The 57,671-nt window shown below is 55.2% G+C and carries 46 protein-coding genes and 10 pseudogenes (1 of these 56 running past the window's edge); 39 read left to right on the top strand and 17 right to left on the bottom strand.

The genetic code is table 11. From position 1 onward, the window contains the following. The 6 genes and pseudogenes from JK208_RS12890 to JK208_RS12865 all read left to right on the top strand — a co-directional run. Window positions 1–600: pseudogene (locus JK208_RS12890) on the top strand (IS701 family transposase) (its annotated part extends 132 nt beyond the left edge of the window); the annotation flags it as partial. A 173-nt stretch (window positions 601–773) separates the two neighbouring features. Beyond that, window positions 774–1,247: a heme-binding protein gene (locus tag JK208_RS12885; protein WP_158093574.1), complete on the top strand. Its 474-nt coding sequence runs from the start codon at window positions 774–776 to the stop codon at window positions 1,245–1,247. A gap of 20 nt (window positions 1,248–1,267) precedes the next feature. Further along, window positions 1,268–2,725: pseudogene (locus JK208_RS12880) on the top strand (carbohydrate porin). A gap of 76 nt (window positions 2,726–2,801) precedes the next feature. Further along, window positions 2,802–3,344 (top strand): sugar dehydrogenase complex small subunit, encoded by a 543-nt coding sequence (locus tag JK208_RS12875; protein ID WP_077804089.1) that lies wholly within the window; start codon window positions 2,802–2,804, stop codon window positions 3,342–3,344. Window positions 3,345–3,369: 25 nt separating this feature from the next. Beyond that, the gene (locus JK208_RS12870; protein WP_077804090.1) at window positions 3,370–4,962 is read left to right on the top strand and encodes a GMC family oxidoreductase; all 1,593 of its coding nucleotides are present in this window, start codon (window positions 3,370–3,372) and stop codon (window positions 4,960–4,962) included. Between the two features lie 3 nt (window positions 4,963–4,965). Further along, complete coding sequence (locus JK208_RS12865) at window positions 4,966–6,375, top strand: cytochrome c (protein ID WP_077804091.1); 1,410 nt, start codon at window positions 4,966–4,968, stop codon at window positions 6,373–6,375. A gap of 156 nt (window positions 6,376–6,531) precedes the next feature. On the opposite strand, the pseudogene JK208_RS12860 reads toward JK208_RS12865, so the two are convergent. Then, window positions 6,532–6,885: pseudogene (locus JK208_RS12860) on the bottom strand (integrase core domain-containing protein); the annotation flags it as partial. 44 nt (window positions 6,886–6,929) lie between these two features. Here JK208_RS12860 and JK208_RS12855 point away from each other — a divergent pair. Then, window positions 6,930–7,322 (top strand): annotated as a pseudogene (locus JK208_RS12855) (transposase); the annotation flags it as partial. A gap of 266 nt (window positions 7,323–7,588) precedes the next feature. Here the strand turns inward: JK208_RS12855 and JK208_RS12850 are convergent. After that, window positions 7,589–8,191 (bottom strand): TetR/AcrR family transcriptional regulator, encoded by a 603-nt coding sequence (locus tag JK208_RS12850; protein WP_159264462.1) that lies wholly within the window; start codon window positions 8,189–8,191, stop codon window positions 7,589–7,591. Window positions 8,192–8,266: 75 nt separating this feature from the next. On the opposite strand from JK208_RS12850, the gene JK208_RS12845 reads away from it, so the two are divergent. Beyond that, window positions 8,267–9,391, top strand: coding sequence for an MFS transporter (locus JK208_RS12845; RefSeq protein WP_077804095.1), 1,125 nt, complete (start codon window positions 8,267–8,269; stop codon window positions 9,389–9,391). A 38-nt stretch (window positions 9,392–9,429) separates the two neighbouring features. Here JK208_RS12845 and JK208_RS12840 read toward each other — a convergent pair whose 3' ends face one another. From JK208_RS12840 to JK208_RS12835, 3 genes are read right to left on the bottom strand one after another with little or no spacing between them, the layout of a single operon-like run. Further along, complete coding sequence (locus JK208_RS12840; protein ID WP_077804096.1) at window positions 9,430–9,768, bottom strand: nuclear transport factor 2 family protein; 339 nt, start codon at window positions 9,766–9,768, stop codon at window positions 9,430–9,432. 6 nt (window positions 9,769–9,774) lie between these two features. Continuing rightward, window positions 9,775–10,089, bottom strand: coding sequence for a transposase (locus JK208_RS15905; protein ID WP_235993399.1), 315 nt, complete (start codon window positions 10,087–10,089; stop codon window positions 9,775–9,777). Beyond that, on the bottom strand, window positions 10,019–10,735 hold the full coding sequence (locus tag JK208_RS12835) for a transposase (RefSeq protein ID WP_235993398.1): 717 nt from the start codon (window positions 10,733–10,735) through the stop codon (window positions 10,019–10,021). The genes JK208_RS15905 and JK208_RS12835 overlap by 71 nt, the downstream gene beginning before the upstream one ends. Window positions 10,736–10,989: 254 nt before the next feature. On the opposite strand from JK208_RS12835, the pseudogene JK208_RS12830 reads away from it, so the two are divergent. Next, a pseudogene (locus JK208_RS12830) lies at window positions 10,990–11,778 on the top strand (IS481 family transposase); the annotation flags it as partial. Between the two features lie 399 nt (window positions 11,779–12,177). Here the strand turns inward: JK208_RS12830 and JK208_RS12825 are convergent. Further along, window positions 12,178–12,732: a GNAT family N-acetyltransferase gene (locus tag JK208_RS12825; protein WP_077804097.1), complete on the bottom strand. Its 555-nt coding sequence runs from the start codon at window positions 12,730–12,732 to the stop codon at window positions 12,178–12,180. A gap of 315 nt (window positions 12,733–13,047) precedes the next feature. On the opposite strand from JK208_RS12825, the gene JK208_RS12820 reads away from it, so the two are divergent. Then, the gene (locus JK208_RS12820; protein ID WP_211576424.1) at window positions 13,048–14,025 is read left to right on the top strand and encodes an LLM class flavin-dependent oxidoreductase; all 978 of its coding nucleotides are present in this window, start codon (window positions 13,048–13,050) and stop codon (window positions 14,023–14,025) included. A gap of 302 nt (window positions 14,026–14,327) precedes the next feature. Here the strand turns inward: JK208_RS12820 and JK208_RS12815 are convergent. The 3 genes and pseudogenes from JK208_RS12815 to JK208_RS12805 all read right to left on the bottom strand — a co-directional run bounded on the left by JK208_RS12815 (window position 14,328) and on the right by JK208_RS12805 (window position 16,677). Further along, window positions 14,328–15,394 (bottom strand): annotated as a pseudogene (locus JK208_RS12815) (IS5 family transposase). Window positions 15,395–15,409: 15 nt separating this feature from the next. After that, window positions 15,410–15,586, bottom strand: coding sequence for a hypothetical protein (locus JK208_RS15900; protein WP_249202150.1), 177 nt, complete (start codon window positions 15,584–15,586; stop codon window positions 15,410–15,412). Next, window positions 15,583–16,677 (bottom strand): catalase family peroxidase, encoded by a 1,095-nt coding sequence (locus tag JK208_RS12805; protein ID WP_077804100.1) that lies wholly within the window; start codon window positions 16,675–16,677, stop codon window positions 15,583–15,585. The genes JK208_RS15900 and JK208_RS12805 overlap by 4 nt, the downstream gene beginning before the upstream one ends. Before the next feature lie 178 nt (window positions 16,678–16,855). Here JK208_RS12805 and JK208_RS12800 point away from each other — a divergent pair, with 178 nt between their 5' ends. Both JK208_RS12800 and JK208_RS12795 read left to right on the top strand, forming a co-directional pair. Further along, window positions 16,856–17,362, top strand: a complete 507-nt coding sequence (locus JK208_RS12800) for a sigma-70 family RNA polymerase sigma factor (protein WP_077804101.1) — start codon at window positions 16,856–16,858, stop codon at window positions 17,360–17,362. Beyond that, entirely contained in the window at window positions 17,359–18,114 is a 756-nt protein-coding gene (locus JK208_RS12795; protein WP_077804102.1) for an anti-sigma factor, read from the top strand. The genes JK208_RS12800 and JK208_RS12795 overlap by 4 nt, the downstream gene beginning before the upstream one ends. A gap of 481 nt (window positions 18,115–18,595) precedes the next feature. On the opposite strand, the gene JK208_RS12790 is transcribed toward JK208_RS12795, so the two are convergent. Then, window positions 18,596–18,928, bottom strand: coding sequence for a helix-turn-helix domain-containing protein (locus JK208_RS12790; RefSeq protein ID WP_077804234.1), 333 nt, complete (start codon window positions 18,926–18,928; stop codon window positions 18,596–18,598). 148 nt (window positions 18,929–19,076) lie between these two features. Here JK208_RS12790 and JK208_RS12785 point away from each other — a divergent pair, with 148 nt between their 5' ends. After that, window positions 19,077–19,934: an SDR family oxidoreductase gene (locus tag JK208_RS12785; RefSeq protein ID WP_077804103.1), complete on the top strand. Its 858-nt coding sequence runs from the start codon at window positions 19,077–19,079 to the stop codon at window positions 19,932–19,934. A gap of 204 nt (window positions 19,935–20,138) precedes the next feature. Here JK208_RS12785 and JK208_RS12780 read toward each other — a convergent pair. Beyond that, a pseudogene (locus tag JK208_RS12780) lies at window positions 20,139–20,312 on the bottom strand (IS5/IS1182 family transposase); the annotation flags it as partial. Window positions 20,313–20,373: 61 nt separating this feature from the next. Between JK208_RS12780 and JK208_RS12775 the strand changes: the two are divergent. From JK208_RS12775 to JK208_RS12710, 14 genes and pseudogenes are all read left to right on the top strand, one after another. Beyond that, window positions 20,374–21,377 (top strand): annotated as a pseudogene (locus JK208_RS12775) (IS5 family transposase). Window positions 21,378–21,624: 247 nt separating this feature from the next. Beyond that, window positions 21,625–22,449 (top strand): hypothetical protein, encoded by an 825-nt coding sequence (locus JK208_RS12770; protein ID WP_194268091.1) that lies wholly within the window; start codon window positions 21,625–21,627, stop codon window positions 22,447–22,449. Further along, entirely contained in the window at window positions 22,446–23,612 is a 1,167-nt protein-coding gene (locus tag JK208_RS12765; RefSeq protein ID WP_077804105.1) for a hypothetical protein, read from the top strand. The genes JK208_RS12770 and JK208_RS12765 overlap by 4 nt, the downstream gene beginning before the upstream one ends. Continuing rightward, window positions 23,612–24,607 carry a hypothetical protein gene (locus tag JK208_RS12760; protein ID WP_077804106.1) on the top strand — a complete coding sequence of 332 codons (996 nt, stop codon included), beginning with the start codon at window positions 23,612–23,614 and terminating at the stop codon, window positions 24,605–24,607. The genes JK208_RS12765 and JK208_RS12760 overlap by 1 nt, the downstream gene beginning before the upstream one ends. Then, window positions 24,607–25,575, top strand: a complete 969-nt coding sequence (locus JK208_RS12755; RefSeq protein WP_077804107.1) for a hypothetical protein — start codon at window positions 24,607–24,609, stop codon at window positions 25,573–25,575. The genes JK208_RS12760 and JK208_RS12755 overlap by 1 nt, the downstream gene beginning before the upstream one ends. A 42-nt stretch (window positions 25,576–25,617) precedes the next feature. Next, entirely contained in the window at window positions 25,618–28,620 is a 3,003-nt protein-coding gene (locus JK208_RS12750) for a virulence factor SrfB (protein WP_211576423.1), read from the top strand. Beyond that, entirely contained in the window at window positions 28,617–31,136 is a 2,520-nt protein-coding gene (locus JK208_RS12745; protein WP_077804109.1) for a virulence factor SrfC family protein, read from the top strand. Before JK208_RS12750 ends, JK208_RS12745 begins: the two co-directional genes overlap by 4 nt. Continuing rightward, on the top strand, window positions 31,133–32,086 hold the full coding sequence (locus tag JK208_RS12740; RefSeq protein WP_077804110.1) for a sel1 repeat family protein: 954 nt from the start codon (window positions 31,133–31,135) through the stop codon (window positions 32,084–32,086). The genes JK208_RS12745 and JK208_RS12740 overlap by 4 nt, the downstream gene beginning before the upstream one ends. Beyond that, complete coding sequence (locus JK208_RS12735; RefSeq protein ID WP_077804111.1) at window positions 32,083–33,987, top strand: vWA domain-containing protein; 1,905 nt, start codon at window positions 32,083–32,085, stop codon at window positions 33,985–33,987. The genes JK208_RS12740 and JK208_RS12735 overlap by 4 nt, the downstream gene beginning before the upstream one ends. Further along, window positions 33,984–34,679, top strand: coding sequence for an ABC transporter ATP-binding protein (locus JK208_RS12730; protein ID WP_077804112.1), 696 nt, complete (start codon window positions 33,984–33,986; stop codon window positions 34,677–34,679). The genes JK208_RS12735 and JK208_RS12730 overlap by 4 nt, the downstream gene beginning before the upstream one ends. Continuing rightward, entirely contained in the window at window positions 34,676–35,893 is a 1,218-nt protein-coding gene (locus JK208_RS12725) for a hypothetical protein (RefSeq protein ID WP_194268089.1), read from the top strand. The genes JK208_RS12730 and JK208_RS12725 overlap by 4 nt, the downstream gene beginning before the upstream one ends. Further along, complete coding sequence (locus JK208_RS12720) at window positions 35,890–37,425, top strand: SUMF1/EgtB/PvdO family nonheme iron enzyme (RefSeq protein WP_077804114.1); 1,536 nt, start codon at window positions 35,890–35,892, stop codon at window positions 37,423–37,425. The genes JK208_RS12725 and JK208_RS12720 overlap by 4 nt, the downstream gene beginning before the upstream one ends. Window positions 37,426–37,506: 81 nt before the next feature. Beyond that, window positions 37,507–38,199 carry a hypothetical protein gene (locus tag JK208_RS12715; RefSeq protein ID WP_149026837.1) on the top strand — a complete coding sequence of 231 codons (693 nt, stop codon included), beginning with the start codon at window positions 37,507–37,509 and terminating at the stop codon, window positions 38,197–38,199. A gap of 29 nt (window positions 38,200–38,228) precedes the next feature. Next, window positions 38,229–38,714, top strand: coding sequence for a hypothetical protein (locus JK208_RS12710; protein WP_149026838.1), 486 nt, complete (start codon window positions 38,229–38,231; stop codon window positions 38,712–38,714). A 15-nt stretch (window positions 38,715–38,729) separates the two neighbouring features. Here JK208_RS12710 and JK208_RS12705 read toward each other — a convergent pair. Then, a pseudogene (locus JK208_RS12705) lies at window positions 38,730–38,951 on the bottom strand (IS481 family transposase); the annotation flags it as partial. Between the two features lie 50 nt (window positions 38,952–39,001). On the opposite strand from JK208_RS12705, the pseudogene JK208_RS12700 reads away from it, so the two are divergent. Continuing rightward, window positions 39,002–39,132, top strand: a pseudogene (locus JK208_RS12700) (transposase); the annotation flags it as partial. A 35-nt stretch (window positions 39,133–39,167) separates the two neighbouring features. On the opposite strand, the gene vapC reads toward JK208_RS12700, so the two are convergent. The 3 genes from vapC to JK208_RS12685 form a co-directional block, all read right to left on the bottom strand. After that, window positions 39,168–39,572 carry a tRNA(fMet)-specific endonuclease VapC gene (vapC, locus tag JK208_RS12695; RefSeq protein ID WP_077804116.1) on the bottom strand — a complete coding sequence of 135 codons (405 nt, stop codon included), beginning with the start codon at window positions 39,570–39,572 and terminating at the stop codon, window positions 39,168–39,170. Further along, complete coding sequence (gene vapB, locus JK208_RS12690; RefSeq protein WP_077804235.1) at window positions 39,572–39,796, bottom strand: type II toxin-antitoxin system VapB family antitoxin; 225 nt, start codon at window positions 39,794–39,796, stop codon at window positions 39,572–39,574. Before vapB ends, vapC begins: the two co-directional genes overlap by 1 nt. Window positions 39,797–39,990: 194 nt before the next feature. Next, window positions 39,991–40,452 (bottom strand): hypothetical protein, encoded by a 462-nt coding sequence (locus tag JK208_RS12685; RefSeq protein ID WP_077804117.1) that lies wholly within the window; start codon window positions 40,450–40,452, stop codon window positions 39,991–39,993. Between the two features lie 137 nt (window positions 40,453–40,589). On the opposite strand from JK208_RS12685, the gene JK208_RS12680 reads away from it, so the two are divergent. From JK208_RS12680 to mazF, 9 genes are all read left to right on the top strand, one after another. Next, complete coding sequence (locus JK208_RS12680) at window positions 40,590–41,114, top strand: SMC-Scp complex subunit ScpB (RefSeq protein ID WP_244178141.1); 525 nt, start codon at window positions 40,590–40,592, stop codon at window positions 41,112–41,114. Between the two features lie 151 nt (window positions 41,115–41,265). Next, window positions 41,266–42,264, top strand: a complete 999-nt coding sequence (locus JK208_RS12675; RefSeq protein ID WP_211576422.1) for a site-specific integrase — start codon at window positions 41,266–41,268, stop codon at window positions 42,262–42,264. A gap of 3 nt (window positions 42,265–42,267) precedes the next feature. Then, entirely contained in the window at window positions 42,268–43,053 is a 786-nt protein-coding gene (locus JK208_RS12670; RefSeq protein WP_211576421.1) for a hypothetical protein, read from the top strand. Continuing rightward, entirely contained in the window at window positions 43,046–43,822 is a 777-nt protein-coding gene (locus JK208_RS12665) for a segregation/condensation protein A (protein WP_211576420.1), read from the top strand. Before JK208_RS12670 ends, JK208_RS12665 begins: the two co-directional genes overlap by 8 nt. Before the next feature lie 926 nt (window positions 43,823–44,748). Then, window positions 44,749–45,747 carry a replication protein RepA gene (locus tag JK208_RS12660; protein WP_249198264.1) on the top strand — a complete coding sequence of 333 codons (999 nt, stop codon included), beginning with the start codon at window positions 44,749–44,751 and terminating at the stop codon, window positions 45,745–45,747. Window positions 45,748–45,873: 126 nt separating this feature from the next. Further along, window positions 45,874–46,218: a restriction endonuclease gene (locus tag JK208_RS12655; RefSeq protein WP_349291997.1), complete on the top strand. Its 345-nt coding sequence runs from the start codon at window positions 45,874–45,876 to the stop codon at window positions 46,216–46,218. A gap of 102 nt (window positions 46,219–46,320) precedes the next feature. Beyond that, a complete protein-coding gene (locus JK208_RS12650) occupies window positions 46,321–52,332 on the top strand; it encodes a DUF4011 domain-containing protein (RefSeq protein WP_349291996.1) in 6,012 nt (2,003 codons plus the stop codon). 211 nt (window positions 52,333–52,543) lie between these two features. After that, on the top strand, window positions 52,544–52,786 hold the full coding sequence (locus JK208_RS12645) for an AbrB/MazE/SpoVT family DNA-binding domain-containing protein (protein WP_211576418.1): 243 nt from the start codon (window positions 52,544–52,546) through the stop codon (window positions 52,784–52,786). Beyond that, a complete protein-coding gene (mazF, locus tag JK208_RS12640) occupies window positions 52,787–53,116 on the top strand; it encodes an endoribonuclease MazF (protein ID WP_194268082.1) in 330 nt (109 codons plus the stop codon). A gap of 73 nt (window positions 53,117–53,189) precedes the next feature. Here the strand turns inward: mazF and JK208_RS12635 are convergent, their stop codons facing one another. Continuing rightward, entirely contained in the window at window positions 53,190–54,062 is an 873-nt protein-coding gene (locus JK208_RS12635; protein ID WP_249202149.1) for a PhzF family phenazine biosynthesis protein, read from the bottom strand. Continuing rightward, a complete protein-coding gene (locus JK208_RS12630) occupies window positions 54,032–54,466 on the bottom strand; it encodes a UrcA family protein (RefSeq protein WP_211576417.1) in 435 nt (144 codons plus the stop codon). Before JK208_RS12630 ends, JK208_RS12635 begins: the two co-directional genes overlap by 31 nt. 122 nt (window positions 54,467–54,588) lie before the next feature. Here JK208_RS12630 and JK208_RS12625 point away from each other — a divergent pair, with 122 nt between their 5' ends. Together JK208_RS12625 and JK208_RS12620 are read left to right on the top strand one after the other, a co-directional pair. Continuing rightward, on the top strand, window positions 54,589–55,992 hold the full coding sequence (locus JK208_RS12625) for a PLP-dependent aminotransferase family protein (protein WP_211576416.1): 1,404 nt from the start codon (window positions 54,589–54,591) through the stop codon (window positions 55,990–55,992). 289 nt (window positions 55,993–56,281) lie between these two features. Then, window positions 56,282–57,598 (top strand): hypothetical protein, encoded by a 1,317-nt coding sequence (locus JK208_RS12620; RefSeq protein ID WP_211576415.1) that lies wholly within the window; start codon window positions 56,282–56,284, stop codon window positions 57,596–57,598. Window positions 57,599–57,671: the final 73 nt, after the last annotated feature.

Below are 57,671 nucleotides of genomic sequence, written 5' to 3'. Positions count from 1 at the left end.
TTGGAAATGGCTCTACGCCGCACGGGCAAAGGTTTCGTGCTGGGCGTGAATGCCAACCACTGGTTTTACTCCTGGCGACCTGACGTGATGTGGGTCGCCGAGGCCCGCGAGATTATCAACACCCTGCCTGACGAAGCCTGGGTCCGGTGTTCGGCCGGGCACGGTACCAAGGGCGAGCGATGGTATGACTGGTTGTATTGCCCGATGGCCGATCTCCACGCGTCGGAATATGCTGACACCCTGACCGGAACATGGACCCGAGGCCTGCTGGTCCGCCGCAATCCCGCTGATGGCGATCTGCGCTATTTCATAACCTGGTGCCCCCAGGGGACGCCGCTTGAAACGCTGGCCCGCGTTGAAGGCGCGCGCTGGCGGATCGAGGAAGGCTTTGAGACCGCCAAGAACGAATTTGGCCTTGACCACAACGAGACCCGTTCCTGGCACGGCTGGCACCGCCACGTCTCTCTGGTCATGCTCGCCCACGCCATGATGGCCGCCGTGCGCTCCCAGGCGAACGTCCTTGCGCTCAAAAAAAGACCGCTTCCAACGCGCAAAAGCTTATCCAGTGGTCAATTCAGGAAATCCGTCGCCTCGTCGTGAAAATCACCCAGGCCCAGATCCGGGTCCCGCATATCCTCCGGTGGTCCGTTTTTCGACGAGCCCATCAGGCTCAGGCATTAAAATAAAAACGCAACTGTGTGCTGATCACGGAATTTTCAAGCGTCGTATTATGTTCAATGTCGTATGCAGAGCGAATCGAACATAGGAATGTTATGAAAAACAACTTTTTTGTTACCTCATCTATCTTAATCGCTACGTTCCTTGGCTCTGCAAGCCAGGTATTGGCTGTTGAGCAAAAGCCAGCACTCGAGGACGCAGATGTTTTGAAGATGGCGTCGGCCGCCCGCAAAGCTTTAGCCGAGCAGCACATTAATGGCTGTATCGTTATCGCGGACCCTGATGGCGTTCCTCTCTATGTCGAGCGTCAGGTGAATGCTACTCCCAATTGTCTCTCTGCAGCATTAGGAAAAGCCAAGTCGGCCGCCATTTTCAAGACAGACACCAACGTGTCCTATGAAGGGCTGGTCAAAGGAGAGGTTCACAATCTCGCTGTGCCGGATCTCTCAAGCAACCCAGGTGGTGTTCCGCTCTTCGTCGGCAAAACCGTCGTCGGCTCCATTGCCATAAGCACTCCCGATGGCTCGAAGGATCTCGCAGTCGTCCATGCCGCTGCTAACGCTCTCTGACGCGCTGGAGTTGTCTTTGTATGAGCTCTAACCGTCTTTGGCGCTGCTGCCTCGCTGCCGCTGTAACACTGCTTGCGAGTTCGTCCGCAGCTTACGCTGATAATGCGACCAACACCCAGAGCTCGCCTGCATCTGTGAAAATGACAAACCTGCAGCAGACTATCCCCGGTTTTCTGCAATCGCCCTATGGGGCCCCATCATTCGGTGCACCATATGGGACGACGCACGCCCTCGGAGACTGGGGCGGGATACAGCCTTGGCTTCAAAAGCACGGCGTTTATGTCGCTCTTGCCCTGTACGAAGGGATTTCCGGAAATGTATCAGGAGGTCGCAAGAAAACTTACACCGTTGCAGGTCAGGTTGGCAGCACCGTCGATATCGACTTTCGCAAGCTTTTTGGAACCGGTCAGTGGTCAGATGATTTGTGGCTGCACACCCTCATCGTCAATGGGCACGGAACCAATCTCAGCCGCTCCTTTGGTGATAACGGCAATCAGGTTCAGCAGATCTACGGTGCGCGTGGAAACGTCGTTGCCCATCTCGTCTGGGCATATTTCGAGAAATCCTGGTTCAACCATAAAATCGACCTGGCCACCGGCTGGATCCCGACCGGGACGTTTTTCAACAATGCCCCTTGGGTGTGTAACTTCATGAACGTCTGGATGTGCGGAAACGTCACGCCGACGAAGTACCTCGTAGGCGGGCGGGACTGGCCTTCTGGCAATATCGGTGGGGTGCTGCGCCTGATGCCCAATCCTCATGTTTATGTCATGGGAGGTGTCTTCGCCGTCTCGCCACATTCATATAACGGCGGTATCTCCGGCTGGTCCTAGGGACAATCCAATCTGGGCAAACTTTCAACGGAAGCTGAAATTGGCTGGATTCCTGAATTCGGACACGACAAGCTGATCGGTCACTACAAGGTTGGAGTGATGTACGACAACTCGCGCTACAACAACCTGTATGAGGACATCAACGGGCGGCCATGGGTTGTCACGGGTCTGCCCGCTCGCAAACAAAGCGGTCAGACGTCTGTATGGGTCATGGCAGACCAGATGCTGGTTCGACACGGCGATGGCCCATCCAACGGCCTCGTCTTCGGTGCTCAATACGCCTACGCAGACGGTAAAACCTCACAGATCAACCACCATATCGTCGCGGCGCTTATGGATACAGGGCATCTGTGGGGCCGCCCGGAGGACGGTATCGGCATCGCTTTCCAGTGGGCCCATTTCTCCCGCAGTGCGGTTTTGTCCCAGCAGGCTGCTCTTGCCAACGGTTTGGCGCTGGTCGGTGCCAATTTCGGAACGCCATACGGCATTCAGGGCCATGAGACCATTTATGAAGCGTATTACACCTATCATGTCCGGACCGGTGTCACCCTTCAGGGCGACTTCCAGTACGTCAACCATGTCGGTGGAACGACGGTTTTTAACGACGCTGCTGTACTGAGCAGTGCTTTGAATGTTGCCTTCTAGGGAAGACGGGATGTTGAGGGTGTTAAAGCCTGCGTCACTGTCAGAACGGTATTTCAGAACTTGAGGATCTATCTCTATGCGCTTCACAAAAAAGGGTCTCTCCCGCCGGCAGGTTCTCGCAACCTCGTTGACGCTTCCAGCTCTCGGCAGCCTTCCGGGCTTTGCGCGCGCAGCCGGTCTCGTCACCCTTTCGCAGTTTCATGACCTGTGTGGAACCCTGACAGGAAAGTCAGGACTCAATCTTGAAATTTCCAACAGGATCCTCACAGCCCTGACGGCCCTGGACAGCAGCTTCCCCCAGAAGGTCGGTAGCCTCATCAGCGCCATGAAGACCTATGGTCTGAAGGACATGTCCGATTTCAAGCAGTTTGCTGAGCAGAATGCGAATCAGGCTCCTGTTGCGATGAGCATCATTTCCGCATGGTATCTGGGCTATACGGGCACACCCCTCATGGACGCCACGCCCGCCGTGGGCCATCCTGTCGATGACGCAACCTTCGTCACCTATGTGGGCGCCCTGATGTACGCGCCGACAGCCGACACAACCGTCATCCCAAGTTATTCCCGTGGTCACACCAATTACTGGGTGAACCCACCCGCCAGCCAGAGCGCTGGTTGATTGCTGATTTCAGGTAGGTAGAATCATGACCACTCAATACGATGCAGACGTGATTGTCGTCGGCTCAGGCGCAGTTGGCAGCAACGCAGCCTATGAACTTCTCAAACAGGGCAAGTCTGTCATTGTCCTGGAATCCGGCAGGTGGATCCCGCGTTGGAAAATCGTTGAGAACTTTCGTTCGTCTCCGCGGAAAGGCAACCATAACGACCCCTACCCGAACCAACCCTGGGCGCCGACATCTTTCTCACCCGATTATATTGAGAACACAGGTAGCTTTAAATTCCTTCCCGGAATGCTCCGCCTGGTCGGTGGTACAACCTGGCACTGGGCAGCGGCCACCTGGCGCTTCCTGCCCAACGATATGAAGCTCAGGACCCTTTATGGTGTCGGGCGCGACTGGCCTATTTCCTATGATGAACTGGAGCCTTATTACGGACGCGCCGAGTTCAATCTTGGTGTGGCCGGCAGCGACACGCAGGATCAGTCCGGGCAGGGCGGAGCAGGCCAGTTTCCACACCGCTCCACACCGTATCCAGTGCCTCCCGAAGCGGAAACCTACTACTTCCAGCGCATTAAGGCCCGCCTGGCTCCGGAAGGGTTCAACTTCATCCATGAGCCCAACGCACGCACCAATCAGCCCTGGGATGGTCGCCCTGGCTGCTCAGGCAACAACAACTGCATGCCCGTCTGTCCCATCGGGGCCATGTATTCCGGCGATGTCCATGCTAAGCACGTCGTAAAAATGGGCGGCAAAGTTATCGAGGACGCCACGGTCTATAAGCTCGAGAAGGGCTCGGACGGCAAAATTGTCGCAGCGCACTACAGAACGTCCGATCACAAAGACATCCGCCTGACTGCACGGTATTTCATCATCGCTGCAAACGGCCTGGAGACCCCAAAACTTTTGCTCATGTCTGATGTTGCCAACTCGTCCGACCAGGTCGGGCGCAACATTATGGACCATACTGGCATGGGGCTGCAGTTCCTGGCAGACGAACCGCTGTGGCCAGGTCGCGGGCAGGTTCAGCAAGGTGGCATCTTCAACTGGCGTGATGGTGAGTTTCGTCGTGAACACTCTGCCATCAAACATGCCTTGACCAACACCGTGCCAAACAGAGCCATCACACAGCATCTTCTGTCCCAGGGTATCGTGGGACCTGAACTCGATGAAAAAATCAAGGACTGGGCGGCACGTTGGGTGGATATCTCCTCGGTGTTCGAACTGCTTCCAAACCCTGAAAACCGCATTCAGCCCTCGGCGACCCGCAAGGACGCGCTGGGGATTCCGACCATGACCGTCCACTACAACACCGATGATTACATTGAGCGCGGAGCTGTCAAAGCCAAGGCAGATTACGCAAAGTTCGTTCAGACGATGGGTGGTACAGTTATTAACGACAATACCGGCTGGCAGAACCGTGACCACATCATGGGAACCGTCATTATGGGTAATGATGCCAAGACCTCGGTGGTCGACAAGGACTGCCGGGCCTGGGACCATAGTAACCTGTTCATGGCGACAACTGGCGTCATCCCGGCTTGCGGTGTCGTCAACCCGACCTTGACAGGCGTAGCCTTCGCCATTCGCGCTGCCGATATTATCGCCAAGGAAGTCTGAGTCATGACACGTTCTCTCATCGCTGGTCTTGGCCTTCTCACCCTTGCCGCCATCCCGCATTTCGCGATGGCTCAGGATGGCACTGACGATTTCATTAAAAAGGGAGCTTACATTGCCCGCGCGGCAGATTGTATGGCCTGCCACACCAATCCGGGTGGCAAAGATTATGGTGGCGGTTACGTCATTTCTTCACCGCTGGGGGACATCATTGCCTCCAACATCTCGCCTTCAAAAACCTACGGTATTGGCAACTGGACCGAAGGCCAGTTTGCTCAAGCCGTTCGTGAAGGCGTCGCCCCTGAAGGTAATCTTTACCCGGCGATGCCCTATACCTCATATTCCGGTATCAGTGATGCTGACATTCACGCGTTATATGTGTATTTTATGCAAGGTACCGCGCCTGTCGATGAGGCCCCGGTCAAGAAAACGAACCTTCCCTTTCCATTTTCCCAGCGCTGGTTGATGGCGGGATGGAACGTGCTGTATGCGAGCGGAAAGCCCATGCCCGCCGCAACCACACAAGAGGGGGGCGCCAAGCGCGGTGAGTATCTGGTCAACGTGTTGGCTCATTGTTCGACTTGTCACACACCGCGTAACATTGCCATGTCTGAAGACCAGAGCCGCTTTCTCGGCGGTGCGGACCTCGGGGGGTGGCACGCACCAAATATCACCTCGGATCCTGTCAGTGGCATTGGCGGATGGAGTGACGAAGACATCAAGTCCTATCTGCGTGACGGCAGTGCTCATGGCAAAAGCCAGGCGGCAGGAGGCATGGCAGAAGCGGTCGAACACAGTCTGCGTCACCTCACTGATTCTGACCTGACCTCGATTGTCGAGTACCTGCGTACCGTCAAGCCTGTTCGGGACCCGAACCAGAAAGCTCCGGGCTTCAGCTTCAGCACGCCAAAGCTCGCAGACCTCGCAAAGCTTGACGCACCGATCGACCGCAGCCCTGATGCGATGACACTGGGAACAAGCACCAATGGTGCGGAATTGTACACCGGTGCGTGCGCCTCGTGCCATCAGTTGAACGGGCAGGGGACACATGACCAGTTCTATCCTTCACTGACCTCGAACACCATTGTCGGTGGTCCAACGTCTCAGAACCTGGTTATGGCCATCCTCAAAGGCGTGGACCGTGCCACCAACAACGGAACCGTTGCGATGCCAGCCTTCGAAGGCCAGTTGAACAACGAGCAGGTTGCCGCTGTTGCAAACTATGTTCTCTCCAGATTTGGGAATGACGCCTTGCATGTCAGCGCTAGCGATGTCGAACTGCTCAAACGTGGCGGCCCCAAGCCCTTTATAGCACGCTACGCTCATAGCATGAGTGTTGCAGGAATAGCTGCTGCAGGATTGTTTGTTTTGATTATCATTTTTCTTCTAGCTCGCCGCAAAGTGGCAACGCGCTAAGGGACGAAGCTGGAGGGACCGAAGAACCGTTGGGTTGATGTGTCTTGTTTCTGATTCGCGGCTTTGGACGTTCTGATTGACGGTTCTTTTTGACGTACCCCGTTTTTTATGGCTTTGGGTTGATGGGATGACAAGTATCTCGTGGGCGTGCCCCCGAGATACTTGTCTGGCAACCTGATCCGGTGTTCTGCCACCCAGTTGGAAATGGGGGCGCACCGTATTGTAGTCTTTCCCGCCAGTCAGCCAGAGCCTGTCGGGCATGGCTGAGAGACGTGAACAGCGTCTCGTTGTGGCATTCATCCTTCAACCGGCCGTTGAAACTTTCGACAAAACTGCTCTGTTGCGGTGTCCCGGGGGCGATATAATGCCATTCAACCTTCATCTCATCCGCCCATTTCAGGATGGCATGGGATGTGAACTCCGTACCGTTGTCACTGACAATCATGAGGGTTTGCCATATCTTTCCACCAGGGCCGTCAGTTCCCGCGCCACACGTCCACCTGATAATGATACCGAAGGCTGTTCTGATTCAGTCCTTGGACGGAGGGTCGGGTATGGCTAGAGCGATTGCTTTACGGACGGATTATACGGCTGATGCGCTTCGGTGGCTGGCCGCTCGTACACGGGATGCGAATGTTGCAAGGCGCCTTTTGTCTCTGGCTGCGGTGCGTGAGGGTAGCAGTCGAGGCGAAGCGGCGCGGATCGGTGGCATGGACCGGCAAACCCTGCGGGACTGGGTGCTCCGGTTCAATGCTGCAGGCCCAGCCGGCCTGCGGTATCAATGGTGCAATGCCTCTGTCTGCCGCCTGACGGCGGACCAGCAGGCGGAGCTCTCGGCATTGATCGTCGCCGGACCTGATCGTAACCGAGGCTGTGTGGTCCGTTGGCGCAGTATTGATCTGAAGCGGGTGATTGAGAAGCGTTTCGGTGTTTCATATCACAATCGCCAACGCTATCCTCAAAACTGGAGTGCCATGGCGCATTAGCTCCGCCGCTTAAACACAGTTGCTAGAGACTGAATCAGCAAACGGTCTGATCGACTTCCGCAGAACTTCAGCAGATATCCTCGCTCATATTGCAGCCGCTTTGTTCCACGCGCTCATCCGCCGGGATAGAGTCTTCGGCACGATGGCTCCCATTCAGGCGATACGGTCAAACATAGATGAATAAATTCAAATAATTTTATCTGGACGCTGTCCACATGGTGAATGAACTATTTCAATAGTTCCTCTTCACGAGGCTCTTTTGAAATACTTTTCATAATGAGCCTCGTAAGGCGCTGCGCGAATTCAGCATCAAGTTTGCCTCCCAGAAGAAGGTGATACCAAAATGCACCATGAAACGCGGCGACCGCCATTTCCACATCGGCATCTTCCAGGATTTCTCCGTTTGCAATGCCGTCACGAAAAATGGTGGCGACGATTTCCGCTCTTGGCTCAACAAAACCGGCCCGGAAACTCTTTAGAAATTCGGGATCGTCCTGCGCGGACGCAATCAGGTTCCTGATCGCAGGTCCATCCTGCTGCAAGTTCCTGAACACGTTGACCAGAAAATGCAGCAACCGCTTCTCGGCGCGGCCGTCCGATAGAACGTCCGCATCACCAGCGCTTTCCAGGAACGCGGCCAGAACGAGTTCAGCCTTACTCGGCCATCGGCGATAGAGCGTCTGCCTGCCAACACCAGCCTCTGTTGCAATCATCTGGATGCTGACACCGCAATATCCGTGTTGCAGGACGAGCTGCCGGGCTGCCGCCAACAGGCTTGGCCCAACTTTATTATCGCGCGGGCGCCCCGGAGAGCGAGTAGAGGTTGTCATTTTCGTCATTGCGGTACGCCGGTCTCGTATATATTATGATACCTTGGTCTCGTATTTAGATTGCCCAAACAGGAAATGTCCATGTTAAAGCGAAGGGGCGTCTTTGCTCTGCTCTGTGTCGCATGTCTGACGATCATGGTCGGCTGCGTTATCGTACCTGGCCTGCCCGGCATCGCGACGGCTCTCGGTCTCTCCCAGGAAGCAAGCTGGCTGGTCACCTTGCCCTCACTCGGCGTAGTGATCTTTGGCCCCTTTGCCGGCCACCTGATTACACGCCTTGGCTCTCGCCAGGCCTTGCGTATTGGCCTCGCTCTGTACGGAGCGCTCGGGCTGGCATGTATATGGCTGAGCAACGCAGTATTGATCTTTTCTGACCGGCTTTTGCTCGGGGGAGCAACAGCGATCGTGATGGCTTCGGGCACAGGGCTTTTATCCGATTTTTTTGAGGGACACGCGCGGCTCAAGATGATCGCACTCCAGGGCATGGCCATTGAACTGGGAGGCGTTATCTTCCTGTCTCTGGGAGGACTCCTCGCCAGTATGGGATGGCAATGGCCGTTTTCGCTCTATCTGATGAGTTGGGTCTTTCTCGTCCTCGTCGAACTGTTCGTACCGTATCCGCCAGTCAAACCCGTTGCGTCACCCCAAACAGAAGCAGATCGAGGTTCTGTTCTGGGCAAACTGGCGCGAATATATATAGCCGCTCTCCTCTCCATGACCGTGTTCTTCACAGCGATCATCTCCTTGCCCAGACGGCTGGAAGGCATTCACTTCTCCGAGGCGCAAACAGGGTATTTTCTGTCATTCGTCTCTCTTGTCGCTGTAGGAGCAGCGTGGTTTCTCCCAAAAATCTGTCGGCGTATCGGGGAGCAAAACACTTTGCGGGCGGGCTTTCTGGCCTATGCAGCCGCCCATGCACTTTTTGCTTCCATGATGACGGCAGTCCCGATGATTGGCGCTGCAATCATGCTCGGGACCGGTTTCGGACTGACAGTTCCCCTCGTCAATCACCTGACGATCGAACGCACCCACTCTGTCGAACGCGGCTCAGCACTTGCCTACCTGTCTGTTGCCATTTTTATGGGGCAATTCCTGTCATCGTTTTTGGAATATCTCCCTGGCAATATAAGTTCTGCCTTCATAGCCGCCATTATTCTGGCTTTGGGCGGCGTTGCTGTCTCTGGTCGGCCATCGTTGTAAGAAACTGACCAACCTGCGGCGTTTTGCGACACCATCAACTATCCGTCGATCGGGTCTTCGTTCTCTTCAGATCCCAATGATCTGCGATACACCCCATTCAAACCCCTGCGCAGCAGCTCCTGCTGCTCAGCCGACCCGTCGACGGGCAGAAGGGTGCGCCTGGCAATCATCCAGCGACCTTTGTGCCGTTCAAGCTCCCAACGGTTCACGACCACGCGGTGAATGCGGTATCCCGTCGAGGCCCCATGATTTGGCAGTTCGCGTCGATGACCTTCATGGTCAAGATGAATAATCATGAGGTAGGATGTGACAATCGCGACGTCACCCCGCAGATCGATAAGCGGCAGACCAGTAAAATGGGCAAGGCCGCCTAGCAACTGTGTTTAAGCGGCGGAGCTAATGCGCCATGGCACTCCAGTTTTGAGGATAGCGTTGGCGATTGTGATGAGGCGCCGTGCGATAGCGACGATCACTAGTTTATGTGGTTTACCCCGCTCTTTCATGCGCTTGGCAACAGCTTTCAGAACTGGATTATGGCAGGCAGCTGCCAATCCTGCCTGGAACAGCACGTGGCGGAGAGATCTTCTTCCCCCTGAAATGACCCGTTTCCCACGCATCGCGCCACTATCATGAGCCATTGGCGCAAGTCCGGTCATGGCAGCGGCTTCTGTCGCTGTCATGGGGCCGAGCTTTGGCATTTCTGCGAGAAGCATGGCGACTGATACCGGGCCCATACCAGGAATGAAACGGAGAGGCTCTGCTATGGCGGAGAGTTCTTCTGCCTTTGCGATAACGCTTTTCAATCCGTTGTTCAAGCTCGCTGATCTGGCTTTCGAGAAATGCTTTGAGACTGCTGTCCATCTCCTCCAGTTCAGCGCTCACACCTTGCTTGCGGCGCGCCGAAATCTGGGCAGAAAGCCGTTTACGTGCCTCCACCATCTGAGCTCTGCGCACCGTCAGTGCCCGCAGAAACTGGAGCTTCTCATCCGGCAGTGTTCGTCCTGCTTCTGGACGAAAAGCCATAAAGCGCGCAATCAATTCCGCATCGATCTGATCGGTTTTCGCGCGTTTCCCCATGGCGAGTGCGAAAGCTTTGATCTGTGCTGGAGGCAACTGGACGGCATTGAGTCCCATACTGATGAGAACACGCCAGAGTGCCCATTCCTGTCCACCGGTGGCTTCAAATCCAACCGTGAGACCGTCCGGCATACTCTGAAGAGTTTCCAGTAATCTGGCATGGCCATCAGGTGAATTCTGAAAACGAAATCTCTGCTTTTCTGGCAGGCAAAAGCCATCAAGCCAGTCTCGAGACACATCTACTCCAATGACCGTTTCCGAAGACATATCACTCTCTCTCTTTCTTATGTTCGCGGTCCCGGAACCGGGCCGCCGTCAACTGTTCGAGACGGTGAAGAGAGGCGAGATCAGCCTGCTAGAAAACGTGGTCAGGCTACCAGGTGTTAAGCGCTGTATCTCACCTCATGAACGACCCTGGCCAGGGTCGTTCATGAGGCCATCATAACAGGCTGGAAACACATAAGGTGTTTAGTCCCGGGGTTTGATGGTGTGGTATTTTCACGCGAGTGGAAGGAAGCCTTATGGGACAGATACGTCATGGCAGCGCCACGACCACGCACGCCGTGCGAGCAGCAATACAGCGATCGCAGGCTTCGCTCGCGACGCTGAGCAAGAAGTTCGGGGTCAACCCGAAAACAGTTGCAAAGTGGCGGAAGCGTCAAACGGTTGAGGATCAGAAGACAGGTCCCAAAGAGCCGCGATCCACAGTTCTGTCCGAGACGGACGAAGCAATGATCGTGGCGTTTCGCCGGCATACGTTGCTGCCGCTGGATGACTGCCTTTATGCCCTGCAGGCCAGCATTCCCCATCTGACACGCTCGGCCCTGCATCGCTGCCTGCAGCGCCACGGAATATCCCGGCTTCCGGATATCGAGGGAGACAAGCCCAGACGACAACGTTTCAAACGCTATCCCATCGGCTTTTTTCACATCGATATTGCCGAGGTCCAGACTGCTGAAGGCAAGCTGTATCTCTTCGTCGCCATCGATCGGACCAGCAAGTTCGCTGTCACACAACTCGTCGGGAAAGCCGATCGGAAGACCGCCTGGGAATTCCTCGAATATCTCCTGAGCATCATTCCTTACCGGATCCATACCATTCTGACCGATAACGGCATCCAGTTCGCTGATCAGCCCCGTAACCGCAATACGGCCTGGTCTCGCCCCATGCGCTTCGACATGATCTGCGAAGCTCACGGGATCGAACATCGTCTGACGAAACCCAATCATCCCTGGACGAACGGTCAGGTTGAGCGGATGAACCGGACAATCAAGGAAGCAACCGTCAAACGCTTCCATAATCCAACCCATCAAACCACGGGACTAAACACCTAGATGATTTGGAGAGTCTTAAGTAATCAATTTTTCGTTTGAAGCGAAGGAGACTAATCAACGATGTCTGCTTGTTTGTAATAGGATCTAAAAGCAGACCTTTCGCTTCCCCCCCCCAAAGCCGCTGCACAACCGATAAAGGATTGTGGGTCTATGCGGGGGTGTAATTCCTCACGCCCGGAATGGCAGAGGCGATGAAACCATCTTTTCCAGAGTTGTTTTTGTCCGAGGACAAGGGCTCCAAATCAGCACATAGGAAGAGCATTTTAGAGACGATTTCATGCATACTACCCTATGTCCGATAATAGAAATTAACGGACATAGGGGGTGGGGAGGGGTCTATTTTTTGGAAAATTTGTACAGACCTGCCAGCTAAGACTAAAGCTTTAATTTTTTTTGCATTCGTATCAGTGGAACGTTCACTCCATCCCCTGTGGCTTCAACTCTTTCTAAAGGGTAATAACCGGAGGCGATGTAGAGGGGTTCTCCACTGAGAGTGGCCATGAGCTCAGCAGTTCTGAAACCATGATCTGCTGCAGCTTGTTCGCACTGCTTCAAAATAAGACTGCCGATCCCTTTTCGCGTGAACGCGGGGTCGGTGTACATTGCCCTGATCCTCGCAGGGTCTCGTTCAGGATTGAGTAGAATAGGATCACGAAGATCGCTGCTGTGATCACCTCCGTAAAGCGTTGCGCGCTTACTCCATCCTCCGCATCCCGCTAAAACCCCGTCATATTCGGCTATGAGATAGGATCCGTCTTGAACCAATTGGGTATCCAGACCCATGACGGCGTGACTGGCGATGATTTGCTCAGGAGTGAGAAATCCTACCTGTAATGCGTCGATAGATCTGTTGATGAGATTTTTTAACGCAGGAAGATCGCTGCTCGTAGCCCAACGTGTTCGAATCTTTCCTGCAGCGTAAGTCGTCATAATGGTCCTAAACTGGTCTCAGCCGAGCATTCATGGCTCGAACCTCATCAAAAATCTATTTTCTAAAACGTAGCTCTAAAGAAAAAAACCTATCAATCGGATGCATATCCTGCGGTGCTGAGGCAGACTACCGTCGGCTCATGAGAGATATCGTTGATTTTTCTATAGACCGTATCCTGTAGGGTGGCAGGAACAGTATTCCTTTCTGAGATCGGAGAAGAACATTCTCGAGTTTTAGAAGGTTGGCCCTTTCTGCTTGGCACATCCCACAGTTCACCCCACCTGTATGGGCAAACTGCTGACAGGGCGTTGCACATGATTCCACTTTCAATTCTCGATCTCGCGTTCATCACCGAAGGCAGTTCGGCGACCGAGGCGCTTCATCGGAGTGCGGATCTTGCGCAGCATGCGGAAAGTCTGGGCTTCAAGCGTTTCTGGCTGGCTGAACATCACTCAATGGCGGGCATTGCCTCCGCTGCGACTGCGGTAGTAATCGGCTATGTCGCAGGCGCTACGAAAACCATCCGGGTGGGTGCAGGCTGGATCATGCTGCCAAACCATGCCCCGCTTGCTATTGCCGAGGCGTTCGGCACGCTGGAAAGCCTTTATCCGGGCCGGGTCGATCTTGGGCTTGGACGCGCGCCCGGCTCCGATCAGGCCACAATGCGCGCGCTGCGTCGTGATCCGGCCTCCGCTGACCGCTTCCCACAGGACGTGTTCGAACTGCTGCGTTATTTTGAAAAACCGGAACAGGGTCAGGCAGTCTTTGCCGTTCCGGGCGCGGGGCTGACTATACCGGTCTGGCTGCTGGGATCGTCCTTGTTCTCCGCTCATCTGGCCGCCATCATGGGACTGCCATTCGCATTCGCCAGCCATTTCGCTCCTGATCTGATGGAAGAGGCTCTGACGCTGTACCGTGAGCGGTTTGAGCCTTCGGAGCGACTGCAGTCACCTTATGCCATGCTGGGCATCAACGCAGTCATCGGAGAGACGCAGATCGAAGCACAGCAGGCGGCAACATCTCTACAGCAGCATTTCATTGCTCTGCGTCAGGGACGTCCTTCGACTTTTCCTGCACCTCGGTCAGTGTCCTGGAATAGTCAGGAACAGCGTCTCCTTGACAGCACACTGCGTTATACCTTCGTAGGAACCGCAGAAGACGTCACAAAAAACATTTCCGCTTTCGCAGAGCGGTACAGGCCTGATGAACTCCTGATCGGTACGCCGTTATATTCTCAGGAGGCGAGGCGAAAGACCCTCAGTGGCATCGCGCACCATTTGATGGAAAAATAATCCCATACCTGAGCACACGGGGCGGCACCGCATGGGTTGTTTGTTATAGATGGTGGTGAAGCCGAACGCCATGACGCACATGGCCTTGTTTTTGTAGCATTGGGCAGCCACCACTAGGTCGCATAATATTTCTTATGCCAACTAGTGTTCGTTTTTTGAAGGATTCTGCTTTACTGTGGAATTTCGCAAAATGGAGGGATCGAAGAACCCTTGATTGATGTGCTTGGCGATTTGATTGACGGTTTTTACGATGCTCTCTGCTCTGCGTTTTGAGCAGATTGGGGCTGTACCCCGCTGAATGACTACGCGCTCGCGTTCAATCTTTCGAGGAAGAGGAAACGGCGCATATTATAGACGATATTAGCCAGCCCGATCCTCATGGTGGCCCGGGTGATACCGACAGTTCGGATGAATAGTCCGGTCTGCGATTTCTGATCGGCAAAGACGTGCTCGACGCGGGATCGGATCACCGACTTCCCTGCATTAGATCGCTGGATATGCCGGGGCATCGGTTTGAGATGCGGCTTTTTCCTGTGGACCTTTGAGACAAAGCCCTGCTTTTCCATGAAATCTTCATTGGCTTTGGAGCGATACGCCGTGTCTGCCCAGACGCTTGAGGCCGTATTGGTTTTATCCAGCAGCCCCTCTCTCAATCGCGCGCCATCATTGGCGGCGGCATGTGTTGTTTTCCATTTCCGGATGAACCGGTATTTCCGATCGATAGAGAAGTGCGATTTATAGCCAAAGAACGGGATAGCGAGATCCGTTGTGGGGATTGTTCCGTCATCCTGCCGTTTTGCTTTGGTGAACTTCAGCGTCCAGCGCGCATGGCGATCCTTGTGCGGCAGCTTTGCCCGCTTGTCCTGCCAGTCTGCAGGAATACGTCCTGTCCGGAGGTCGGCTTTCTCAGCGTTGGTATTGCGCTGTTTTGGAGCAGCTACCAGTGTGGCATCCAGGATCTGGCCGGACATCGGCAGATAGCCTGCGTTCCGCAGGGTTGTATCAAAGCGATTGAACAGACCCTCGATCGCTCCCACCTGGGTCAGGCGTTCACAAAACAGCCAGACCGTTTTGGCATCAGGAACACGATCTGAAAGCCCCGGACCTAAAAAACGCATGCAGGAGAGGCGATCGTTGATCAGATACTCCGTCCGTTCGTCGGACAAATTGTTCAGGGTCTGGATCACCAGGATCTTGAACATCAGGGCGGTCGCCCGCCCTTGCTTCCATCTGAATAGGCCAGAGCCTTCTCCAGATCAGGACGGAACACTTCAAAATCCACAGTCCGGGAAAAGGCTTCGAGCTGATCACCAAGCCCGCTCAACCGGGCAAGCCGTTCTTCAACATCAAAGGAACCCGGCTGCTTCATCTTCCATTCCCTCAATCAATGCAGGAGAAATGGGATCACAGAGAGAGGCTCAAAACCAGAGGGTTTTTCGAACCCTCCAGATCCAACGGTCGACGCCATGAACACACCAATGAAGAGCATGGCCAGGATCATGACGGCCATGACCCAGTGCAGGACGCGAGACGGCATGGTGAAAGATTTCACGTTTTTCATGACTTTTTGTCTTTCGCGTTGGTAGGCGGAACCGTCATTTCAGGCGAAACAGCAGGGGCAGTCGGCCGTTCGCCGGAACGCAGATAGAACGAGCGCATATAGGCCGCAGATCGGGCCTGTAGGATCGGATCGCCTGACAGCATCATGCCCTGGGGTAGGACAAGCGGGTCGAAAGTTATGCCGGTGCATGGGCCGTTTTCCTCACTCTTAATATCTGTAAGGGTCAAGGTTCCCGCATCGATCTGCCGATTATCCCGCGACCATTCCTTGCTCGGGTTATCAATCGCGTCGCCGCTACCCGCCAGTGTCACCATCAGCCGCCATTGCAGGGGGTGAGCGTGAAGGTCATTGATCAATTGGCGGAAGAGGTAATCGTGATCGTCCGCGTGACCATCGGCCGGTGTGACGGGCTGCAAAGGTACCATGGACCAGCGCACGGCTGTTTTCGCGCCGTCTTTAGCGACGAACAGGAAACTGTTTAGACTACGATAGGTGTCATCAGAAAAACCCGACGAAAGAGGCCGATGAGTGATCTGTGCGCCTGCCGCCTGCAACCAGGGATGAGCCGCCCGGAATGCCTTTACCCGCGCGGGGTCTGGTTTTCCGCTTGCCGGGTCGGGGCGCGACGCCAGCTGGAGGTCCTGAAACTCCTGCGGGGTCCGGACGGGAAAGACCGGGATGTCGTTCATGCCCATGCGCCACTCCTGGCTATCGGCTGGTTTCAGGCGCAGCGCCAGGCTGCGGACCTTTGCGGGCGCATCAGCCTGAAAGGGCATACCGCCCGCGAGGGCGAAACGTCCGATCACGGGAACTCTACCCGGTTGGAGGACGGACGCCGCCGAAATCCTGGCAGCATTGCCGTTACCTTCGAACCAGCCCGTCACGCACACACCCTTGGCGTGATTGCGCCGAAAGCCGGGGTGCGTGCCGTCCACTGCACGCAGGGCATCCAGCAGGCTGGTCTGTGTCAGGCGATGGGGCGTCAGCCCGCCGCCGGCCCACAGGAAACTCAGCGCCAGGGCCGTCGGTGCCGCGATCACACCGAGCCAGCGTAAGGCTGAGGCAGAGGGCACGAGTGGCTTCGTTGCCATGGTTTTCGATCCTTTGAAAGCGTCTGATGGCAAGACGCCCGACAGAACGGATCTATTCCCTTTGTGCTGCGTGCATTGCGAAATATTTTGCAGTCGCCCTGTCCGGGCGGGAATAAACAGACGCCAGAGGCGTCTTCATCAGCAGCGATACCGGAAACCATATGAGGCACGTGCAGGATTGAACGACGGTGATGATAGCAGGTTGCAGAACGCCATACCGGCCCTGAGACGGTATGCCCGTGTGCTGACACGTGACCCGCATCAGGCCGACGATCTGGTGCAGGACTGCCTGGAGCGTGCCCTGACCCGGATGGATCAGGTGCGTTGTGGGCCGGACCTGCGGCCCTGGCTGTTCACCATCGCGCATAACCTCAATGTCAGCCATTGGCGGCGTCTGCGGCGTCTGGTTTCCTTCATGGAAACGACCGATCCGGAACCGATGCAGGAGGCGGGGCAGATTCCCCATCTGGAATGGAAGGAAGTGGCGGGCGCCTTCGAACGTCTTTCCGACGACCACCGACAGGTATTGATACTGGTCGGTGTCGAAGGGCTGGAATACGCGACGGTCGCGGACATATTGGGGGTGCCGGTGGGTACAGTGATGTCCCGGCTGTCGCGGGCCAGGACGGCCTTGCACCGGCTTGTCGAACATGAGGAGCTTCCCATGCTCAGGAGGGTAAAATGACACGGCCCGACCGCCCCGTGACTGAGGACGATCTCCAAGCCTGGGTCGATGATCTTCTGTCTCCCGAACGGCGGAGAACCGTAGAGACGTGGCTGGATACCAACCTCGATACACGAACGCGGGTCACGGCATGGCGTGCGGAACGCGATCTGTTGCGGGCGACGATGGATGCCGAACTCCGACAGCCCGTACCGGCGCGTTTCAACATCACCCGGCTGAAACGACGCAGAGCCCGCCGTTTCAGCATGCCGCAGATGGCAGCTTCTGTCGTGCTGGCCCTGTCTCTGGGACTGGGCGGCGGATGGATGCTTCGTGACCGGGAAGTGCCCCTCGGCCTGGCCTCCGTCGAGCAGGAGGCGACGATCGTGCATGACGCCGGTAAGGGCAGCACAATCTCGTCAGGCAATGTCGCGCAACTGGCGGCATGGGGCGGTCGGACGCTCGGGCGACCGGTTCGTCCCCCCGATCTGTCGGCAGCGGGTTATCAACTCACAGGCGGACAACTGGTCACGACGGATCATGGTCCTGCCTGCGTCTTTTTCTACAAGGAAGGTAATGGCAACCGGATTACCCTATTCGTTCGACCCATGTACGGCCATGACATGACGGCTCCCATGCGCCCTATGCGACATATGCCGGGCTATATCTGGGCGCAGGACGGGCTCGGGATCAGCATGGTCGCAGACACGCCTGATAGCGATCTGCATCGTCTCGCCAATCATGCCCGAGATATGATGGGGGAAGCGGGGTAACGGTCAGATTGCCTTTTTTGACCCAAACGGGACTTTCTGCTTTCCCCTGATCCGCCTGTCTGTTCAGCGATACAGGAGCAGACAGGCGGCAGTCGCCTACATCTCGATTATAGATCAGAAACGGTGCATAGCCTGAAAGCGGACTTCATCCAATTCGACAATAACTGTTACGGCACATCTCAAACCTGAACGATAATCTATACAAAATCATGCCCACTGGTTTCAAACGCTGTACGGGAGAACAACCCGTTTCCTTTCGTTAGCCCCAGTAAGAAAAAAACTACTCCGAAGGAGTATTGATTTTCTGCTGTCCAGAAGCCTCCTCTCGTGAGAAGGCATCGCAGATGGCGAGCCCTAACCCTTCATCCGACACCTACTTTTATCGGTTACAGCGTAGCTCGTATTCTGAAGACAGCAGACATAGCATTCATGGTTATGATAGCGTTCTGCCGCCTCGCAATGACATCTGTCATTCGTCGGATCATGGCTCTTCGCCTTTTGACGCGAGGATGCTGGGTAGCCGCGTCTCAATCCAGTCTGCAAGTGCGGAGACTTTTTCTGCCGCCTCCTGCCCCAGCGGCGTAAGGCTGTATTTGACATGGGGCGGGACCACATTAAGTGCGACCCGATCTACAAGGCCGTCGCTTTCAAGCCATTGAAGTGTCTGAGCCAGCATACGCTCACTCACTCCGCCGATGAGACGACGTAGTTCGCCAAAACGATGTGTCTCATTCTGTAGCGCAATCAGAACCAAAACTCCCCAACGACTGGTTATGTGCTTGAGGACCTCACGCGAAGGGCATTGAGCAACCATCAGGTCGCCTCGACGGAGTTGTGCCGACAGGGGTTCTCCCTGAACTTTTGAATTTTTCTTCATACTTACATTTATGTATGTACTTACGAATAAGAAGCAATAGTCCTATCCTTGGACACGTCACAAATGACGATCAGGGAAATAAGCCATGACGATAGCGATTAGCGGTGCGAGCGGTCAGCTCGGTCATCTTGTTCTCAACGCTCTTGAAGGCCGGACAAACGCGGGAAACATCGTCGCTCTCGCACGCACGGCGTCAAAAGTCGCAGTTAAGGGCATCGAAACGCGAGAATTCGATTACACGAGAATCGAGACACTCGCTCCAGGTCTGACGGGAGTGGAAACCCTGGTCCTGATCTCATCGAACGAAATCGGCCAGCGTGTCACCCAGCATCGCAATGTGATCACAGCCGCAAAGGCGGCCGGAGTGCGGACCATTCTCTATACCAGTGTCCTGCATGCGGACACGTCCGTTCTGTCATTGGCTGACGAGCATCGTGCGACCGAAGCCGACCTGAGATTGTCCGGCCTGTCTTTCACGATCCTGCGCAATGGTTGGTACACCGAAAATTATACTGGTTCCGTTGGAGCTGCACTGAAAGGAGGGGCTTTCATCGGGAGTGCCGGAGACGGTCGTATCTCTTCTGCGGCTCGCGCTGATTATGCACAAGCGCTTGCTGTCGTTGCAACAGGCCCGGGCCATGTCGGGAAAGTCTATGAACTCGCAGGTGACGATGCCTGGACGCTTTCCGATCTGGCGGCAGAGATCTCGCGACAGACCGGAAAGGATATTCCATACTGTAATCTGACTGAATCCGATTACGCCAAAGCGCTTATCGGAGCAGGTCTTCCCGATGGACTGGCACACGCCATTGCGGGTTGGGACATCGCCGCGTCACAGGGCGCGCTTTTTGATGACGGACGGCAGCTCTCGGCTCTGATCGGACGGCCACCGACGTCCCTTGCGGAGAGTGTTGCGGCAGTGCTTAAGAAATCGTCCGAATGATGTAAATTGCGAGGATGTCTGCTTTCGGGACTTCGTCTCTGGCAGACTGTCGGGTTGGGGTGCCCTTTAAGGTGGAGGGATCGAAGAACCGTTAATTGATGCGCTTGGCTCATAATGTCTGGGCTTTGTCGTTTGATTGACGGTTTTTCGGTTCGTTTTTGAACTGCGTTTTGAGCAGATCGGGGGCTATTACCCGCTGAATGACTACGCGCTCGCGTTCAATCTTTCGAGGAAGAGAAAGCGGCGCATGTTGTAGACGATATTGGCGAGCCCGATCCTCATGGTGGCTCGGGTGATGCCGACTGTTCGGACGAACAGCCCGGTCTTTGACTTCTGATCGACAAAGACATGCTCGACACGCGAGCGGACCACGGACTTGGAGGGTTTGAAACCAGCTCTGTGATTCCATTTGTCTGGTTCTGACTGAGGCAATGGCGCTATGAAGCAGGCTGGTTTCTTTGTGGATTTTGAGGTGCTCCGTCCTGATCTGGAGCAGGATTTGGCCTACTCAGACAGGAGCAAAGGCGGCCGTCCCCCGTTCGATCCGGTGATAATGTTCAGGATCCTGATGATCCAGACGCTGAACAATGTGTCTGATGCACTGACAGAATATCTGATCAACGATCGCCTCTCCTTCATGCGTTTCCTTGACCTGGGGCTGTCGGACCGTGTGCCTGATGCCAAAACGATCTGGCTGTTCCGCGAGCGTTTGACCCAGGCGGGGGCCATTGAAAGGCTGTTTGACCGATTTGACGCGACCCTGCGGAACGCGGGCTATCTGCCGATGTCGGGCCAGATCCTGGATACCACGCTCGTAGCCGCCCCAAAGCAGCGCAACACGAACGCTGATCCGGGCAGGGCGTATTCCTGAAGACTGGCAGGATAAGCCATCCAAATTGTGCCACAAGGGTCGCCATGCGCGCTGGACACTGAAGTTCACTAAAGCAAAGCGGCAGGATGACGGGACGATCCCCACAACGGATCTTGCCATTCCGTTCTTTGGCTACAAATCGCATGTTTCCATCGACCGGAAGTTCCGGTTCATCCGCAAATGGAAGACGACAGATTCCGCCGCCAGTGATGGTGCGCGATTGAGAGAGGGGCTGCTGGATAAAACCAATACGGCCTCAAGCGTCTGGGCAGACACGGCGTATCGCTCCAAAGCCAATGAAGACTTCATGGAAAAGCAGGACTTTGTCTCAAAGGTTCACAGAAAAAAAGCCGCATCTCAAGCCCATGCCCCGCCATATCCAGCGGTCCAATGCATGGAAATCGGTGATCCGATCACGCGTCGAGCATGTCTTTGCGGATCAGAAATCACAGACAGGGTTGTTCGTCCGAACCGTTGGCATCACCCGAGCCACCACCAGGATCGGGCTGGCCAATATCGTCTATAATATGCGCCGCTTTCTCTTCCTGGAGCGGATGAACGCGAGCGCGTAGTCCTCCAGCGGGGGACAACACCCGATCTGCTCAAAACGCAGACCGGATGCCATCGCAGAAACTGTCAATCAGTACGCCCAAAATCCAAAATCAGAACCAAGGCATATCAACAAACGGTTCTTCGATCCCTCCATCTCATTTCGAAAAAGAGAACTCTACCGCTCTTCAGTATTGGGAACAGAAAACTTATTCCAAGAAACGCTTTGAAGTGATATATTAGAATACTAATCTCGATTAGAGTAAAAAATTGTCTATTTCCGTCCTCTCACGTAGCGCCCTGTCTGATCTTTCTTTGTCTGAATGGCAAGGACAACCTACCGTTCAGCACTATACGACCTTGCTGCGCCTGATCGACGCTGCTGGCCCCTTACCGTTCTCTTTCGCTGAACCCGTCGTTCAGTGGGTTGTCGATGACAAGCCGGGCCAGATCACCTGGTACGGGACTGTCGAGCACCCGTTCCGGCCTCTGACGGACTATCCCCCGCTACAGCAAGACGCCCTGCTCAAAAACTTGACAGTCTGCCTGCAAAAGCTCCAGCGGGTCGCCAGCAGTCATCCGCAGAGCTACGCCACGCTTCTTGAAAAGGCGCTTTTTGTTCCGAACCTAAAAGCTGTTTTCACAGACGGAACCCAACTAATTTTGGCGCCGTGGGGCGCGCAGGATGCCACGCACCGGATTGATCCCGCACTCCCCGATACCTTCTCCCGCACCCCTCTGGGGGCTCTGCTTGAACCCTCCTCAAAAAACCCGGACTTCCTGAATACCTCCGCACCCCAAAAGGGGGCAACAGCCTCTTATCCGGCGCAAAAAGCAGATCCTTTTTCCGGTACGACATCGGTCGGGACCTCTTTCGAGGCGCGACTTCACGACGAGTCTTCTATCGTTACAGCGCCCTTCCCGGCTTCTTCCGCACCACTCCCCTGGCTTCTGCCGTTGTGGATACGCATCATTCTGCATGTCCTGACATTTACGGCATTTTTTGCTCTGGCTTTCTGGGCAGTTCTGGCATTCGCGAGTCACTCGAAACTCATCACCATGTTCGGTCATGTCATGTTTGGAACGCATCTATGAGCCGCCAATTCCTGGGAAAAACCACTGGACATGACGTCGTCGCGCTCATGGCACAGGGCCAGCGGGTCATTGAATACTGGCCTGATTTCTGCCGCCTGCTCACTCAGCATTTTGGAGTTGAGGGCACGTCGCTGCTTGCAGAACCAGCTTTTCACGACAATGGCAGCATTGATTGGTACGGCGAAACTGGAACTCCAATTCCACAGGACGAATTGCTCGCACAATACGAGGCCATTAAGACAAAAATAGAAGCGCTGGGAGCACACCCGGAGAAAGCCACCACGGACACGGACAGAACTTTCCTCAGTCTCTTGCTCTTTGCAATCCAGATTCCAAGCCCAGACTATCTGCGATCCGGCCCGAATGGTCCTGTGCTGATTGGCTGGGGCCATCAGCCCGTGACCACCCGAATCGAACAGGTCGATCTGAAAGGCTTTGGCAAGCGCCCGCCTCCACGTCCGAAGGCCGATCCTCCGGCCTCTGAAACCAAGACGGCAGCCCAGCCTCCGGTAACCATCTTGCCTCCCCCCCCAGAACCGCCCGTAATGCGCCTCTGGGGGCCATGGCAAAGCTGGCTTCAACTGTTCGCCAAGCTCGCCGGACTGGCATGCATTCTGTGGCTCTTATCCCGTCTGGGCGGATGGATTGGTTCTTGGATCTGTCATTATCCAAACTTTCCGCTCTGGATCACTCTGCCACTCGTCCTGCTTATTGGCCTGCTGCTTCTCCTGCTCCTTCCCTGGCGCACTTGGTCGGACTTCCGGCGCGTTGGCCGTGTCGGGGCACAGACAGGAATTTTGCAGATCGTTCTGGCCTGGGACGACCTCAATGACCTCGATCTCCATGTCCTATGTCCCGATGGTGGACGTATTTATTTTGGTAACCGGAGCCATGGAGGAGGAATGCTTGACCACGATGCAAATGCCAGAACGACCGGAGCCGTGGCACCTACCAAGCGAGCCGTTGAAAACATTGTCTGGCAGGGAGCACCTCCTCCCGGACTCTACACGGTAGAAGTCGATCCTTTCTCGATGCCCATTTGCCCGCACACTCGCTTCCGTCTGACGGTACGCCATAACGGGCACGTGCTTGTGGCCAGACAGGGCATCGTATCGCAGACACGGGGCACGCTGTCGGTCTGCCAGTTCCGTATTTCGTCCTGATGCCCATTCTCGATCAAACCGGACCGCTGAATACCGTTGGCCATACGGCTTTTCTGGCTGCCCTCACTCAGAAATTCGGGCCAGATCATGCAGCGCTATTCGCAGTACCCACCCCTCACCCTCCCAACCAGACACTCTGGATCAAAGAGGGGCAAAACATCGTGCCGTTCAGGGATCTGCCTGAAACAACACGTCTGGAAGTCCTCCGCTATGTTGGAACCGCACTGTCCGACATCCGCCGCATGTCGCAGGTTGAAGAGGGAGATCTCAGAAGGCTCTTTCCCCAAGCACGGCGCATCCCGTCATTCGATTGTATTTATGTCGTCGATAGCCGCCCGGTTCTCAGTCAATGGGGCCTTGCAACAACACAGATCGATCCCCTCGCTGCCTATGACGATGGCCAGTTTCCGCTCATCCAGCAGACCCGACTTCCCACGCATCCTTCTTTATTGGTTTCGGGTCTGGCAGGTGCGCTACTGGGGCTTTGTCTGGCCTGTATCCTGACCTGGTTCAGTGCAACGACGCCTTATTGTGCCAGCGTGCCCCATCCTGCGGCATCAGAGCATATTGCAGTTAACGAACTGCCGCAGGGCGCGTGGGAGCAGCACGACCTTTCGGTTATGAAGGGGTGCTGGTTCCGTATCAGCAACATGAAGACCGAGAATATCCAGTCCAGTGCGGTTCAAAGTGTTGCAAAATGGACGTTCTGCTTTTCGGAAGACGGCTCACGTGGGCAGCAGCACCTAACCTATACGGATGGCAGCATGTGCACGGGCCCGATCTCCGCTGCTTTCGAAAACGATACACTCGCCGTAAAAGCCGAACGCTGTTACACGGCCCCCCATACCTTTCTGGTCCGGACAATTTTTCGCTGTACGCGCGGGCTGGAAGGACAGGCAATTTGTCCCGGTCATGATGCGGACCCTGCCGTTCCCGACTATACTGATCATAAGCATAAAATTGCTACCGGCGTTTTTCAGCGAGAGGCACCCTGATGAGTGCGCCTCTGATCCTGTGCCGGGACGCACGACCGGCCGATGCTCTTTTCGCGCGTCAGATTCATGATGCCGTTCTGCTCAGGCTTGGGGCTGCACATGCTGCCCTCTTCTCCTTACCACAATCCGATGTCTCGGCCACCGGCACGGAATGGATGACGACCGGCACACAGGCAATTGCCGCCGAAGAGCTACCGACCACAACACGAGAAGCCCTCTATGCCCATGCCGGGTCTATTCTCGCGGACCTCCGGCGGGTCGCCCAGAGCGAACCAGGCATTCTCCGCACCTATGCAGACCGTCTGCGCTCCTTTCCGGATCATGGCAGTCTGTTTGTGGTCGACGGTCGGCCCGTTCTAGCCCGATGGGGACAGACGCCCTATACGCCAACCTGGGTGTCTCGGTTCGATGATTTCCGTCCCCCCCAAGCAGCACGCGTTTTATTTCCGGCTTCCCCTAACCTTCTGATCACAGCTTTGGTGGCCATTCTCTTCGGCCTGATCGCTGCTGCGATCCTGATCTGGACACTCCCCCAAAACGGACAATGCCTTCTCGCAGACAATATTGCACGCTGGAAGCACCATGATCCAACCGTTATGGCAGGCTGCTGGGAGCGCGCGAACAACATGAGTGCAGCCAGTAACGACGTTCTGACACCGAGTGATTATAAACTCTGGGAAGTCTGCATGAAGCCGGACGGACAGAACGGATCACTCCGGCTGGAACTCGCCAACCAGGCCCCCTGTACCGCAAAAGCGACCTCCCATTTCGACGGCGACAAGACCGTTCTTGAGACCGAAGCCTGTCAGCTTCCATCTCTGATCTATCTGCCGCGCACCCTGACCTGTCATCAACACGACAGCGGACATATCGCGTGCATCATTCATGTTGATGCTCCTCTGAGCGAACTGCCAGCGGGGTATCATCAGGCCCATGAGGGATTGCTTGAGCGGATCAAACCGGAGTAAATCAATGACACATTCCGCAATAAACCTCCCGGAGCCGTTCTGATGTCTGGCAACCTGATTTCCCTGATTCCGAACAGCCTGATCCAGTTTGAAACACACGATCTGGATGCGAAAGGCTGGGGCAACGGCCGCGTCAGTTTCTGGGAAGAACCCTCTGAGCATAATGCCAGCTCCGATGCGACAGATGCTCCCGAGTTTACACTGCGCATGCTCGAACGTGATCCCGATACGGGAGACATGGTCTTTTTCAGCAAAGGTCGACTTCATAAGGTGCCCGATGACTGCGGCTATGCGATCGGACGCAAAGACGTCTTTGAAATGTTTGAAAACCAGTGGGTGCCACTTCCATTTCTGGCTATCATCGGCGACGGTGACAGAGAGAGTTTTCGCCCGGGGCCATCAAACTGGGTGCGCGGCCGCCTGCGGCGCACGGAAGACCCCGATACCCCCGAGGGGGAGAAAATTTTTCTGAACATTGCCTTCGATACGACACTGGCCTCGTCTGACGAAAACAGCTCCTATCTGGCACCAACGGCCGAGGACGAAAGCCGGGAACAGCGATATGCCTTTGTTTCGGAACCGCACAATATAAGCTGGCTTCTCGACAGTGACTGGCTCAAGGACTGGATTAGCGAACTATATCGCGTTACGCAAAGTGCCATTCCAAAACGCCGCCGCCCACGAACCGACGATGAAGACGAACAGCTTCCGGTTCTCAAATTCCAGGCCATTTATCAGACCTTTCTGAAGTTCCTGTCTGAAGCGACACCGCCACTCCCCGACGTCCGGCTCCTGAGCATCAAGGATCAGAAACCCGTTGATGTCGATCTTGTTCTCGATCTTGGAAATTTCCGGAGCTGCGGTATTCTGATCGAAGAACATCCCGGAGAAGGGCGCCGCGAAGCAGACAGCTACGTTCTTGAACTCCGTGATCTCGCCTCGCCGGACCTCACCTACAGCGACCCGTTTTCGAGCCGGATCGAATTTGGGCGTGCCCTGTTCGGATACGACATCTATTCTCGCCGATCGGGCCGTCCCCATGCTTTTTCATGGCCAAGCCCTGTCCGGACCGGTCTGGAAGCAGAACGAATGATGGGCGCCCGGATCGGTACTGAGGGTCTGTCCGGACTTGCCACGCCGAAACGTTATCTGTGGGACACCCGTCCGTCCGATCAAGGATGGCGTTTCAACAATGGCAAGGGCGCAACAGGACAGATCTCGGACCCACCGGTTAATGGGCCGTTCCGCCGAATGCTCGCCGAAACACTCGAAAAAGGTCGCTATCGCGCCGCACCTGAAGATCGAAAGGCTGTCAACCCCATCGGCCCGGGTGTCATGTCCCGTAGCCTGCTGTTTGTTCTGATGCTGAACGAGGTTCTGGTTCAAGCTATGGCCTACATGAACGCACCGGGGTTCCGCTCCCGCCGCCGCGACAGTGGCCGGGCGCGTCGCCTGCGCTCTGTCATGCTTACGATGCCGCCGGGAATGCCCGTCGCAGAACAGAGAGTCTTTCGTATTCGCGCCGAAGCCGCGATCTCGTTTGCCTGGAAAGCCGCCCAGCAGTCTGGTCCGCAACCTGCTCTTCGGGCAGGACTGGACGAAGCCACAGCAACCCAGATTGTATGGCTCCACAACGAAGTCACTCAGAGATTGGGCGGCCATGTCGAAGCCCTGTTCGAACTGTACGGCCAACCCACGGCCGAAGGCGAAAAACCGGCTATTCGCGTTGCCAGCATCGACATTGGCGGCGGCACCACGGACCTGATGATCACGACCTACACACTTGAAGGCGGGGATGCCCTCTCCCCTCGGCAGGAGTTCCGCGAAAGCTTCAATATCGCTGGCGACAACCTGCTGGAACGTGTGATCGCAACTGTGGTGATCCCACCACTTGAAGCCGCCCTGACCAAAGCGGGCGTCCCGTTGGCGGACCAGCTCCTGAACCGCGCCCTGAGCAAAGACCATGGCAATCAGGACGAAAAAGACCGGCACCGTCGCAAGCTGTTCGTCTCGACGGTTCTAGAACCGGCGGCTTTGCATGCGCTTGAACTGTATGAACAGATTGATAACTGGCAGCAGGGACCGTTGGGGAGTTTTCCTCTCGGAGACGAGACCCTGCGCAAGGCCGATGCCGACCAGCGCACGCGTTGCGTTGCCTTTCTGCACGAACAGATTGCCGCCCATCTGCAAGACCAGACCACATCTTTTGAGGCGAAATCATTCGATCCGTTCAGCATTGAAATTCAGGTCGATACCGAAACCATAGACCGCGCCATCCGCAGCACCCTGGAGACCATCATTTCCAGCCTGACCGAAAGTGTCTGGGCCTATAACTGTGATGTACTGCTCCTATCGGGCCGCCCGTCCAAACTGCGCCGGGTACGCAGTCTCATTACGGGGGCCATGCCCGTAGCGCCTCACCGCATTATTGCCATGCATGACTATACCGTCGGAAAACATTACCCATTTTCAGACTCGCTCAACCGAATCAACGATCCAAAAACTACCGTCGTCGTCGGGGCGGCCCTGTGCGTTCAGGCTGAAGGCAAGCTCCAGAACTTCGTACTTCGTACCAAGAGCCTCGCGATGCGCTCGACCGCCCGCTTCATTGGCAAGATGGACAAGTCGAGCGAAATCCGGAACGTCAATATGCTGCTGGAAAATGTTGATCTTGGCGGCCCTCCCGCCGGGGATGAGGTTGGGTTCTGCCTGAAGGATTTTGGCGGTTCTACCATGATCGGCTTTCGGCAGCTTCCCCTCGAGCGCTGGACCACAAGCGCGCTCTACTGCGTGGAATTCGACCTGAGCCAACAGAAACACCTCGCCGAATGCGCTATGCCCCTGACCGTTACTCTGGAACGCAAGTTCATTGAAGACGACGAAGATGAAAGCGGTGATTTTTCCAATCGCGAGATGTTTGAAATTACCCGCATTACAGACGCCAACGACGAGGATCACAGTCTGAGCCTTGTTAAACTGCGCCTTCAAACGACCCTGACACCCGAAGGTCACTGGCGTGATACCGGCTGTCTGATTCTGAAATGAGTATGCCTGTGACCCTCGCTTCCCAAACCCGCACCCTTGCCTCTCTGGCGACCACATGTGCCGACTGGGTGCAGCACCATGCTGCGGGAGCAAGCCCTTCCTGTCGTGCCGCCCTGCGCCGCGAACGCCGTCTGGCGCACCGGCTTCAGGCTGCGGCCTCCCGCCCCGCCGCTGTCGCAGTTTACGGGGCGTCCCAGGCTGGAAAATCCTATCTGATGTCGAGCCTCTCCAGTCCTGCAGAGGGACCGCTGCTTATCCGCTACGGTCAGCATACGCTCGACTTCCTGATGGACATGAACCCACCCGGGGGCGATGAGTCGTCTGGACTGGTTTCGCGCTTTACCCTCAATCCTCCAGCCGCACCGGCCAACGCTCCCCCCATTCCCGTCCGCCTGCTCTCGGTGACAGACATCATCCGGATCGTCGGTAATACGTTTCTGTCAGATTTCAAACTGATCGGCATCAAGCCAAGGGAATGGCGCGAGACGTCACAAATGCTGGAAACCCTTCCCCGGTCTGCTGGCGGGGGTATTTTCACCATTGATGACATCGAAGTTCTGGAGGAATACTTCACTCGGAAGTTCGGAGACCGCATCTGGCTGTCGGTCCTAGGCGAACCCTACTGGGATTGGCTTGCCGCCGCTGCGCCAGAGCTTCCTTTGCAGGCCTTGATAACCGCCCTGTCTCCGCTGTGGGGGCAGACACCCGAGCTGACCACCTATGCCACCGAGCTGGTTTCGGCCTTGCTTTCGCTTGGCCAGGTCAATCTCGCCTTCTGCGACGTTGAGGCGCTGGTCCCGCGTTCAGACAGCATTCTGAACGTCTCCACGCTGTTTCGCCCTCCCATGGGCATGGCCCCTTTGCGGCTAGTCGGTGAAAATGGCTCCACCGTCACGCTGCCACGCAACATCGTCTCGGCCATCGTTTCCGAACTCGTCGTTCCCATGGCGCAGAGCCGCTGGGAGTTTGTGAAAACGACTGATCTGCTCGACTTTCCCGGAGCCCGGTCCCGCTTGGAAATCCGCGAACTATCGGATGTCGCAGGGGTCTGCGGAAAACTGTTCCTGCGCGGCAAGGTCGATTACCTGTTCGAGCTGTATCAGGCCGATATGGAAGTCACGTCCACCCTACTGTGCGTGGCGGATTCAGCTCAGGAGGTGACCGGGCTTCCCGCCATGATCGAGGGGTGGATCAACGACACGATCGGCAAAACGCCCCGAGAACGTAAAAATCAGGCTGATGCGCTGTTCGTGATCCTGACGAAATTCGACCGGCAGTTCGAGGAAAAGGGCGGGGCAGACGAAAACAGCAGCGATGTCTGGGACAAGCGTCTCGAAGCATCCCTCATCAATTTTTTCGATGCCCCCTGGGTAACGGAATGGAAGCCCGGCCAACCGTTCAATAATGTCCAGTGGCTGCGCGCTTCAACTGTTGGGAGCCTGTATCGCCGCGACGCCCAGAAACGCGAAACCGAAATGCTTCCCGAAAATCACCTGCGGGTTGAGAGGCGCCGCAACTCGTATCTGGCCAGCACGACGGTGGATCGGCATATCCAGCATGCCCCCCGCGCGTTCGATGAGGCGATCCGGCCAAATGACGGTGGCGTCAGCTATCTGGCCGAGCGGCTGAAATCGGTTTGCGAAAGCAAAACCAAGAACGAACAGCTCGCCGCCCGCCTCAAGGCCTGCACCAGCAATCTTCTGTCCCTCATGCGGCCTTTCTATCACGATCCGGCCGGAATAGAGTCCGGCGCAGAAGCCCGCAGAGCCGCGTCTGAAATCGCACAGGCCTTGCTGAGCCTGCACCGCAATCGTCTGTTCGGAGCATTCCTGCTGCGACTGGAACTGGACCGCTCTGCAATCATCGAACAGTGGCGCGATTTCAGCAGCACGATCCATCATACCCCGCCGCCCGTGCCCGTAGATGATCTGCTGGGGGACATTCTGGGCGATGCGATCCCAGTTTCCGCCCCTCAGGAAGACCAGCATGACCGGTTCGCCAGCCTGATTATCGAACATTGGATCAACGACCGCCTATTGAGCCTACTGGCGCATCCCGAACAGCTTGCGGTCTTCAATCTGGACCTGTCTGTTGCCCGGCAGTTCATTGAGCGCCTTCAGAAACTGGCCGAAACCCTGAACCTGCGCGAGGCGATCGCCCAAAGGCTGCGCCTTCAGTGCAACCATGTCAGCACGCTGAACCAGTCCGGTGAAAAACAGGCGCTCATCTGTGCGGAGTTGATAGGCCGATTCGTAACCTATCTCGGTTATGCCAATCTGGCGTCGGAGGCCCGCCCCCGTCAGCGTAACAGCGACATCGCCATTTTCAGTGCTCCGCCCACCCCCCGTGATTATCCTGTCCTGAGCGAACAACCTTCCGTCTATCTCGATACCTTCTTTCGTGACTGGGTACTCGCTCTGCGCTCCCGTTTCGAAGAGGGTGGCCCACAGTTTGATGTGGATGCCAATCATGCCCTTGAAGCGCTGCTTTCCAGACTTGAGACCTCACCGCTATGAACACTGAACTACACGTTTCTGCTAGCCACGAAGTTGAGGAAGCCATCCTTCACCTCCCCGGCCGGGCCGCGGATGCCAGCCGGGAGCACGTGACGATCCGTGCGCCGGATTATTTTCCTGAAAGTCGGGCTACAGGCCGTCTCGAAGCCCAGGGGGCAGATCTTCTGGTGCATATCCCCCGGGAATTCGCGACCATGTTCGAGGCCAATGCGAGCTATCAGCTGGAAATCCCTGAACTCCAAATCGTCGGCGATGTCTTCGACTGGCCTGTACTGCGCGCCCGTCCCATCGTAGTCGAACCTCGTCCCGTCATACTTCCAAAAAAAATTACGACGAAACCCACTTCGGAAGAGGATGAAATGATCCATTCCGAAATACCCGTCGGGCCGCCTGAAAAAAAGACCGAACGCAAACACCTCGTTCCTGTTCTGGGTGGGGGGGTGATCGGGCTAGGCATTCTGGGATTTCTGGCATTTTATCTTCTGCATCACCCCACCCTCCCCGGCCAGGATAAGGTCGCCTCTTCTCGCAGTCCGATCGCCGCGCCCCTGAATGCGACCGCACCGGACAGCGACCCCTTCGCCAACAAATCCGTGCCCGATGTGATCCGAGAGGCAGGAACAGCCGTCCAAATCAGGCAAGAAGGTGAAACCCGCCTGAAAAACGGCAAGACGGATGATGGTGTCCTGCTACTGGAAGCCGCCGCTGATCGCGGAGATACTCCTGCCATGAACCATCTGGGACATCTTTACGATCCGACGACCTTCGATCCGAAAGGGCCTATCCCCAGCCCGGATGTGCGTGAATCCGCCCATTATTATCAATCGGCCGCCAAGGCCGGCGACACGAGCAGCGCACAGGACCGTGCCCGCCTCCATACCGCCCTGCAGCAGCAATCTGCCAACGACGACATGACAGCCCAGCTTGCCCTGAAGGATTTTTGGCCATGATCCCGGACGTTCGCCAGATCGCTAGAGCCACTCTATGCAGCCTTTCGCTGCTTGGACTGGCAACCGCCGTACACGCCGCCACCCCGCTCTTGCAGCCGGGGAAACACACGCTCTATCAGCGGATCATTACCCGCCCCGGCGCATCTCTCTTCAGTGATGCGAGTGGAAAAGACGCAAAACCACTGCCGGGCTTCGAAGTCTTCTATGTATTCGGTCGCGCTCAGGGGCGGGTTCAGATCGGAAGTTCGGCCCAGGGCCCGGTTCAGGGATGGATTGATGATGACCACACAATCCCCTGGGCACACACCATGGTGGCAACCTTCACAAATCCCGCGGGCCGCAACCGCGCGCTTTTCCTCGACACAGCTCAACACGAGGAAGATCTCCTGTCCGCTGCGGACTCTGCGGCGCGCGTCGATGCTCTGACCAAGGGTGTTCAGGCTGGTCATTCAGCGCCGGTCGTCGCTATGGAACCGGAAAATTTCGTCGATCCGTCCAAGAATTTCTATTTGCTTCCCGTGCTGGATGCCACGCAGATCGAGCGGGACAGTGGTCCGGCAATCAGAATGCTACATGTCATTTCCGCCTCCACGACTACGGGCAATACCGCCCGGACAGCATCGCCACAGACCCTGAAGCAGTTCAAGGCCGGGTTGGTCTTCGTCATCGACACAACAGCCAGCATGCAGCCTTATATCGACCAGACGCGAGCTGCGATTTCCAGCATCATTCATTCCGTCCAGAATACGGCGGTCTCGCAGAATTTTCGCTTCGGCCTCGTCGCCTACCGCGACAGTCTCGCAGACACGCCTGGGCTGGAGTACGCGACAAAACTCTACGCGTCGCCAGATTTTTCCCAGTCTCTGGATGCAATCCTTCCGGCCATTTCCACGGTTCACGACGCCAGCGTGTCCTCCAGCAGTTTTGATGAAGATGCGATTGCCGGTGTAAAAACCGCAGTCGATCAGGTTCCATGGCAGACGTTCAACGGCCGTTATATCGTTCTCATCACCGATGCCGGGGCACGAAGCAATGACGACCCCCATAGCCTGACGCATCTCAACATCGAGGATATGAACCACCTTGCCGCGTCAAAAGGCATTGCCTTGTTTGTCATTCATCTGCTGACCCCAGCAGGGAATGCGGCGAATGATCACGGCAAAGCCGCAACGCAGTATCGAAATCTTTCGAAGTTCAACAATGCTGGCAGCCTGTATTATCCTGTCCCGGGAGGTAGCCCGGACGCGTTCCGGCCTGTTATCCAAACCATGTCTACCTCCATGCTCCAGCAAGTGGCGGACATGACCGGCCGCCCCGTCGCCGGACTAACCCCGCAGGATGCGAAAGTCGATACGAAACTCTCAGTCGTCAGTCAGGCCATGCGTCTGGCCTATCTTGGCGACACACAGCACACAGCCGCACCGGATATTATCAACGCGTTCACCTCCGATCGTGATCCAGCCGATACGCTGCATAGAACCCTGAACATCCGTGTGCTCCTGACACGCAACCAGCTCTCCGATCTCGCCAACGCCCTTCAGCATATTCTGGATGCCGGGCTAGCCGGTCGAACCGCACCGGAAAATTTCTTCACCCAGCTTCAATCTGCCTTTGCGGCTTCGGCCCGTGATCCAAATGCTTTCTCGCATATCGACACGATCGGCCCGCTGCTTGGCGAATATCTGGATGGCCTGCCGTATAAGTCCGACGTAACATCTATCACACAGGAATCATGGCTCGCCATGGGCGCCGTCGGACAGCGTACCATCCTAAACAATATCGCAAGTCGTCTGCGTCTTTATCAGGAATATGAGTCCGACCCGTCATTGTGGGGGCAGATCGGGCAGTCTCACGATGATGGAGAGCGCGTCTATCCGGTACCCCTGGAAGCGTTACCTTGAACCCCGACCAATCCCTGCTCTTTGCAGAAAACCTATCTTGGCAGGCACCGGGGCAAAATTTCACGCTTAAAGTACCTCATTTTCGCCTGAACCCAGGTGACCGTTATGCGGTCGTAGGGCCATCGGGCTGTGGCAAAAGCTCGCTTTTGGGCCTGCTCTCCCTTTCACTTCGTCCAGACCGTGTCGACGTGCTGGACATTATGGGCAGTCCCACGGCATCCCTCTGGCGCGTACCCGGACAGGGGCGTCTGACCGCCCTCAGGGCGCGACATATCGGGTTCGTTCCGCAGATGAGCGCATTGCTGCCCTTCCTGAACGTCGAAGCCAACATTCATCTACCACTGGATGTTATGAACATTAAAAATCCTCATCACATCAACGATCTTATCGAATGTCTGGGCCTTGTCTCCTTACGGACAAACAGACCCGCTGCACTGTCGGTCGGGCAGCGCCAGCGTGTCGCCATTGCCCGCGCACTTTCGCATCAGCCTGATATCATTCTTGCCGACGAACCCACTGCGTCCCTGCATCCAGAACAGGCAACACATGTCATGACACTCCTGCATCAGCAGGCTGAGCGGCACGCAGCTGTTGTTATGGTGACGCACGACGCCGAACGCGCGGCGGCAGCCGGGTTCACGCTGCTTCCAGTCTCGATGAACGGTTCTACGACCCAGATCGCTACAGCATGACAGACCGGCGCTTCATATTTCATGACATTCGTCTGGCGGCCCGTCTGGCCTGGTACGATCTTCTATCCGAAAAAATTCTGGCACTGTGCCTTATCATCGGTCTAGCAGCGACGGCAGCCCCCCTGATTATCCTGTCAGGCCTGCGAGGCGGACTTGTTGAAGGATTGAGAACCGTCCTTCTGGAAGACCCGCATGTGCGTGAGATTTCCAGCGCCAGCAACCGGGATTTTACAACAGGCTGGCTGGATAGGCTGCGAAAAGAGCCGGATGTCGTTTTTGTCATGCCCCGAACACGCACTCTTGCGGCCAGTGTTCTGCTCGTTCCGCCCGGCCGCCCCTTTGCGGGTCGACGCATCGAACTGATACCGTCCCACGCGGATGATCCCCTGACCACACCCGCGACGATGCCCGCAGACGAAAGCACCATCCTGCTTTCCGCAAGTGCCGCCGCCTCTCTGCATATTCAGGCGGGTGATCTCCTCGAACTGCATGTCACCCGTCTAGGCCTCGGCCCGGAAACAGTTCGGATTCCCCTGCATGTTCAGGCGATTACCCCGCAACGCGCCCTTAACCGGGATGCAGCTTTCGTATCGCTGCGTCTGGCTCAGACCGTAGAACTATATCGAGAGCACTCTCTTTCATGGTCCGATGCGTGGGCACAGGCGGCCACGCCAGCCCCGTCCTATCCCGGCTTCCGTCTCTATACCCGGCAGATCAACACCATCCCCGCCCTTGACACCAGATTGCGTGCAGCAGGCGTGGATATTTCGGATCGGGCGCAGGATGTCTCGGACCTTCTTCTTCTGGACCAGCGATTGACCGTGCTGTTCCGGCTGACAGCCCTGCTTGGAGTGACCGGTTTTTTCGCCAGTCTCACCGCCGCGCTATGGGCCAATGTGGAACGCAAACAACTTTCTCTCGCAACCCTGCGCTTTCTCGGCGTACAGCGTCTAACGATTTTTCCCGTCATCCAGGCACAAATTCTCGCGCTGACCGGTATTTTTCTGGCTCTGACAGGTGCGCTGATCGTAGGCAGCGCCATCAATCATGTCTTTGCAGAGACCCTGCCGCCCGGACATACGCTGTGCAGAATCGGGGCTGGTCTGTGGCTTGAAACCTGCCTCATAACCGCTCTGGGAGCTTTTCTGGCCGCCCTGGCCGCCGCCCGAAGCCTTCGCCGCATTGATCCCTGGGAGGGAGTCAGCACACCATGAAAACCCATCACACAGCCCTGCTTTTGCTGGGTTTCGCACCCGTGTTGTCTCTACAAACGGCTGCCGCACAGAGTTGGGACAAAAAATTCGTCGACCCACATCCCCTGCCGGATGATCTGGTTCTGCCTATGCCCTGCGGTGGCGCAATGACGTTCCGTCCCGTTGACGTTCCGACAGGAGACAATCTACTCGATGACGATGCCATTATTCTGGGCAGAAGCGATCCACAGGATGGCTACAACGAGTTTATGCGCCACGCCTATGTGGCTGCCCCTTTCGCCGTCAGCCAGCATCCGGAATTGCGCCGGTACTATCTCGGCAAATATGATGTAACCCAAAATCAGGCTGAAAGCCTGAGCGGAACCTGCGCGCCCCCTACCCTGGATGGACAGCATCCCAAGACGCATATTTCGTGGGATGAGGCCATTACCTTCTCCACGAAATATTCAACGTGGCTTCACACCCAAAAGATTCCGCTGCCAAACCATGACGGAGCAACCAGCTTTGTGCGTCTACCCACCGACGACGAATGGTCTTATGCTGCCCGTGGCGGCATGCATGTCAGCCCGACCGATTTCATGGCTCCCACATGGCCCATGCCGGAAGGTGCAGACCAGTATATCGCCGCAGGGCCAGACCTTGGCGGCATGCAGCGCGTCGGGCAGATGAAACCAAACCCGCTGGGTCTGTATGATATGCTTGGGGAAGCCAGCCAGATGATGCTGGAGCCGTACCGCCTCAACCGCGTTGGCCGCCTTCAGGGTCTGGCTGGCGGAATTCTGGTCTGCGGTGGAAATTACCTGTCCAACCCCGATGAGATTACGACCAATTCACGCGCCGAAGTTCCGCTTTATAGCCCGCAGACGGGTGAACCAACCCGATTGCCTGAAATGGGATTCCGCCTTGTTCTGGCGACAGATGCTATCGGCTCCCTTCACGGAACGGAACAGGCCCAGAACGCTTTCAACACCCTGATGAACAAAACCCTGCCTGCAAGTGCAGACGCCCAGACCGCGCTTGCAGGCCTTCAGAAAAACACGACTGACCCGGCCACACTCAACGGTCTGAAGCTGATCCAGACCGCCATGGCCAGCGACTCCCGTGCCCGTTTCGATGCAGATCGTCAGGCGCTGGCCGCACAAATTCAGGCACTAGTTGCCCTGGCAGCGGATATCTGGGAGGTCGACCATGCCATACAGCTTATTCAGAAATCGGCCGATATTCTGAAGTCGCAACCAACGCCTCTAACACCGGCCCAGACCGCACAAATCGCAAATCACCTTCAGGCCAGACAGACGGAGCTTGGAGGCGCCATCAATGGTTACATCAGTCTTCTTCAGGCCGTAACGAACAGTCAGGCCCTGCCCGATCTCTCCGCCATCACAGCACAGCAGGCAGATGCTATCAAAGCACTTCAGGATGATCGGGCAATACAGTTCCTGATGGTTACTGCTCAGAACATTCAAAGCAGTCATTCCGGAAAACTCCCTACAGGGCAGACTATAAAATCGCAGATCGAAGCAATTCATTAATTCTTTTCGTGTAAATTTTCACTTCCCAAGAGAATGCTTTTTTCTTATTCACAATGAAACATTATGTAAAAAGGTTGCTCCGTGTCACTTTCGCCCTTTCGTATCTCCGCTGCTTCTGTTGCTATGTGCGTGTTTGTTTCCGGATGCGCTCCTTCTTATGATTCCTCACTCACACCGGAACAGAACCGTCTGCGCCAACGCTCTGCCCAGCAGAACAATATGATTGGAGAGGGCGCCGCAGTGCTCGGTGGCCTTGCTGCTCTTGGTGTTGGCCTGGGAACGGGAAGTGTCAAAAATGCAGCCCTCGCCGGTGCAGCCGGCGCTCTGGTTGGCGGGGCTGTAGGCGCACTTGTTGCTAATCGTGCCCAAGCTCAAGAGCTGAGTGAAGATCAGGTTAAATCGCAGATCGCCACCGAACAAAAAAATATTGCACAAACTCAGACTGACATTCAGGATGCACAGAAAGAACTTCTGGAAACGCAGAACAATCTGAAACAGCTCCGTCAACAGCTAGCTCAGGGACAGATTTCTGCTGAAGCCTATCAAGCCAAGATTGCCGGTTATCAGAAAGATGTGCAGGCTCTGCAAAATCTTGCCAGTATGCGGCAGAAGCAGGCAGACAGTATGAAGTTGATTGCCGATGCACACGGAAATTCTAGTGCAGCCCTTGCCTCCCAGCAGAGCGCGGCTCAGTCAAAGCAGCTCGCAGAAGTTGCGTCCATTATGGCTCAGGACGTCGGACAGGCTGAGCCAATGCCTGCCGCCAAAGCCTGAATTTTCATTCTCCAAAGGGCTGCCTCGTGATGTCGCATCGGAAATTTACGATTCTTCCCCTTTTTGGCGCACTCTGTTTGAGTGCGTGTTCTGCCCAGCAATGTGACCCGACCACCGCCAATCTTTTCTCAGGTATCGGATGTTCGGTCGGGAATGGCTACCAGCAGCGAAACCAGCAACTGCAAACAGCACGTGATGCCTGGCATGAGCGCGCGCAAGCGACCGCTAACGAGAGCGCGGCCCTCAACCAGTCCTTAGCGGAGACACAGAAAAGCGTTGCTCAAACACGAACTGAGCTACAAGCTATGAACAGTCGCATCGGTGGATACAGGAAGCGTTTAGCCAAAGCTTCCAGTTCGAAATCCTCTGCCTATCTTGCCGCACAGAAGAGTCTTGCAAATCTGGAACAGATTAAAAACCAGGCTGCTGCCAATCCGACAGCAGAACAACTTGCCCGGGTTAAGGCCGCCGAGCAGGAAACACAGGATGCCGTTGATCTTGTCGCCACACGCTAGGTATTTAATTCCCGGATTTGATGGATTGATGATGAATCTTTCTGGCCCTGAAGTCCATATTTTGCAGACATATTCGTAAGGTGTGAGGCCACTGAGGGTCTTGAGCCTTCGCCCGGAGTCATAGGCTGCCATGAAGTCGTTAAGGTGTCTCCTCAGCTGCTCATGGCTGTCGTACTGGAAGCGTTTAACGGTTGCTTCCTTTATTGTCCGGTTCATCCGATAGAGGTTGCCCCCCGTTTTTCAGACAGGGGCATACGCTATAGACCGTTGTGAGAAAAGACAGGTTTATAGGCAAGGTCACGCGGAAGAGGTATTCGGGCGAGTTCAAGTCGCGTGTTGCGCTGGAGGCGAGCAGACGCTTTCCAAACTGGCGTCGAAGCACGGTGTGCATCGGGCAATGATTTCCCAGTGGAAGCGCTAGGCTGTCGCCGGCATGGCGGCGACCTTCTCTCGTTAATCCGGCGTCCAATCTTCAGAACGTAATCCATTTACCCGGGTAAATTCTCGTAGATTTCCGGTTATAACGACCAGTCCTTTGCTCCGGGCGTGCCCCGCAATCATTAAGTCGTACGGTCCGATAACACACCCACGGGCTTCCAGATCAGCCCTGATTTCTGCTGTATGTGCTGCCGCATCATCGTCAAATGGCAAAACAGACAAACGTCCAGAAAAATGCTCTACCTCACGTCGGATTTTTGCCGGATTTTGAGATTTTTCCGCCCCATAAAGGAGTTCGTAAAGCACAATATCTGAAATACAGAGGGCCTCGGCGTTATCGTTGAAACGTTCGCGTAAGCCCTTTGGACGGTCACGCAAGACGCGGATACAAAAATTTGTATCCAGAAGATAACGTAGCATCAAAAGCTTTCGCGTTCCTGCATTGCAGGTTGATTGCGTTCGGGTAACTCAGTGCCGGAGGACGAAAAAAAATCATCCCATGCGGCATGCGCGGGCGCAATAATGCGTCGTACGCCATCGGGAATGATCACGACCTCCTTCAGACTAAGGTCAAAGGCAACAGCTTTGGGAAGCCGTACAGCCTGAGAACGATTGGAAAGAAAGAGAGTTGTGCGGGCAAGCATGGCATCCTCCATATGGGATATCCTGAACGTATATCCATAAATTGATCTGATACCAACAACATTCGTTCAGCTTTAAATTGGACTATTTTCCGTCACTATCCTGAAAGGCAACGTCCATAATAAACATCAAAATATACGACGGCTCTTAATCTTTTTCCGCCGAGATCAGACTTCCCCTCTTCCCTCGAAGAAGATCAGTCATAGTGTATTTCATACTCCTTAAGATTCATTCCAATTCGATAGGGCCCTTCGAACAGATCCCCGAGGGCCAGACGCCGTCGCAACGTCAGACGGCGTTGGGCCAGATGATACATCCGGTCATGCAGCAGATGGCAGCGCTGACAGAGCGCGCGCAGATTGCGCCACCGGTTGCTGGTGGGGTCGTGATTCAGATGAGCCGCGGCTAGGGACACTTTCGTCTGTCGCATTTCCAAATGCTCGATCAAGTCTGGAGGGGACACCCGCCTGCCCCGGCCATTGAACCAGTATCCTGTGTCAGGATGCTTCCACCGGCCACCTGGCAGTACCTGAAGGCGATGGCCATGCGGCCGACCGCAGCGCTGGCACACGCCCCCTGCCCGCTCGAACCTGACCTGTCGGCTCAGTTCAGGCCAGTTGGGAGGGTAAAGCGCTTTCAGTTCCGGTCGGATCGGCATTCCCGTTTCCTATCACACAATCATAGTCCGATAGAGACTTCCTGCAGGTCCTGATCCCCGAGGTCGTGGATCAACTCCACTGACAGCGCGTTCCGAACTCTGGCCGACGACACCGAAGAAGCCTTATGCTCTCGACCATGACATCCTCTTCACTCGATCCCGTCCGTCTGACCGAAGCCCTCCTGTTCCAGAGCTGCGGTCCAGTGTCGCGAGCGATGCTGGCGCGGGCTCTGGGAGAGGAGGAGGAGATCGCTCAAATCGTGAGCGAGGTGTCCAGACGCACCAAGGGGCTTGGATTTGAACTGGTCGCGGCCGGAGACGGCTGGATGTTCCGCACCGCCCCCGATCTCGCGGGGGCCCTGAGGGCGGTATTGAAGCGACCGCCAGAACGTCTGCCCCGGGCCGTGCTCGAAGTGCTCCTGCTGATTGCCGCGCGTCAGCCCGTCACACGACCCGAGATCGAAAGCTTCCGGGATGCCATCCTGCCGCAGAAGACCCTCACCCTGCTGCAAGAGAAAGGCCTCATTCGCAGCGTTGGCCGCAAGCCAGTCCCAGGCCAGCCCCAGCTCTGGGCCACGACCAAGACCTTCCTCGTGACCTATGGTCTACGGTCGCTGTCGGAACTGGATCCGCTCCTCGAAGGCCTGAGAGGCCCGCTCTAGGCCGTTTTGGGCTTATTCTGCGGGGCTTTGGGTACTATTCTTTCGTCATTCTAACACGTGGTAATGTCCTCTTACCGCGTGTTAGAATAAGGTTGCCTTAATTACCGTCCTGCGGCAGATTCCAAGGGACTTGAAAAGGAAGAATAACGGCATGACCGCTTCGACAGAGCCTGCAGAGCGTCTTTCCGAAGTCCCCTCTTCCGCTCTGCAGAGTGCTTTGGACGCGGCAAAGGACAGTGCCCGAACGGCAGCCTATGCGCCCGAGACCCTGCGCGCCTATGCCCATGACTGGCAGGCCTTTTGCCACTGGTGCAACGAACACGAGACGTCCCCGCTTCCGGCCGCCCCTCCTATCGTCGCAGCCTGGCTGCACAGTCTGGCGCCACATTTCAGCCGCTCGGCCCTCGACCGTCGACTGGCGGCCATTGGCTATCAGCATCGCATGCGGGGGCTGGAGTGGAGTTCTGGTCACGCTGCCATCCGTACCACTCTGCGCGCAGCAGGGCGTGTGTATGGCACGCCCCAGAAACAGGCCGCTGCCCTCACGTCCCAGGAACTCCGCAAACTCGTCGCACCCGAACAGAGCAAAACCGTTGAAACGCTGGCGGATCTGCGCGACCGGGCTCTTCTGCTGATCGGCTTTGCGGGTGCGCTGCGTCGTTCAGAGCTAGTTGCCCTTACAACAGAGACCGTCAGGATCGTCGGCACAGGATTGAAGCTCCACATCGCCCGCAGCAAGACCGACCCCGAGCATCGCGGTGAAGAGGTTTTTCTTCCCCGAGGTAAGCATCGCGAAACCTGCCCGGTTTTGGCTCTGGAGCGCTGGCTGAAGAAAGCCGAGATTACGGATGGTCCTCTCTTCCGATCCATCAATCGCTGGGAGCAGGTCGGACGTGATGCCCTGCATCCGGATGCTGTTCGTCAGATCCTGCTGCGCCGTGCCAGGGCGGCCGGGCTGAAGGTTCCTTCCGGAGAACGCCTCAGCCCGCATGGACTGCGCGCTGGCTTCGTCACCGAAGCCTTTCGGGCGAATGCCCGGGATGAACAAATCATGGCACACACCCGCCACCGCGACCTGCGCAGCATGCGCCGCTATGTCCGTCGAGCCCGCCTTGATCTGGACTCTCCCGCCCATCTTCTGGATCTGTAAGTCGTGCCCCAAACGACTGCTGAGATCATCGCAGATGTTGATGCCACGGTCGCACGCCTGGAAGCTTATCGGCTGGAGCTCGAAGCGCGGCCGATTGCTCACCGCTACAGTGAGCAGACCCTGACGGAGCATGAGGAACCAGATGCCGGGTTTCGTCTTCCCACCCGTCCACCGTTTCCTCGCCATGCCCCCAGACCACCCGCGAGCGGCACGGCGTTTTCAATCTCGGGGTCAGGGCTCGCAGAACCGCAGGTCCTTCCCTCTCCGCCCCTTTTCAATCCCCAGCCGGACTGGCTGGCACATGTCCTGACCGTCGCTGGCCCAGAGGCCGTGCTAAGTCAGTTCCGGGCGGCAGCAGAGGGCACTGGCCGTCTCTCGTGGGGACCGGATGTTACCAACCCCGAAGATCTGAGCCGGACCTTTCCCACTGGGGACGTCCGGACGCTCGCTTTAATCGGCCAGATTGTCCAGATTCAGACGGTTCTTCTCGCACGGGAAGCCGGATCGAGCTCTGTCCCGTTTGACCTCAACGCCCTCTGCCCCATGCCCTTGAATCTTCTTGCTCTCGGCCCCGTTTCCCCCACGACACAGAGCTGGCTCTGGGAAAACTGGGGAACCTCGCGGCCGCTGCAGCAGGTCGAAGAAATATCTGGACATCCGAAGAGAAGCTTCACCCATTGGAGTATTTCTTTCTGGTCAGCGGACTGGACGCCCTGGGCGGCTCTTCAGGCCATTGCAGTCCAATGGCCCGACCTCAGCTTTTCCATCCGCCCACTTTACGATGTCTGATGAAATCCTTCTGGAGGTTGGCGTCTGGCAGGGTTCGTTAGACGCGTTGCTGCAGGCGGTCCGCCGTCGCGCGCTTGATCTTCGGACCCTGCCGCTGCTTGACCTCATCGACCAGTTTCTGATCTGTGTGGAAGAGCAGCTCGACACCCGTCCGCTTGAGCAGACTGCCAACGATCTTGTTCTGGCAGCGACCCTTCTTCAAATGCGCTCAGCTCTTCTACTTCGAGAGGATACTGAAGAGCACCTTGCCGCCCACTCAGCAGCCGAGCAAATCCAACGGGTCCTGCTTCGAAAAGACATGCTTTTGCAAACCGTGGAGCGCTTTGAAACGCGACCTGTGCTCGGCGAAAGTGTTTTTGGGCGCGGAAGACAACCCTCCTCGTCTCTTGCTGCTGAGACAGCGTCTTTAATCCTTACCCGGGATCTGCTGGACGCGCTTTTGTCAGCATCTCGTCGGAGGGCAAGGCTGCGGCCTTCAGAGAGTATCTTCCAGCCTTCTTTTGTACCTCGTGTTTCTGTTCAGGACGCTTTGGCATGGTGGCAGCGGAAAATTCGTGACCATCCGGAGAGCACGTGGGACCTCGTCGAGGGCGTGATTAGTCTTTCTTCCAAAGGAGATTCTGAAAGCTTAACGCAGCGTAAGGCCGCGTGGGCTGCTCATCTTTCAGCAGTTTTGGAGCTGGCAAGGAAAGGAGAGCTGTTGCTTAAGCTGCTAAGTTGCTGCGAACAGCTTAAGGTCGTTCACGCGAAACCTAGCACAAACCGTTGATGAACACGACACCGGCCACATCAGAACCTATAAATAAAAATTAATACACAACTCCCTATTTCGGATGATTTATAAATATCTAGGAAATATTTAAATAAGTTATCCTTATATAATATAGTATATAACTAGCCATATTATCAATCATATAATTAAATAGAAAATACTATAACTCTTTATATTTATATATAATAATGTAGTAAAATATTATATTAGTTTATATATAAATATCTTATTACTATAACATAAGCTATACTTTGAATTATATATCATATTTTTCTTCCTAATTAGGAATTTACTGCAAGGGATTATATCGAGGGAATCTAGATATTCCAGTGCTTCGTCGTCAAATTTACCCTTATAAATCTTCTTTACAAACTCGGCGTTGAAATCAGTCATCTTAACGATCAGCAAGCATCATTGCGCCAACTGCGTTGCGTGGGTTGGCAGTCCTTTGCCAGAGAATATCTAGAAGGTCCGCGTCTTCATCGCTGATGAGCCGCCGCGAAAGAGGAAGGGGATGTGAACCTTGCCACGCAACATACCAATCATGTGAACCTTGCCTGCGCCCGATTCCTGCTCGTTCTCACGAGATGTGAACCTTGCCACAGCTTGGGGATAAGAAAGTATGTGAACCTTGCCACATCCTTAGACAGGGTTCTAAGGATGTGAATGTTGCCTCATGCACAGAAAATTACATCTAGAAAAATGCTTTTAAAACAGTAGGTTATAAAAGTTATTAATGTGAACCTTGCCAACCAATCTATATCTTCAATAAGAATCTTATATATTGCTCTGTAGGCAAGGTTCACATCTCTCTGACTTCAAAGCAAAACCTGTGGATGAGGCAAGGTTCACATTGCGTGTTCTAGATTTGCATGTTTCAGTCCTCGGCATAGAACACATATGTACAGTTGCAGGACGAGGCATTGAAGACAAAAAAGCTCCACGACCTCGTTCTTCATCATGGGCCAGAAGAAACTGTCAGATCAGCTGAGAGCGCAGTTCTCGCCAGAGAGGAGAGCCTGGATCCTCAACTTTCCCTACTAGACGCCTTAGCAGGCAGATCTGGTCGTAGGATTGCCGATACAGCTCTATCTGCCGTTGTCCGTGAAGCTGAAGGAAGGGTAGCACCAGGACATTCGTATTCCGCTTGGTCGCTAACAGGTTTGCCACATCGCGACATTCCTTTGGGAACCGACTGGCGTATCCGCGGCGATTTCGCTGATCTAGTCATTCGTCCAGGAATTCGCATCGAAGAAGAAGGCGAGGAGCAACTCGGCGTTCCCTTCGGGACTATAGCAAGACTTCTGCTTATCGACTGGCAAAGCCGTTCGATAGAAACAAATTCTAGGGAAATTTATATAGGGAAATCCCCCGCTGAGCTCGCGAGCCGAATGGGCTTAGGCCGCGGAGGGCCAACAAATAACCGGCTTAGGGAACAATTAGAGCGTCTTGTGAACTGCACTATCACCTTCCGTTTTGGTAAAGATGACGCCGGTGTTATAGTCAATGAACGGATTGTGGAAGCGTACAAGTATTCAGGAAAGGTCGATCCTAGGTCGAAAAGCAAGACAAGATGGATCGAACGTATTGTTCTGTCTGAAGCCTACTTTAATGAGCTCAAGAAGCATCCTGTAAGAATCGACAGAGAGGCCATCAAAGATATTCAGACATCACCACAAGCAATTGATGCGTACCTTTGGTTAGCCTTCAGACTTCACGTTTTGCAATCTGACACCTTCGTCAGTTGGCCATCACTTTGGAAAAGTTTTGGTCATCAATACAAGCTATTGAGAACATTCAAACGGGAGTTTCTAGAACCCTTTTCAATCGCTCATGCAGCTTACCCTAATTCACGGGTTGATATTTCTGAGCGAGGCATCACCCTAAAGCCTTCTCCTCCACCGGTACCATTAAAAGCCTGAATGTCTTTAAACCTGACAGTTAGACTGATCCACTTTGTTCGAACAGCCGGCTTCGGGGCGCCCTTCGAACTTACAGATAGATCCGCATGGCGCGGATTGCCGCCTGTTTGTTCTGGCTCCCTTGAGGTGCCAGCGAAGCATCATGCCACAAATGTCAGCGTCGGACGCCCCGACATACAGGCCTTTGTTGGCTCACTTGTGGGGCATGGGTCGAGCAAAGGCGTGTTCGTCACTACCTCATCCTTCAGCACCCCGGCAGTGGAATTCGTCCGCCATCTGAGCCAGCGCGTCATTCTGATCGATGGAGCAGCGCTGGCCGATCTGATGATCGAACATGGCGTGGGTGTGCGTGTCAGCCGCGCGGTCTGGATTTCTTCGATCCGGGCTGAACGACCCTGTGCGGCCAAATATGTGCCGTCGCGCAGATGGGGCTGTCGATCGCCTGAAGATCACTTGAAAATCGTGCTCTGATCCCCGACAGTCTTCTGTGACGAAGTGTGGATCTTTCTTCATGTTGCGCTCAACGAGATCACAGGCGCATGTGTGAGATTATCGAGCGTTGTGGAGATTTCAGTGACAGCCGACCATGAACAGACTGCTGACGATGTTGAAATCACCACAGAGGAAAAAAAGCCCGAACTTCGGATCGTCTTACAGGAAACAGTCAACGCCAGCCTGTGGGAAAACAGCGTCCCCATCCTTGAAGAACTGGAATTCGACAACAGGACCGAAAATACATACCCGGTTGTTGAAATAACCATTACCAGCGAGCCGCATTTTCTGACGCCTCGGTCGTGGATGCTCCAGCAGATCGGTCCCGATGAGCTTCGTGTTCTGAACGATCGTGATCTGACCCTGGATGGCTCATTGCTTTCGGCCCAGACCGAGGCATCAAGGGCCGTAGTGACCATCGTCGCCCATGCGGGAGAACAGGAACTTGCGAAGGTAACACGCGATGTCCGGATGCTTGCCCGCAATGAATGGGGCGGCCTGTCCGGTATCCCCGACATTCTCGCGGCTTTTGTCCTCCCCAATGACCCTGCCATTGCCCGTATCCTGCGCAGTGCATCCGAGATCCTCCGACAGGCTGGTCAATCCCCTTCACTGGAAGGTTATCAGGGGGACAAGGCGCGCGTATGGGCGCAGGCTCAGGCGCTGTGGTGCGCCATCTGCGCACTGGATATTACCTACATCAATCCACCTGCGTCTTTCGTTGAAAATGGCCAGCGTATCCGCCTTCCAACACAGGTTGTCGAGGAACGTCTGGCGACCTGTCTCGATACGACCGTTCTGTTTGCCGCATGTCTCGAAGCCATTGGTCTGCGTCCCCTGATCGTCCTGACGCGCGGGCACGCCTTCGCGGGCCTGTGGCTGGCCCAGCAGGATGCGGGTTCGTCGGTGGTTCAGGATCTGCCTGGCATTCGTAACCGCTTGAAGCTCGACGATCTGCGTGTCTTTGAAACGACTTTAGCGACGGCAGCACGCAAACCCAGCTTCACCGCAACATGCGAGCGGGGCGAGGCCCATCTGCGCGACATAGACGATGACGATCCGGATGCGTTCCGTGAAGTTATCGATATTCACCGGGCACGCCTGCGCCGTATCCGCCCCCTCTCCACCTCTGCCGCTTCGCCAAGGAACGAAGCAACAGAAACCGTATCCAATGATTCAGCGGGACAACCGACGTTCGAGGCCCCTCCCCCATTGCGTGAGGAGCGTGAAGAAGAGCGCCTGCCAGACCGTCCGGCAGATCGCGTGCAGAGATGGTGCAATCGCCTGCTCGACATGTCCGCGCGCAACCGGCTGCTGAACCTTCCTAAATCCGATCGGCAATTGATTGAACTCGACTGCCCGGATACGGCTGCGCTGGAAGACATGGTGGCGGAGATGCGCGCCGGCAGCAGTGCCAAACCGCTACGTTTTGTCGCGGCCCCGGGGCTCATGGACGACGATGATCCCAGAAACAAGGCTCTCCATGAGGTACGACATCACGAAGACGCTTCCAGAGCGTATGCGCTGGAAGCCCTCAAACGACGCGAGATCGTCGTCCAGCGGAAAGAGGACAGGCTTCAGACCGCACTGACCGAAATTTATCGTCATGCCCGAAGCTCCGAACAGGAAGGCGGCACGAACGTACTTTTCCTGACCATCGGGGCGCTGGCCTGGACATCTCAGGACAAATCCAGGCCCTATCTCGCACCCCTCATTCTCGTTCCGGTCATTCTGGAAAGAGCCAGCATAAAGTCACCATTCACATTACGGGCGCACGGGGATGAAACCCGTATCAACACAACGCTGCTGGAAATGCTGCGTGCCGAATACGATATCCGGATCCCCCTGCTGGAAGGTGATGCGCTTCCGGAAGATGAGTCCGGCCTTGATGTTCCAAAAATTATCGAAGCCTTCCGGTTGCATCTTCGACACATTCCGGGATGGGAAATTCGCGAGCATGTCAGCCTGACGACATTGAGCTTCGCGAAATTCCTGATGTGGAAAGATCTGCTGGAACGGAAAGAGCATCTCGCGACAAATGACGTTGCCAGCCGTCTGCTGAACGGGGTGCAAGACGGCGGACAGACCGGTTCTGCACTGGCGGACGGCTTTAATCCTGCTGGCGATCTCGACGACGCTCTCGCCAAAGCCGATCTCGTTTGCCCGATGGAAGCTGACTCATCTCAGCTCAAGGCTATCGCACGCGCAGCAGCGGGCGAAAATTTTGTCCTGATCGGGCCGCCCGGTACAGGGAAAAGCCAGACCATTGGCAACATCATTGCCAACACGCTCGCGCAGGGTCGTACGGTCCTTTTTGTGGCTGAAAAACGGACGGCCCTTGAAGTGGTCCGTGCGCGTCTGGCCAAACTGGGCATTGCTGAGTTCTGTCTGGATCTATTCTCGCCAAAGGCGAACAAGATGGCGGTGCTGCAACAGTTCCAGACCGCACAGGCTGCGCTTGAGGATTTCCAACCTGAGGAATATTCGCGCACAAAGCAGACGCTTGACACCATTCGTACCGAACTTAACGCCTACGTCCGCGATCTCCATAAGCCCCGTCGCAATGGCTGGACGCCCTATCGCGGAATTGGTGTCACTCTTCGTGCTCAGGAATCCTCCATTACCCGCATTCCTCTGGAATGGGCCAATGCGGATGTTCATTCAAAAACCGATTACGATGCGCTGGTCCAGTCCGTTGAAGATCTGTCGACCCTTTATGCCCGTATCGGAGATGTTGTCGTATCACCCAGACTGGCAGGTCTTGAACAGACGGACTGGTCACCGCTATGGGAAGGCAAACTGCTTGACGCCGTCAAGGAAGCACTCTCCGCCCTCGACACGCTAAGAGAGGCGGCGCTGAGCGTTACCAAGGCGCTTTCGCTGCCTCAGAACAATCTTTCCCATCAGCGACTTGAGCAGATCAAAGCGTTTTGCTCCCATCTTCTGTTGCCCCACGCAGTGGCATGGAGCTTCACGGAAAGCGCCCGCGAAACACGCGATGCCGTATTACTGGAACAGGAATCTGTTGCGCGGTGCCACGCCCTGACAGCAGATCTTGATACCCGCTGGAAAGACAGCATACGATCTCTTTCGCTGGCTGAAACACTTGCGGAATGGCGTACCACCAAGGAAAAATGGCTGCTTGCGCGTTCCATGGGGCAAAAAGCTATCCGTAAGCGGCTTGAGCCTCATGCCATCGCCCTGCCTGAAGACTGCGAAAACGACCTTGAGGCTCTTGTCGAACGCGCGGCCCTTCTTGAAAAGCTCGGGAATGCTTCTCACAAGACAAGCATCGGTCCGATGTGGCGGGGTCTGGAGACTGACTTCGACGCAATCAACGCCGCATTTGGCTGGGGACAGGAAACACGCACTCGCCTTGCGGGCTGTACAGCCGAAACGGGAGAACTGCTCACTGCTCGCGCCCACCTCAGGACGCTGCTGGCAGAAGGTCAGGATCTTCTGGCCCCTGGCGGAACAATCCACGCATCCCTGACCCGTTATCTCGCGGCATTTGCCAACCTTGATGCCGCCCTGAAAACACTGGGAAATTGTAGCGCCAGCGACACTAGCCGCCTGATTTACCCCGAAAATCCTGCCTGGCTCGAACAGACCGCTGACAAGCTGCGGGACTGGAAAGAGGCGGCCCGTGAACTGCGTGACTGGTGTTCATGGCGTCGCGCCTGCCATCAAGCCACGCAACTCGGTCTAACACCCATGATCGAAGCCATCGAACACGGGTTAGTCGCGCAGGACGACGTGCTGGCCGTTTTCGAAGCCAATTATGCGCGCTGGTGGACCATGCACGCCGTCAGTGATTCTGCTCTGCTGAGTAGTTTCGTGGCTGCAACCCATGAAGGGCGCATCATCAAGTTCCGCGAACTGGACGAAAAGCTGAAAACCCTGGCCATTCGTCTGATCCGTGCACGCCTTGCCGGACGTATCCCCGGTGAAGCCGCGCGGCAGCACGATCCAGAATACAAAGTTCTGACACGCGAGATTGCCAAGAAAACCCGTCATCTTCCGCTCCGTCAATTGGCTGAAAAGATGCCAGGCGCCCTTCGGACCCTCACGCCTTGTCTCATGATGAGTCCGTTATCGGTCGCTCAGTATCTGCCCGCCGACGCAGATCCGTTCGATCTTGTCATCTTCGACGAAGCGTCCCAGATCGCAACATGGGACGCAATTGGCGCCATCGGTCGTGGCAAGCAGGTCATCGTGGTTGGCGATCCCAAGCAACTGCCGCCCACGGACTTCTTCACCGCGGGTCGAGCGGCGGCTGATGCTGATACATCCGACGAAATGACCGATCTTGACTCGATCCTTGACGAATGCCTCGGGGCGGGTATCCCGGCCATCAGTCTGGAGTGGCATTATCGCAGTCGTCACGAAAGCCTGATCGCTTTTTCAAATCAGGCTTATTACGGTGGCGATCTGGTCACCTTTCCGTCACCGGTCACGGCGGATCAGGCCGTTTCTTTCCGCTTTGTCCCGAAAGGGATTTATGAACCCGGCAAAAATGGGTCGCACACTAATCCTGCGGAGGCGCGGATGGTGATCGCCGAGGCTGTCCGGATCATGCGCGATGGTACCGATCGCTCGGTTGGTATCGTTACGTTCAACGGAGAGCAGCAGAAACTGATTGTCGATCTTCTGGATGCTGAAGTCCGCAAAGACCCTGCGCTTGAAAGGTTCACGGGCGAGCAGGCTCATGAAGCGGTGCTTGTGAAAAATCTGGAAAACGTGCAGGGCGAAGAGCGTGATGTCATGCTGTTCTCACTCACGTACGGGCCTGATATCGCAGGCAAAATCTCCATGAATTTTGGCCCCCTGAACCGTGACGGCGGGGAACGTCGTCTTAATGTGGCGATCACCCGCGCTCGTGAACAGTTAATCGTGTTTGGGTCGCTGCGGGGGGATCAGATTGCGATAGAACGAACACGTGCCGCAGGTGTTCGGGATCTGCGCCGCTTCCTATTGTTCGCTGAACGAGGCCCAATGGCTCTGGCCAGCGCGCATGAAGGATCTGTCGGAGGGTATGACAGTCTCTTCGAAGTCGAAGTTGCGACGATGCTTCAAGCAAAAGGATGGGAGGTCACGACACAGGTCGGTGTTTCCGGCTTCCGCGTGGATCTTGGCGTCATTGATCCCGATTTACCCAGCACGTTCCTCGCAGGCGTCGAATGCGATGGTGCCACATATCACCGGAGCGCCACGGCACGCGATCGAGACAGGCTGAGACAGGCTGTTCTTGAAAATCTCGGCTGGAATATTCTGCGCATCTGGTCCACGGACTGGTGGACGAACGCCCCTCGTGAGGTTGAACGGATTGATGCTGCCCTACAGAGTTTTCTGGAGATTGCCCGTCAGAAGCGCGCTGATCAGGCAGAGCAGGATGCAGCAAAAGCTGAGGCACTGCTGAACGCGACTATAAATGAGCGCGAAGAAGAACCTGTTGTTTCGACCGAAATCCCGAAAGTTGAATCCGTTGCTGACGAACCCGTCTCAGAGCCATCACCTGAAGGGACCAAACATTTAGAGCCCCTTTATGCAAAGGCACCCGAACATATTCCATCAGATGACGCGACCAGTTCGGATGTCGAGGCTGATCCATCCAGATTCACGCAGGACGATTATTTGCCGACGTTAGCGCGCCTTGTCATTCGCACAATCGATCAGGCAAAGGTCATTCGAGAAGATGTTCTTATTCAGACCCTGTCACGGGCACACGGTTTCAGTCGCGTCGGTAGGGAGATTCGTGAACGCGTCCAACGCGCTATTCCCTCATCAATGGCGCGCACCGAGGAAGATGTTGGCACTTTTCTGTGGTCGGATCGACAGCCTGTCGTTTCACGGCTATCCTTGGCATCATTAACGGCTGAGAAATCCTTGGACCCGGCGCTAGTCCCTCTTGCAGCCCTCGTAGACCTCGCCTGCCGCGCTATCGCCATCGACTGCCCAGACGAGGATGCCATTGCAAGAATGCGCGATGCCTGCGGCATGAGCCGTATGGGACAGGCAACGCGCGCTCGCTTCGCCACGGCTCTAAATGAAGCGCGCCGTATGAAAGATGCACACGACACGCCTCATCTATAGGGAAGCGCTGCTTGCTCCTTTTGAACTGATACGCTTTCAAAGGGATTAAAAACCGTAATACCCGTTCTTTGGAAATGTCGCAGAAGGGGGGTTTGCGGAATGTCCACTTCGTAGGTCTGATCCGCTAAAAGCGGACATTGGACCATTTTCGGCTTGAAGCGGAGCTTACTGACGTAGTATCTACTATGTAGACACATATAGGAGAGGTCCAATGCTTGGAACCGTTCGGAAATGGGGAAACAGCGCCGCCATTCGTTTGCCGGCCAATATCCTTGAAGCGGCTCACCTGCATGTTAATCAGGCCGTTGATGTCCGGGAAGAAGATGGGCGTATCATCATTCAGCCGGTTCGACCTGATACCCTTTCTCTGGAAGCCCTGACCGCTGCGATTACGGATGATAACCGCCATGGTGAAGTGAATTTTGGATCTGAAGTCGGTGGAGAGATTTGGTAAATGTCGGCGTGGGTGCCAGACTGCGGAGACATTGTCTGGCTGGAGTTTGATCCTCAGGCAGGGCGTGAACAGGCCGGACATCGCCCGGCTGTCGTACTGTCTCCCACAAGCTATAACAAAAAATCCGGGATGATCGTCTGTTGCCCGACAACGACAAAAGTCAAAGGGTATCCTTTTGAAGTCCCCTTGGCAGGAGAACCGACAAGCGTCGTTCTCTCTGATCAGGTTCGCAGTCTTGACTGGCGTGCCAGACGGGCAAAGCATAAAGGCCGGGTTTCTGAAGGCGAACTTGAAGCAGTACGCGAGCGAGTTCGGCTCCTGATCGGGTAAGAACCCGAAACAGGGAATGCGTCCTTTTCGCTTTCCCTGTCACAGTGAACAGGCCCCCGCTGGTTCCAACTGCTTATACGGTGATCGTCCCGGCAATGCGGGTGACGACATCCCCACCGATCCAGATATCGTCATCGACCTTCTCTACGAAAACGCGCCCGGCTCTTCCTAATGCGGCGCCCTGACTTGCCACATACTGCGCTGGTGCGACGCCGCTTTCGATCAGCCATTGAGCAATCCCGGCATTGAGACTTCCGGTCACCGGATCCTCCCACCCCTGTCCGTCTCCGACAAAGGCTCTTACCTCAAACTGGGCATTTGTTCCGTCACGAACGGGATCCCACGCACCGACAATACCCACGCGCTGCCCCTTCAGCATCTGCCAGTCCGGCTGAACGGCCAGAACGTCCCCGCAGCTGCGCAGTCGCAGGACCATCCAGCCGGGGCCGTTATCCGCCCATTGCGCATCGAGAATATCGTCAGGTGCCAGACGTAAAGCCGTGAAAGCATGCGTCAGATCATCCTGTCCGACAGGGCCGCTCCGGCGCCTTGGCGGAGCGGCAAAGGAAAGTCGCTCGGCCTGTCTGCACACCGGAACAAGACCCGCACCGCATTCCTGTATGATCGCATCGGATTTCGGTGTGCCTCCCAGAGACTGCCAGACGAATGCGCTTCCGAGCGTTGGATGCCCGGCAAAAGGCAGTTCAGTCTGTGGCGTGAAGATCCGCACACGATAATCGGCATCCGGGTGCGTCGGCCTGAGAAGAAAGGTCGTCTCGCTGAGATTGGTCCAGTTCGCGATCTGCGCCATCTGGACATCAGGCAGGCCATCCGCCCCGACGATGACAGCGAGAGGATTACCCCGAAAGGGCTCGGCGGAAAAAACGTCCACCTGCTTGAAAGTGAGGTCCATCGTCAGGGTTCCTGCGTTGTCGGGCCGATCCATGGATCGATTGCGCCGGCCAGATGGGTCAGTGCCGGGCTGTGGAAGGCCGCCACCGTTCGGTTAAAGGTTTCATGATGGCAGTCTGATCGTATGATCAGTTCCTGCGTCGGAATGGAAAGACCATCCATGGCTCCGCAGGCTTTCAGGGCGGCTCTGTCGATCCTGACCAGCAGGCGCCGTGCCCTGGCAGGATCGCTCAGATCCTGACGAACATAGGAAACATAGACCGGATCCGGACTGTCTTCGGCCTCCTGTGCCAAGGCAGGTTTATGGATGGCCATGAGAAGCAACAGCCCTGTGAAGATTGCGCTGAGCACTCCCAACGCTTTCACCATTTCCGGGATCTGTGTGGAGATACTTGCCTCAGGTCGCAGGCGTGCGAGGTCCGTGACTGATTGCAACATGAGAAGGCCTTATTGTAATAGTACAATGAAGACGAATCGATTCGATTGTTCTAGATTGACAACTCCTTCAAAGAGTTCAATCACTATATTGTCCTATTCCAATAACACTAACGGAGCCGGATATGTGGCAACCCGAACTTCAATCCGGCCCCATGCCACTGTACGAGCGGCTTGTCCTGGCCATGGCGCAGGATATCAAGACGGGACAGCTCGCTCCCGGCACAAAGCTGCCCCCCCAACGTGATCTGGCGTTCCGGCTGGGTGTGAGCGTAGGAAGCGTGACGCGAGCCTATGCGGAAGCAGAACGGCGGGGGCTCTTGTCCGCTCACGTCGGGCGTGGATCGTTCGTACGGGGTGCATTACCAGCCGTCCCGGATGTTCCCACGATAGAGCGCGGTTCTGTCGCGAGACAAAGCAGAAATGGACCGATCGACCTGCGCTGCAATACGCCACCACCTGTTCCCCTGATGGTGGACCTGAATTCTGCTTTGGCTGCACTCATGGCGCGTGGAGCACTCGATCCTGCCGTCCATTACGTTCAGGGCGCGGGTTTGGCACATGTCCGGGAAGCAGGGGCGCAATGGATCGCACGGCATTACGGGCTGGATTTTGACGCCGGAAATCTGATCCAGTGCAACGGTGGCCAGCACGCTATTGCACTGGTTTTCTCGTCGCTCTGCGCTCCAGGCGATACCGTTCTGTGTGAGTCCTCGACGTTTTACGGCGCACGCATGGCGGCGGACCATCTGGGCCTGAAGTTAAGGGGCCTGCCGATGGATGACGAAGGACTGCTACCCGAGGCTGTTGACCGGGCAGCAGCAGAAACCGGCAGTCGTCTGCTCTTCACGCTGCCGACGCTTCACAATCCAACGACCCGGACCATGTCGGAGCAGCGCCGGCAGGAGATTGCGGCTGTCGCAAGAGCACGTGATCTGCTGATTCTGGAGGACGATGCCTACTACGCGTACTCCGAACGCCCGCGTCAAATCGTGTCCTATGCGCCCGAACGGACATTGTATCTTGCCAGTCTCTCCAAAGGAATCTGTCCGGGCTTCCGTCTGGCCTTTCTGGCACTTCCGCCAGATCTACCACGGGAAAGGCTCATGCGGGGTATCCGGGCCCTGGGGTACTGCCCGCCCGCGTTGGGAGCGCTGGTGTTCAGCCAGTGGGTCGAAGATGGCCGGATTGATGCCATCGCACAGGCCGTTCAGGCAGAAGCAACAGCCCGGTGGAATCAGTCACGTTTCGTGCTGGGTGATCTTGTTGCGCGACCGGGAGCCTCGCATTCGCCTCATGCCTGGATGCCCATGTCGGCGCTCGACGCCGAACGGGTGACCGCGCGACTGCTGCGTGCCGGTGTGGAAGTCACGCCCCCTGACGCATCTGCGGTCTGCTCTCAGGCGGATACCGGCCTGCGCCTCTGTCTCGGTGCCCCGGAAAGCAGAGAAGAACTGGATCGCGCGCTCGCAATCATCAGGGAGGTTGTTACCGGGCACGGAAGTGCCGACCGGGACGGAATCATCTGACCCGGCGTACCCGTTGATGGCGTAGGACAGGTGGTAATGGGGGGGAGAGCGGAATGACCGTTTTGGAGCGCAAAAGGTGACAATCGGTTCACTTTTAGGCTCATGCCTTACAACCAGAATATGATGGCTTGCGGTCCCTTTTACGCAAACACCGGATAAGCAATAATCCGAATAATCCGAATAAACCGATAGATCATTTTGTCGAAATTCTCTAAAAAATGAGGGCGAGAGACGTCAGTAACGCGTATCGTTATGTTGATAAAAGTTTATTATAATAGGAATATGTTGAATGAACAAAAAAAGTAAACAACATAGATTAGAAAACGATACAGTATATCATGAATTAATTCATGATATAGAAAAAATAATATATGATTGCCGCGTTTCAGTGTTTACTCACGACTTCACATACAAGCCGTGTCACTCCTCAATAGAATGCCATAAAACAGAAAATGCAAGTGAGATAGTATTTATACCGTTTACTGAAGAAAAATCATATCGTAATATATTATCGATACAAATTTCTAGAGATTTATCTGAATTTGAGTTAAAATTAATAAAAGAATTACTGAAAATATATAACGTAGATATAGAAAAATTTCCATATTATTCCCATAATGATATGTGGATTTCTCTCAGAAACACTAGAATTCTGCGAGTTATTTCTAGAATTTCGGTATTTCCGTCAGAAAACTTTATGGAGTGGGCGGATACGATGGAAAAAATATGTAGAATGTCTCATGAAGGTGAATCTTTTTCTCTTAATTTGTTTTTACTTAGGAATAAAAATAATATAAAAATTCCGAAAGGCGGTGAACTTATAGATCTCCCAACCGGTATAATTAGGATGGATCAATTATTAAGTTATAAATGGATTAGAGCTATTGCAAATGATAGAGATATTTCTCTAGTTGCGTTAAATGTGTCTGGAGTATCTTCGTTTGTGATAATTCCTACAAACAACAGAGAGAAACGTTTCTCAAATATTCATCACTCTTACGATAGTCTGACCTCCCTTGTAAATAATGGAGTTGAATTAATATCCGCATCTAATAATAATGATTTATTTATTGTTTTAAGGGGAGGAAATGTATTTTTAAATACAAGAGCTGGGTGGAGATACTACAATATAAAACCCCTTGAGAGTACTATAAAAAGACATACAAGAAGTGAAAAATTATCTTTTTTGATATCGAAATTAATTTTCGAAAAAAGTTTTGAACGTAATGGCTGCATATTTTGTATAATAGATAAAAAAGATTACTATAAATTAGTAAACCCCGAGAAGGAAAGTTTTTTTAAAAAAAACATTGGAAATCGAAACATTGGAAATGAAATTAGTTACGCTATGGCGAATAAATTCTCGTCTATAGACGGGGCTGTTATTTTATCAAAAGAGGGAGATATATTGGGGATTGCATGTAATTTAGAAGTCAATTCAAGAATAAATTTAGAAAAAAAATATGCCAAAAAAAATAAATTGATAGAAGGGTCAAGAAAAAACGCCGCTATTGAGTCAAGTCGGTTTGGTATTTCTATATGCGTTTCGGATGATGGGCCGATTAATGTATTCGAAAATGGATATTTATTATACACAATAGACTAGGTCCCGTTGACAAGAGATTCAATCCAAAGCCTCGCGGCGGCGATATTGAGGAAGCTCATGAAGGACACGGCGG

The organism is Gluconobacter sp. Dm-74 (genome assembly GCF_018256135.1).
Lineage (GTDB): Bacteria > Pseudomonadota > Alphaproteobacteria > Acetobacterales > Acetobacteraceae > Gluconobacter > Gluconobacter cadivus.
Note: the sequence above shows the minus strand (reverse complement) of the source record. Positions and strands in the feature narration are given on the sequence as shown.

Excerpts from the sequence above, each read along its gene's own strand:
- JK208_RS12885 (WP_158093574.1), top strand. The coding sequence starts at position 774 with ATGAAAAACAACTTTTTTGTTACCTCATCTATCTTAATCGCTACGTTC.
- JK208_RS12875 (WP_077804089.1), top strand. The coding sequence starts at position 2,802 with ATGCGCTTCACAAAAAAGGGTCTCTCCCGCCGGCAGGTTCTCGCAACC.
- JK208_RS12870 (WP_077804090.1), top strand. The coding sequence starts at position 3,370 with ATGACCACTCAATACGATGCAGACGTGATTGTCGTCGGCTCAGGCGCA.
- JK208_RS12865 (WP_077804091.1), top strand. The coding sequence starts at position 4,966 with ATGACACGTTCTCTCATCGCTGGTCTTGGCCTTCTCACCCTTGCCGCC.
- JK208_RS12850 (WP_159264462.1), bottom strand. The coding sequence starts at position 8,191 with ATGACAACCTCTACTCGCTCTCCGGGGCGCCCGCGCGATAATAAAGTT.
- JK208_RS12845 (WP_077804095.1), top strand. The coding sequence starts at position 8,267 with ATGTCCATGTTAAAGCGAAGGGGCGTCTTTGCTCTGCTCTGTGTCGCA.
- JK208_RS15905 (WP_235993399.1), bottom strand. The coding sequence starts at position 10,089 with ATGCCAAAGCTCGGCCCCATGACAGCGACAGAAGCCGCTGCCATGACC.
- JK208_RS12835 (WP_235993398.1), bottom strand. The coding sequence starts at position 10,735 with ATGTCTTCGGAAACGGTCATTGGAGTAGATGTGTCTCGAGACTGGCTT.
- JK208_RS12825 (WP_077804097.1), bottom strand. The coding sequence starts at position 12,732 with ATGACGACTTACGCTGCAGGAAAGATTCGAACACGTTGGGCTACGAGC.
- JK208_RS12820 (WP_211576424.1), top strand. The coding sequence starts at position 13,048 with ATGATTCCACTTTCAATTCTCGATCTCGCGTTCATCACCGAAGGCAGT.
- JK208_RS15900 (WP_249202150.1), bottom strand. The coding sequence starts at position 15,586 with ATGAAAAACGTGAAATCTTTCACCATGCCGTCTCGCGTCCTGCACTGG.
- JK208_RS12805 (WP_077804100.1), bottom strand. The coding sequence starts at position 16,677 with ATGGCAACGAAGCCACTCGTGCCCTCTGCCTCAGCCTTACGCTGGCTC.
- JK208_RS12795 (WP_077804102.1), top strand. The coding sequence starts at position 17,359 with ATGACACGGCCCGACCGCCCCGTGACTGAGGACGATCTCCAAGCCTGG.
- JK208_RS12790 (WP_077804234.1), bottom strand. The coding sequence starts at position 18,928 with ATGGTTGCTCAATGCCCTTCGCGTGAGGTCCTCAAGCACATAACCAGT.
- JK208_RS12785 (WP_077804103.1), top strand. The coding sequence starts at position 19,077 with ATGACGATAGCGATTAGCGGTGCGAGCGGTCAGCTCGGTCATCTTGTT.
- JK208_RS12765 (WP_077804105.1), top strand. The coding sequence starts at position 22,446 with ATGAGCCGCCAATTCCTGGGAAAAACCACTGGACATGACGTCGTCGCG.
- JK208_RS12760 (WP_077804106.1), top strand. The coding sequence starts at position 23,612 with ATGCCCATTCTCGATCAAACCGGACCGCTGAATACCGTTGGCCATACG.
- JK208_RS12755 (WP_077804107.1), top strand. The coding sequence starts at position 24,607 with ATGAGTGCGCCTCTGATCCTGTGCCGGGACGCACGACCGGCCGATGCT.
- JK208_RS12750 (WP_211576423.1), top strand. The coding sequence starts at position 25,618 with ATGTCTGGCAACCTGATTTCCCTGATTCCGAACAGCCTGATCCAGTTT.
- JK208_RS12745 (WP_077804109.1), top strand. The coding sequence starts at position 28,617 with ATGAGTATGCCTGTGACCCTCGCTTCCCAAACCCGCACCCTTGCCTCT.
- JK208_RS12740 (WP_077804110.1), top strand. The coding sequence starts at position 31,133 with ATGAACACTGAACTACACGTTTCTGCTAGCCACGAAGTTGAGGAAGCC.
- JK208_RS12735 (WP_077804111.1), top strand. The coding sequence starts at position 32,083 with ATGATCCCGGACGTTCGCCAGATCGCTAGAGCCACTCTATGCAGCCTT.
- JK208_RS12725 (WP_194268089.1), top strand. The coding sequence starts at position 34,676 with ATGACAGACCGGCGCTTCATATTTCATGACATTCGTCTGGCGGCCCGT.
- JK208_RS12720 (WP_077804114.1), top strand. The coding sequence starts at position 35,890 with ATGAAAACCCATCACACAGCCCTGCTTTTGCTGGGTTTCGCACCCGTG.
- JK208_RS12710 (WP_149026838.1), top strand. The coding sequence starts at position 38,229 with ATGTCGCATCGGAAATTTACGATTCTTCCCCTTTTTGGCGCACTCTGT.
- vapC (WP_077804116.1), bottom strand. The coding sequence starts at position 39,572 with ATGCTACGTTATCTTCTGGATACAAATTTTTGTATCCGCGTCTTGCGT.
- vapB (WP_077804235.1), bottom strand. The coding sequence starts at position 39,796 with ATGCTTGCCCGCACAACTCTCTTTCTTTCCAATCGTTCTCAGGCTGTA.
- JK208_RS12685 (WP_077804117.1), bottom strand. The coding sequence starts at position 40,452 with ATGCCGATCCGACCGGAACTGAAAGCGCTTTACCCTCCCAACTGGCCT.
- JK208_RS12680 (WP_244178141.1), top strand. The coding sequence starts at position 40,590 with ATGACATCCTCTTCACTCGATCCCGTCCGTCTGACCGAAGCCCTCCTG.
- JK208_RS12675 (WP_211576422.1), top strand. The coding sequence starts at position 41,266 with ATGACCGCTTCGACAGAGCCTGCAGAGCGTCTTTCCGAAGTCCCCTCT.
- JK208_RS12665 (WP_211576420.1), top strand. The coding sequence starts at position 43,046 with ATGTCTGATGAAATCCTTCTGGAGGTTGGCGTCTGGCAGGGTTCGTTA.
- JK208_RS12645 (WP_211576418.1), top strand. The coding sequence starts at position 52,544 with ATGCTTGGAACCGTTCGGAAATGGGGAAACAGCGCCGCCATTCGTTTG.
- mazF (WP_194268082.1), top strand. The coding sequence starts at position 52,787 with ATGTCGGCGTGGGTGCCAGACTGCGGAGACATTGTCTGGCTGGAGTTT.
- JK208_RS12635 (WP_249202149.1), bottom strand. The coding sequence starts at position 54,062 with ATGGATCGGCCCGACAACGCAGGAACCCTGACGATGGACCTCACTTTC.
- JK208_RS12630 (WP_211576417.1), bottom strand. The coding sequence starts at position 54,466 with ATGTTGCAATCAGTCACGGACCTCGCACGCCTGCGACCTGAGGCAAGT.
- JK208_RS12625 (WP_211576416.1), top strand. The coding sequence starts at position 54,589 with ATGTGGCAACCCGAACTTCAATCCGGCCCCATGCCACTGTACGAGCGG.
- JK208_RS12620 (WP_211576415.1), top strand. The coding sequence starts at position 56,282 with ATGAACAAAAAAAGTAAACAACATAGATTAGAAAACGATACAGTATAT.